Origin of the sequence: Candidatus Accumulibacter sp. ACC012 (genome assembly GCF_907163155.1) — a bacterium.
Classification (GTDB): domain Bacteria; phylum Pseudomonadota; class Gammaproteobacteria; order Burkholderiales; family Rhodocyclaceae; genus Accumulibacter; species Accumulibacter delftensis.
Genome location: NZ_CAJQUC010000002.1, coordinates 402,287 through 458,837, shown reverse-complemented (window position 1 = coordinate 458,837; position 56,551 = coordinate 402,287). Strand labels below are relative to the sequence as shown.

General features: G+C 61.5%; 52 protein-coding genes, 1 tRNA gene and 4 pseudogenes (1 of these 57 only partly in view). 30 read left to right on the top strand and 27 right to left on the bottom strand.

Annotated features, from left to right (window positions below):
* Positions 1–252 carry the start of an AsmA-like C-terminal region-containing protein gene (locus QZ648_RS02620; RefSeq protein WP_291996021.1) on the bottom strand. Its footprint begins 1,677 nt before the window's first position, so 252 of the gene's 1,929 nt are visible here — the first part of the coding sequence; its start codon is at positions 250–252; its stop codon lies beyond the left edge, outside the window.
* Between the two features lie 282 nt (positions 253–534).
* Between QZ648_RS02620 and QZ648_RS02615 the strand changes: the two genes are divergently transcribed.
* From QZ648_RS02615 to QZ648_RS02605, 3 genes are all read left to right on the top strand, one after another.
* A tRNA-Asn gene (locus QZ648_RS02615) sits at positions 535–610 on the top strand.
* 365 nt (positions 611–975) lie between these two features.
* Entirely contained in the window at positions 976–2,442 is a 1,467-nt protein-coding gene (locus QZ648_RS02610) for an RES family NAD+ phosphorylase (RefSeq protein ID WP_291996020.1), read from the top strand.
* A gap of 442 nt (positions 2,443–2,884) precedes the next feature.
* On the top strand, positions 2,885–3,523 hold the full coding sequence (locus tag QZ648_RS02605; RefSeq protein WP_291996019.1) for a hypothetical protein: 639 nt from the start codon (positions 2,885–2,887) through the stop codon (positions 3,521–3,523).
* 252 nt (positions 3,524–3,775) lie between these two features.
* Here the strand turns inward: QZ648_RS02605 and QZ648_RS02600 are convergent, their stop codons facing one another.
* Genes QZ648_RS02600 through QZ648_RS02590 form a run of 3 tightly spaced genes read right to left on the bottom strand, consistent with a single transcriptional unit; the run spans position 3,776 to position 7,138 of the window.
* Complete coding sequence (locus tag QZ648_RS02600) at positions 3,776–5,707, bottom strand: hypothetical protein (protein ID WP_291996018.1); 1,932 nt, start codon at positions 5,705–5,707, stop codon at positions 3,776–3,778.
* Entirely contained in the window at positions 5,700–6,470 is a 771-nt protein-coding gene (locus QZ648_RS02595) for a PP2C family serine/threonine-protein phosphatase (RefSeq protein WP_291996017.1), read from the bottom strand. The genes QZ648_RS02600 and QZ648_RS02595 overlap by 8 nt, the downstream gene beginning before the upstream one ends.
* The gene (locus QZ648_RS02590; RefSeq protein WP_291996016.1) at positions 6,467–7,138 is read right to left on the bottom strand and encodes a VWA domain-containing protein; all 672 of its coding nucleotides are present in this window, start codon (positions 7,136–7,138) and stop codon (positions 6,467–6,469) included. The genes QZ648_RS02595 and QZ648_RS02590 overlap by 4 nt, the downstream gene beginning before the upstream one ends.
* A gap of 254 nt (positions 7,139–7,392) precedes the next feature.
* Between QZ648_RS02590 and QZ648_RS02585 the strand changes: the two genes are divergently transcribed.
* The 5 genes and pseudogenes from QZ648_RS02585 to QZ648_RS02570 all read left to right on the top strand — a co-directional run bounded on the left by QZ648_RS02585 (position 7,393) and on the right by QZ648_RS02570 (position 9,913).
* Complete coding sequence (locus tag QZ648_RS02585) at positions 7,393–8,256, top strand: hypothetical protein (RefSeq protein WP_291996015.1); 864 nt, start codon at positions 7,393–7,395, stop codon at positions 8,254–8,256.
* A gap of 270 nt (positions 8,257–8,526) precedes the next feature.
* Positions 8,527–8,862: a hypothetical protein gene (locus tag QZ648_RS02580; RefSeq protein WP_291996014.1), complete on the top strand. Its 336-nt coding sequence runs from the start codon at positions 8,527–8,529 to the stop codon at positions 8,860–8,862.
* A gap of 130 nt (positions 8,863–8,992) precedes the next feature.
* Positions 8,993–9,217, top strand: a complete 225-nt coding sequence (locus QZ648_RS02575) for a hypothetical protein (RefSeq protein ID WP_291996013.1) — start codon at positions 8,993–8,995, stop codon at positions 9,215–9,217.
* A pseudogene (locus QZ648_RS24790) lies at positions 9,214–9,654 on the top strand (DUF1016 N-terminal domain-containing protein); the annotation flags it as partial. The gene QZ648_RS02575 and the pseudogene QZ648_RS24790, both read left to right, overlap by 4 nt.
* A gap of 58 nt (positions 9,655–9,712) precedes the next feature.
* Positions 9,713–9,913, top strand: a complete 201-nt coding sequence (locus QZ648_RS02570; RefSeq protein ID WP_291996012.1) for a hypothetical protein — start codon at positions 9,713–9,715, stop codon at positions 9,911–9,913.
* A 386-nt stretch (positions 9,914–10,299) separates the two neighbouring features.
* Here the strand turns inward: QZ648_RS02570 and QZ648_RS02565 are convergent, their stop codons facing one another.
* Positions 10,300–10,476, bottom strand: a complete 177-nt coding sequence (locus QZ648_RS02565; protein WP_291996011.1) for a hypothetical protein — start codon at positions 10,474–10,476, stop codon at positions 10,300–10,302.
* Positions 10,477–10,589: 113 nt separating this feature from the next.
* Between QZ648_RS02565 and QZ648_RS02560 the strand changes: the two genes are divergently transcribed.
* Both QZ648_RS02560 and QZ648_RS02555 read left to right on the top strand, forming a co-directional pair.
* Positions 10,590–10,736, top strand: coding sequence for a hypothetical protein (locus QZ648_RS02560; RefSeq protein WP_291996010.1), 147 nt, complete (start codon positions 10,590–10,592; stop codon positions 10,734–10,736).
* 834 nt (positions 10,737–11,570) lie between these two features.
* Positions 11,571–11,897, top strand: coding sequence for a nucleotidyltransferase domain-containing protein (locus tag QZ648_RS02555; protein ID WP_291996009.1), 327 nt, complete (start codon positions 11,571–11,573; stop codon positions 11,895–11,897).
* Positions 11,898–12,039: 142 nt separating this feature from the next.
* Here QZ648_RS02555 and QZ648_RS02550 read toward each other — a convergent pair whose 3' ends face one another.
* Together QZ648_RS02550 and QZ648_RS02545 are read right to left on the bottom strand one after the other, a co-directional pair.
* Positions 12,040–12,315: a type II toxin-antitoxin system RelE/ParE family toxin gene (locus tag QZ648_RS02550; RefSeq protein ID WP_291996008.1), complete on the bottom strand. Its 276-nt coding sequence runs from the start codon at positions 12,313–12,315 to the stop codon at positions 12,040–12,042.
* Positions 12,315–12,584, bottom strand: coding sequence for a ribbon-helix-helix domain-containing protein (locus QZ648_RS02545; protein WP_043564432.1), 270 nt, complete (start codon positions 12,582–12,584; stop codon positions 12,315–12,317). The genes QZ648_RS02550 and QZ648_RS02545 overlap by 1 nt, the downstream gene beginning before the upstream one ends.
* 230 nt (positions 12,585–12,814) lie before the next feature.
* Here QZ648_RS02545 and QZ648_RS02540 point away from each other — a divergent pair, with 230 nt between their 5' ends.
* Complete coding sequence (locus QZ648_RS02540) at positions 12,815–13,375, top strand: recombinase family protein (RefSeq protein ID WP_291996007.1); 561 nt, start codon at positions 12,815–12,817, stop codon at positions 13,373–13,375.
* A gap of 2 nt (positions 13,376–13,377) precedes the next feature.
* A pseudogene (locus QZ648_RS02535) lies at positions 13,378–15,624 on the top strand (Tn3 family transposase).
* A gap of 34 nt (positions 15,625–15,658) precedes the next feature.
* Here QZ648_RS02535 and QZ648_RS02530 read toward each other — a convergent pair.
* Together QZ648_RS02530 and QZ648_RS02525 are read right to left on the bottom strand one after the other, a co-directional pair.
* A pseudogene (locus QZ648_RS02530) lies at positions 15,659–16,221 on the bottom strand (DUF4158 domain-containing protein); the annotation flags it as partial.
* 30 nt (positions 16,222–16,251) lie between these two features.
* On the bottom strand, positions 16,252–16,869 hold the full coding sequence (locus tag QZ648_RS02525; protein WP_291996006.1) for a recombinase family protein: 618 nt from the start codon (positions 16,867–16,869) through the stop codon (positions 16,252–16,254).
* Positions 16,870–17,061: 192 nt separating this feature from the next.
* Here QZ648_RS02525 and QZ648_RS02520 point away from each other — a divergent pair, with 192 nt between their 5' ends.
* The 6 genes and pseudogenes from QZ648_RS02520 to QZ648_RS02495 all read left to right on the top strand — a co-directional run.
* The gene (locus QZ648_RS02520; RefSeq protein ID WP_291988010.1) at positions 17,062–17,355 is read left to right on the top strand and encodes an AbrB/MazE/SpoVT family DNA-binding domain-containing protein; all 294 of its coding nucleotides are present in this window, start codon (positions 17,062–17,064) and stop codon (positions 17,353–17,355) included.
* Between the two features lie 2 nt (positions 17,356–17,357).
* Positions 17,358–17,759, top strand: a complete 402-nt coding sequence (locus tag QZ648_RS02515) for a type II toxin-antitoxin system VapC family toxin (protein WP_291996005.1) — start codon at positions 17,358–17,360, stop codon at positions 17,757–17,759.
* A 334-nt stretch (positions 17,760–18,093) separates the two neighbouring features.
* Complete coding sequence (locus QZ648_RS02510; RefSeq protein ID WP_291996004.1) at positions 18,094–19,329, top strand: site-specific integrase; 1,236 nt, start codon at positions 18,094–18,096, stop codon at positions 19,327–19,329.
* On the top strand, positions 19,323–20,237 hold the full coding sequence (locus QZ648_RS02505; RefSeq protein ID WP_291996003.1) for a tyrosine-type recombinase/integrase: 915 nt from the start codon (positions 19,323–19,325) through the stop codon (positions 20,235–20,237). The genes QZ648_RS02510 and QZ648_RS02505 overlap by 7 nt, the downstream gene beginning before the upstream one ends.
* The gene (locus QZ648_RS02500) at positions 20,234–21,223 is read left to right on the top strand and encodes a tyrosine-type recombinase/integrase (RefSeq protein WP_291996002.1); all 990 of its coding nucleotides are present in this window, start codon (positions 20,234–20,236) and stop codon (positions 21,221–21,223) included. The genes QZ648_RS02505 and QZ648_RS02500 overlap by 4 nt, the downstream gene beginning before the upstream one ends.
* A gap of 237 nt (positions 21,224–21,460) precedes the next feature.
* A pseudogene (locus QZ648_RS02495) lies at positions 21,461–22,558 on the top strand (IS1634 family transposase); the annotation flags it as partial.
* A gap of 284 nt (positions 22,559–22,842) precedes the next feature.
* Here the strand turns inward: QZ648_RS02495 and QZ648_RS02490 are convergent.
* The 3 genes from QZ648_RS02490 to glpK form a co-directional block, all read right to left on the bottom strand.
* Positions 22,843–28,104 (bottom strand): RecQ family ATP-dependent DNA helicase, encoded by a 5,262-nt coding sequence (locus tag QZ648_RS02490; protein WP_291996001.1) that lies wholly within the window; start codon positions 28,102–28,104, stop codon positions 22,843–22,845.
* 17 nt (positions 28,105–28,121) lie between these two features.
* On the bottom strand, positions 28,122–29,765 hold the full coding sequence (locus tag QZ648_RS02485; protein WP_291996131.1) for an FAD-dependent oxidoreductase: 1,644 nt from the start codon (positions 29,763–29,765) through the stop codon (positions 28,122–28,124).
* A 122-nt stretch (positions 29,766–29,887) separates the two neighbouring features.
* Entirely contained in the window at positions 29,888–31,396 is a 1,509-nt protein-coding gene (glpK, locus tag QZ648_RS02480) for a glycerol kinase GlpK (protein WP_291996000.1), read from the bottom strand.
* A gap of 516 nt (positions 31,397–31,912) precedes the next feature.
* Between glpK and ppk2 the strand changes: the two genes are divergently transcribed.
* The 3 genes from ppk2 (at position 31,913) to fetB (ending at position 34,931) form a co-directional block, all read left to right on the top strand.
* Complete coding sequence (ppk2, locus tag QZ648_RS02475; RefSeq protein WP_169066667.1) at positions 31,913–33,181, top strand: polyphosphate kinase 2; 1,269 nt, start codon at positions 31,913–31,915, stop codon at positions 33,179–33,181.
* Between the two features lie 332 nt (positions 33,182–33,513).
* On the top strand, positions 33,514–34,137 hold the full coding sequence (locus QZ648_RS02470; protein WP_291995999.1) for an ATP-binding cassette domain-containing protein: 624 nt from the start codon (positions 33,514–33,516) through the stop codon (positions 34,135–34,137).
* Entirely contained in the window at positions 34,128–34,931 is an 804-nt protein-coding gene (fetB, locus tag QZ648_RS02465) for an iron export ABC transporter permease subunit FetB (RefSeq protein WP_169066668.1), read from the top strand. Before QZ648_RS02470 ends, fetB begins: the two co-directional genes overlap by 10 nt.
* A 179-nt stretch (positions 34,932–35,110) precedes the next feature.
* Here fetB and QZ648_RS02460 read toward each other — a convergent pair whose 3' ends face one another.
* Positions 35,111–35,236 (bottom strand): hypothetical protein, encoded by a 126-nt coding sequence (locus tag QZ648_RS02460; RefSeq protein ID WP_291995998.1) that lies wholly within the window; start codon positions 35,234–35,236, stop codon positions 35,111–35,113.
* A gap of 239 nt (positions 35,237–35,475) precedes the next feature.
* Between QZ648_RS02460 and QZ648_RS02455 the strand changes: the two genes are divergently transcribed.
* Positions 35,476–35,778 carry a hypothetical protein gene (locus QZ648_RS02455; protein ID WP_169066669.1) on the top strand — a complete coding sequence of 101 codons (303 nt, stop codon included), beginning with the start codon at positions 35,476–35,478 and terminating at the stop codon, positions 35,776–35,778.
* Between the two features lie 171 nt (positions 35,779–35,949).
* Here the strand turns inward: QZ648_RS02455 and QZ648_RS02450 are convergent, their stop codons facing one another.
* Positions 35,950–37,437, bottom strand: coding sequence for a hypothetical protein (locus QZ648_RS02450; protein WP_291995997.1), 1,488 nt, complete (start codon positions 37,435–37,437; stop codon positions 35,950–35,952).
* A 258-nt stretch (positions 37,438–37,695) separates the two neighbouring features.
* Between QZ648_RS02450 and QZ648_RS02445 the strand changes: the two genes are divergently transcribed.
* Complete coding sequence (locus QZ648_RS02445) at positions 37,696–38,604, top strand: alpha/beta hydrolase (RefSeq protein ID WP_366144043.1); 909 nt, start codon at positions 37,696–37,698, stop codon at positions 38,602–38,604.
* 149 nt (positions 38,605–38,753) lie between these two features.
* Positions 38,754–40,202 carry a 3'-5' exonuclease family protein gene (locus QZ648_RS02440; protein ID WP_169066672.1) on the top strand — a complete coding sequence of 483 codons (1,449 nt, stop codon included), beginning with the start codon at positions 38,754–38,756 and terminating at the stop codon, positions 40,200–40,202.
* On the opposite strand, the gene QZ648_RS02435 is transcribed toward QZ648_RS02440, so the two are convergent.
* The 6 genes from QZ648_RS02435 to mltG are packed head-to-tail and all read right to left on the bottom strand — an operon-like array spanning position 40,194 to position 44,809.
* Positions 40,194–40,943, bottom strand: a complete 750-nt coding sequence (locus QZ648_RS02435) for an ankyrin repeat domain-containing protein (protein WP_291995996.1) — start codon at positions 40,941–40,943, stop codon at positions 40,194–40,196. The genes QZ648_RS02440 and QZ648_RS02435 overlap by 9 nt on opposite strands.
* Positions 40,940–41,722: a TatD family hydrolase gene (locus tag QZ648_RS02430; RefSeq protein WP_291995995.1), complete on the bottom strand. Its 783-nt coding sequence runs from the start codon at positions 41,720–41,722 to the stop codon at positions 40,940–40,942. Before QZ648_RS02430 ends, QZ648_RS02435 begins: the two co-directional genes overlap by 4 nt.
* 23 nt (positions 41,723–41,745) lie before the next feature.
* A complete protein-coding gene (locus QZ648_RS02425; RefSeq protein ID WP_169066675.1) occupies positions 41,746–42,126 on the bottom strand; it encodes a PilZ domain-containing protein in 381 nt (126 codons plus the stop codon).
* A 15-nt stretch (positions 42,127–42,141) separates the two neighbouring features.
* The gene (gene holB, locus QZ648_RS02420; RefSeq protein ID WP_169066676.1) at positions 42,142–43,173 is read right to left on the bottom strand and encodes a DNA polymerase III subunit delta'; all 1,032 of its coding nucleotides are present in this window, start codon (positions 43,171–43,173) and stop codon (positions 42,142–42,144) included.
* Positions 43,170–43,811, bottom strand: coding sequence for a dTMP kinase (tmk, locus tag QZ648_RS02415; RefSeq protein WP_169066677.1), 642 nt, complete (start codon positions 43,809–43,811; stop codon positions 43,170–43,172). Before tmk ends, holB begins: the two co-directional genes overlap by 4 nt.
* Positions 43,808–44,809 (bottom strand): endolytic transglycosylase MltG, encoded by a 1,002-nt coding sequence (mltG, locus tag QZ648_RS02410; protein WP_291995994.1) that lies wholly within the window; start codon positions 44,807–44,809, stop codon positions 43,808–43,810. Before mltG ends, tmk begins: the two co-directional genes overlap by 4 nt.
* Before the next feature lie 207 nt (positions 44,810–45,016).
* Between mltG and QZ648_RS02405 the strand changes: the two genes are divergently transcribed.
* Positions 45,017–46,033 (top strand): folate-binding protein YgfZ, encoded by a 1,017-nt coding sequence (locus tag QZ648_RS02405; RefSeq protein ID WP_291995993.1) that lies wholly within the window; start codon positions 45,017–45,019, stop codon positions 46,031–46,033.
* Between the two features lie 33 nt (positions 46,034–46,066).
* Positions 46,067–46,834 carry an NRDE family protein gene (locus tag QZ648_RS02400; RefSeq protein ID WP_291995992.1) on the top strand — a complete coding sequence of 256 codons (768 nt, stop codon included), beginning with the start codon at positions 46,067–46,069 and terminating at the stop codon, positions 46,832–46,834.
* On the opposite strand, the gene QZ648_RS02395 is transcribed toward QZ648_RS02400, so the two are convergent.
* Positions 46,821–47,303 carry a L,D-transpeptidase gene (locus QZ648_RS02395; RefSeq protein ID WP_291995991.1) on the bottom strand — a complete coding sequence of 161 codons (483 nt, stop codon included), beginning with the start codon at positions 47,301–47,303 and terminating at the stop codon, positions 46,821–46,823. The genes QZ648_RS02400 and QZ648_RS02395 overlap by 14 nt on opposite strands.
* A gap of 2 nt (positions 47,304–47,305) precedes the next feature.
* Positions 47,306–47,767, bottom strand: a complete 462-nt coding sequence (gene tadA, locus QZ648_RS02390) for a tRNA adenosine(34) deaminase TadA (protein ID WP_291995990.1) — start codon at positions 47,765–47,767, stop codon at positions 47,306–47,308.
* 153 nt (positions 47,768–47,920) lie between these two features.
* Here tadA and QZ648_RS02385 point away from each other — a divergent pair, with 153 nt between their 5' ends.
* Both QZ648_RS02385 and QZ648_RS02380 read left to right on the top strand, forming a co-directional pair.
* Positions 47,921–49,162 (top strand): glycosyltransferase family 4 protein, encoded by a 1,242-nt coding sequence (locus QZ648_RS02385; protein ID WP_169066684.1) that lies wholly within the window; start codon positions 47,921–47,923, stop codon positions 49,160–49,162.
* Positions 49,163–49,240: 78 nt separating this feature from the next.
* The gene (locus QZ648_RS02380) at positions 49,241–49,723 is read left to right on the top strand and encodes a cyclic nucleotide-binding domain-containing protein (protein ID WP_291995989.1); all 483 of its coding nucleotides are present in this window, start codon (positions 49,241–49,243) and stop codon (positions 49,721–49,723) included.
* Between the two features lie 34 nt (positions 49,724–49,757).
* Here QZ648_RS02380 and QZ648_RS02375 read toward each other — a convergent pair whose 3' ends face one another.
* Together QZ648_RS02375 and chrA are read right to left on the bottom strand one after the other, a co-directional pair.
* Complete coding sequence (locus tag QZ648_RS02375) at positions 49,758–50,129, bottom strand: CZB domain-containing protein (RefSeq protein ID WP_169066686.1); 372 nt, start codon at positions 50,127–50,129, stop codon at positions 49,758–49,760.
* Positions 50,130–50,280: 151 nt separating this feature from the next.
* Positions 50,281–51,510, bottom strand: coding sequence for a chromate efflux transporter (gene chrA, locus QZ648_RS02370; protein ID WP_291995988.1), 1,230 nt, complete (start codon positions 51,508–51,510; stop codon positions 50,281–50,283).
* Positions 51,511–51,828: 318 nt separating this feature from the next.
* Here chrA and dksA point away from each other — a divergent pair, with 318 nt between their 5' ends.
* Complete coding sequence (gene dksA / locus QZ648_RS02365; protein ID WP_248595385.1) at positions 51,829–52,218, top strand: RNA polymerase-binding protein DksA; 390 nt, start codon at positions 51,829–51,831, stop codon at positions 52,216–52,218.
* 63 nt (positions 52,219–52,281) lie between these two features.
* Here the strand turns inward: dksA and QZ648_RS02360 are convergent, their stop codons facing one another.
* The 3 genes from QZ648_RS02360 to mtnA are packed head-to-tail and all read right to left on the bottom strand — an operon-like array spanning position 52,282 to position 55,644.
* Positions 52,282–53,892 (bottom strand): NAD(P)/FAD-dependent oxidoreductase, encoded by a 1,611-nt coding sequence (locus QZ648_RS02360; protein ID WP_291995987.1) that lies wholly within the window; start codon positions 53,890–53,892, stop codon positions 52,282–52,284.
* Between the two features lie 32 nt (positions 53,893–53,924).
* On the bottom strand, positions 53,925–54,566 hold the full coding sequence (locus tag QZ648_RS02355; RefSeq protein WP_291995986.1) for a class II aldolase/adducin family protein: 642 nt from the start codon (positions 54,564–54,566) through the stop codon (positions 53,925–53,927).
* On the bottom strand, positions 54,559–55,644 hold the full coding sequence (gene mtnA / locus QZ648_RS02350; protein WP_291995985.1) for an S-methyl-5-thioribose-1-phosphate isomerase: 1,086 nt from the start codon (positions 55,642–55,644) through the stop codon (positions 54,559–54,561). Before mtnA ends, QZ648_RS02355 begins: the two co-directional genes overlap by 8 nt.
* A gap of 262 nt (positions 55,645–55,906) precedes the next feature.
* On the opposite strand from mtnA, the gene QZ648_RS02345 reads away from it, so the two are divergent.
* Positions 55,907–56,476, top strand: a complete 570-nt coding sequence (locus QZ648_RS02345; RefSeq protein WP_169066692.1) for a DUF3617 family protein — start codon at positions 55,907–55,909, stop codon at positions 56,474–56,476.
* Positions 56,477–56,551: the final 75 nt, after the last annotated feature.

The window sequence follows — 56,551 nt, the reverse complement described above, 5'->3', positions numbered from 1 at the left end:
CTCGATGAAGCCATCGTTCTCGAGCTCAAGGAGCGCGCTCAGGGTGAGTTGTTGGTTGCCGGTCTTGTCGCAAAGTTCGGCGACGGTCGCATTGCCGTCGACCAGAATCAGCACCATGCGAAGATTTCTCTGGACGACCCTCGTCCGCTGCAACATGGCCTCTTCGCCGGAGGTTGTCTTGGCGTAAATCAGCTCGTAGTCGATCTGGTCGGGGTCCATTTTCGCACTGGCGTCGTGCTCGGCAAGGAGCAACGGGGTTTTTCGGGTTTTTCGCACAATCGGCATTGTGCACTTAGTTGCGGTGCGCGGAAAGCCGGACATGCTTCTATGCTGCTTCCCGTGCCGCAATCGAGGCTTGGTCGCCCACGCTGGCCGTAGCGGGCGGCGGCCGACCGGCGGTCACGCGAAATACAGCAGCTAGGCCGCCAAGGCGAGAGCCGAGCTGCATTCGGCAGCTTCACGGCCAATCACCACTTTGCCGCTCGCGAGAGTTGACGAGCCGCATTCCAATGGCTAGAATGCGCCCTCTCGTGTTCCTCGATAGCTCAGTTGGTAGAGCGTCGGACTGTTAATCCGTAGGTCCCTGGTTCGAGCCCAGGTCGGGGAGCCACAGAAAATTCCTAGCAGTACAAGCGCTTAGCCCAGCCCTCGCGGTTGGGCTTTTTGCGTTTGGGGGCGGCGTCCGGGCCTATACCGAGCTGGTGGTGGCCGCGGGGCGTGGCGTGCGTGTGCGTGTGTGGCTGGCCCCGCGGGGGCGCCTCGGCCGGTTGGCCTTCCGGCGGCAGCGCCACCCCTTGGCGAGCGTCGGTTTGCTACCCGGTCGCTCCATGCCAAACGATTGACTTCGGGCGGCTCGGACGTACAATCCCTTAGCGACTATCGTCGCGGCGCTTCAGCCCAGCACGGTTTAGCTGCCGCGAGATTCGTGCGGATTTGCGCACCCGCTAAGATAAGGCGGTGACCGAGGGCAGGACGATGCTTCACAGCGACGACATTGACGACCTGGAGGCCAAGTGCATCTGTTTTGAGTGTGTCGGCGAGGCGTATCTGTCCGAAGAGATCAAACAGTACGGCGGGATCGAGCATTGCTGCTATTGCCAGCAGACGGCGGAGTCATACACGATTCGGGATATGGCGGAGCGCGTCGCGACCGCGTTCGAAGATCACTTCTACCGGACGCCGGATCAGCCAGACTTTTGGCAGCGCGGGCTCCTTTCGGACCCGGAGTCAGACTATGTCTGGGTACGCGATGGCTACCCGGTTGTCGATGCTATCCAGGACGCCGCCGAAATACCTCAAGACGCTGCAATCGAAGTGCTGGCGGTTCTCGACTACAGGCGCTGCGACCATGAATTGGCTCGGATGGGCGAGGAGACAGAGTTTTCCCCGGATTCCTACTACGATCAAATAGGCCCAAGTGATGACACTTGGCAGGAAGAATGGCGCACTTTCGAGCAATCGCTCAAAGGGGAGGCCCGTTTCTTTAACCGCATCGCTGCATCCCATCTTGCGTCGGTTTTCGGGGGGATCGACAGGCTCTTGACCGCGGACGGTCGTACACCGGTGTTGGATGCGGGGCCCGATCTTGAAATCGAACATCTGTATCGTGCCCGTGTGTTCCAATCGGACGATACGCTCAAAGAAGCCGTTGGCCGCCCGGATCTCCATCTTGGGTCGCCGCCGGCCCGCCTTGCCAGCGCGGGTCGCATGAATGCGCGCGGCATCTCCGTGTTTTATGGCACGACCGACGCGAGCGTCGCTATCGCCGAAGTGCGGCCCCCGGTCGGTAGCAACGTTGCGGTCGCGAGGTTCAACATCATCCGTCTCCTTCGCCTGCTTGATCTCACGGCCCTTGAGAACGTTCAGGACGGCGGAAGCATTTTCGACCCGGCCTTCAAGGGGCGACTTGAAAAAGTTGCTTTCCTGCAGTCACTGGCTCAGCGGATCACAAGGCCAATCATGCCGGATGACGAGGCCTTCGACTACCTAGCGACGCAGGCTATAGCGGACTTTCTCGCGACAGCGAACGATCCGCTGCTAGACGGGATCATTTTCCCCTCTGCGCAGGCGAAAGACGGGCGCAACGTCGTCCTCTTCCAAAAGGCCGCGCGGGTCGAAATGATGCGGTTTCCGGAGAGTACCGAAATTGAGGTGCGGAGCGGTTGGGAAACTGACGAGGGTTGGGAAACTGAGTACTCAGTGACGGAGTGCGTGCCTCCTTCTCCGGAAATCCTCTCGAAGCAGGAAGACGAAGGGCCCCACGTGTCGCTCTTTCCGGATGTCGCAGACCTCACGGAAGCTTCGGAAGGCGACACGCGGGTGAGCGCGCTGCGGATTGACCCGAAGTCCGTTGCGGTTCATCAGGTCAATTGGGTTGAGTACCGAAGCACTCCTTATAAGGTTGACCGCAATCGGTACAAGAAGCACGAACTTAAGATGTGAAAGCGTCTCGGTCTTTGCTGCCCTAAACGCGTAGCGCAGGGTCGGGTTTTCTATTTTGACGTTACCATTCTTGTGACCTCGGACTTCTGGCGCCGCCATCGATCGGTGGCGAGCGTCGATCCGCTGCCGGGTGTGGCTTCATGCCAAACGAGCGACTTCGGGCCGTTCGGCCTTACAATCGGCACAGTGGTCGCCCTCGTGGCGGTTCAGTTCTGCGAAGTGTGTCTGCCGTGAGCCGCTGGCGTTTGAGTAGGTGCCCTTTCGGGGCAGCAGATAAACGTTATTCGTGTGGCCCCATTCCTGTAGCTCTATGGAGACCGCCGTGCTTCCTGAACTGAGTCGCCAACCGACGCCCTACTGGCTTACGAGACCCAACTTCGCGCATGATCCACTACCTATCACTGACCTCCTTCGAGGATCGGTCTTCTACCCAGCGAGTGCCATGGACGGTCGCCCCGTTCAGTACCTCGGCGGATATAGCCACAGCTTCGTCTATGTAGATTGCAATGTTCCGCAAGAATCGTTGAGAACTGGCTTAGATACATTCAAAGGCTACCGCCTTTTCTATTCACGTTTGGTCGCAAAGGAGGAGCTTTGTTACCATTCGTTTAAACCGCTGCGGCCCGAACCGACTGACGGAAACCTTAAGAACCTGCTTGTTCGGCAAGATTTCTCGCCATATTCGGTCTGGGCTGTGTACGAGCGTCAGGTAGAATTTGATGAAAGCCACGGCCCTGAAAGGTTCAGTTTGCTCTTTGTTGCTGGCGAGGGTGCGGCAACATTTCAATCCCTCTATTATTCAAATCAGTGTTCACCGTCTGCTGTCGCACTCATCAAGTGTGATGCTTTCACGGGAAACTGGACGCAGTTTTACAATCCAAGAAAAATACTGGCTCGTAGCATAATGCAGAATCCGTACGGAATTCCTGATTACCTGTTTTGCGACTATGGGCTAGAACCCCCGTGGCCTTGGTACCCAACCCTCGAACATACGGTCATTTCTGTCTTGAATTACGACGGAGTAACACATCAGAGAATTCGCTTGTGGGGTCGTGACGCACGTTCCATGGCTGCCACGTGACATCCGTTTGGTTGGGATGCGCATAGAGCTGCACACCGTCCGGGCGTTTGAACGTTGGGCGGTACAGGAAGTTTCGGCTGCGACAGCCTGGTGATTAAATCCGACGCGCACATGTTCTCTTGGTCATACACAACCGCTTGTCGCCCTTCTTGTACTGCTGATCGCCTCAAAGCTCAAGCCTCATACGCTTCGGCACGGTTCCAGTGCCGGCCGCACGGCGAGCGCGTTCCCATGGTTGAGCGATTCAATCCACTAGCCGAGTATTTTTAGATCAGCTTCTGCCTGCGCTAGCTGGCGAGCGGCAGCCTCAACACTCGATTGCAACTGTTGTCGTCGTAGCAGAATGTGCCTGCGTATCTGCGTAAGCTGCTCATATCCAGCCAGGAGCTTGCCCTCTAGTGACTTGCGCTTCTGAGAAAATTGCTGATTGACCGCAGCAATGTCGGCTGGGTCTATTCCCTTGGACTGGTCGAATACAAACTTCCGTTTCAGCGCTGTTCTCCACTCAACAAGTTCTCCGGTGAGGGTGTCGCCAAAACCCCGAATAGCCTTCACGCGATGTGGCACGACGTCTCTGGCTGTTTCGATTCCGAAAGAAGCCAGGGTTGACTTTCGCCCTGGACCAATGCCACGAATGTCGAAATCGTCGATAAAGAAGCGTTCGAGATACTTCTGAAGCTGGGAATTACGAACATTTTCTCGAAGCCCTTGCATGGCTTGACTGATCTGTTGCCCGAGGTCTTGATGCTCGGCTCGATACCCCGACAGTTCGTGCAACGTTCGGCGGAACAGTTCATCGCCAGTTTCCGCCTGCCATTGTGAAGTTACGGTTGAATAGGAAGTGCGAGCGTTTTCGAAGGCCTGCTGCCGTATGCGGCGCTCTGATGAGTCATCTGCGCCCGATAGCAAGAACAAGACCGCCGCAACAACTATGGCAAAAAGGAAGAATTGCGGGGCAAATACCAATGACGCAAGAAGTACTCCACCGGCGACAATCTTCTTGACTGTAGCGATTTCTTTAGTTTTCACTAACGACGGAGGCAATGCTTTAGGGGTGCCAGAGAATGTTGCAAGCGAGATTTGAGGGGCTGGCCCTGGCGAGGCAACCGTGGAAAGTTTTGCCCACACCTGGTTAACATCGAAAGATGAGGCACCGTCACGGGCAACCGTGGCTAGGAAGAAATAGATCCCGGGATGTTGCTCAAACTTGCACCAAGGGCAGGTGTGCGCACTCTGATAATACTTGTGGATGGATTGCTGAGCACAAGCTCTCACTTGCGTTCGCGAGGCGTCGAGAACTTCGACCCACTCCCGTGCCGTTGGGCGTGCTCCGCCGTGCGATGCGTCCTCGGCGAAGGCTCGCTCGAAGCGTCCTGCTAAGCTTTCGGGGAGAATGACAGGTGTTACCGCGTTCGGCGGAGGTTCCATCAACTTCAATGCCGCGTTCTTCCCAAACGCATAACGTAGTTCCGCGATAGCCTTTTCGATCGGCATATCGCCTTTGCCGCGAAATACACCAGAAAACGGGTGACGCCCCATCAGGAGAATGTGAAATATCAGAAGCGCCAGACCGAAATTGTCGTGATTTGGGGTGCGCCTGATCCCTTTGAAGGAAGCATGCTTTTGCAGTTCTGGCGGAGTGAAGTGTGGAACGCCAACTTCGCAGAGGAAGTGCTTTCCCGCAGCAGCGATCTGAAAAGAATCGCAATCAATCAGCTTTACGAAGCTGTTCGGTGCAACGAATACGAGATTTGGGTTTACATCACCGATAACGTGGCCGTGACTGTGAATTACAGCGAAGGCTGCGGCGGTGTTCCTCGCAGCATTAATAAGGAATATCCAATCTTTTTCCGGGAACAGCTGTTTTCTATGGCTCGGTCCGTACAGGTGATGTATCGGCTCGTGCCCTGCCACCTTGGACATCAAAAAGCCTCGAATTGGTCCCCCGTGGTTGTCATGCAGGGTTTGTAATGGCCACGCGGCAATGCTCCGCAGTGAGTCATCGCAACTGCCAGCCATGGCACGGAGTTTTTCCTGCTTTTCGTGGTTTATGTGTTCGTGATAGACCTTGGCGACAACGCCACGTTCCAACGATGGAACTTCAAAGACTGCGCCTTCGCCGCCCGAGCCAAGCTTCTTCCCAAGAGATATTTTCTCGCCCTTGCTGTCGAACAGATTACTCATGACGGAGACGAGTGGCGAGTATCAATGTCTTATCATCGTCAGTTCGCTCATTGACTTGTGGGCTACCGAGGAAACGTGATAGTTCGTCATCGAGTAGAGAGCACGCGTCGCCATCCCGCGCGCGCAGTATCTTGAACATTGGTTCGAAAAACGGCCAGTACGGCATTTTGGAGTCGAATAACAGCGCAATTCTCTGGATGCCGTCACTGAACAGCGCCACCTCATCGAATGCAGCGTCGACGATTGTTAGCTGAAGATGGTCAAGTGCGTCTTCGTCCGTTACGAAGTAGGTCATGTTGGCATATGGCCCAGAATCCGGCCAAAATACTACGCCAGCGATATCGTTCTTCTTCGCTACGATTGATCCATCACCGATCTGGAAGAAAATGGAGCGAGAAGGACCAAAGACGGCACCTATCAGCGTGCACGCGAACTCCCTCACTACAAGTGCATCTTCGTCGGCGGCCTGATATATCTCTCGGCGAACATTATTGATCCATTCGACGACCGTTTGATCGACTATCGGATTACACGCTGGGTCGCTGAGCGACGCCTCAACACATCGGCGAACTGCACTGCATGCGAGTTCAGCACCACTCTCGCTTTGCCTTGCGGATCCTGCTCCGTCTGCCACCACACAAATGAGATGTTGTGCCCCATCGCATGCGGTCATCACGTCAGCGTAGCATTCGTCTTGACAGGGGGAGCGGCTCTCAACGTGGGATGAGCCAATAACGGAGGTGCGAATGACCTTCCAGGTCACACCTCGGCCCAGCCTGTTGGGGACGCGATCGGAACGGCCATTCCGGGTGTGGATTGTGAGACGGACTTCATGCTGTTCGAGAGCCACTGGAACAGCTCTCGGAACCTGAGGCCCTGGAGCTTCAACGGCTCCCGAACGGCAATTTGAGCCAGTATGTCCATGCGCGCTCCTTCAACGCCGACGGCGAAGAAAGCGAAGGACCTTGCGTCCTCGCCTGTCTTTATCAACTGTGCGGCAGGTCGCCACTCATCGGTTGGCGCACCGTCGGTGATCAAGAAGACCCATGGCCGATAAGGCGAAATCCCATTTGCGCGATACTCTTCCTTGCGCCGGTGGACCAAGTCTAGTCCTTGGAGGATAGCAGCCCCCATTGGTGTGTCACCAGTGGGCGATAGTGTCGGCGGGTAGAAATCCGCTACGGTGTGGAAGTCACTTACGACGCTGACCGGGCCAAACGTCACGATGGCCACTTCTACCCGTTTCATCGCCAGCGTGTCGGTTGAGAGCTCGTCCTTAAATGCCACCAAGCCGTCGTTCAACGCTGCAATTGGCGAGCCTTGCATTGAGTAGGACGTATCAAGCAGCAGGAGGCAGGGGCAGCGAGGCTCCGGATTATCAGCAAAAGGGACGTCGAAGGCGACTTGCTCCAAGGGAATATTGTCAGGCATGGTCAGCAATCTCCAGATATGTTCTTGCAGGTCAGAAAGTCAATGTTCGAAGGAGGATTCTCGAAGCCAAGCATCGGATCACGCCCCAATGATATATCGATTTTCTGAGCCGAGGTTTGGCACCAGGAAGTACGGGCTGAAATTGGTGGCATGGGGTTCCGAGAGCGGCGGAGAGATTCCCCGAGAGTAGCGACTTCTTGCGCTTGGTACATCAGAGGCTCCACGCTCTCGATGTCACGCTTGAGCAGGACACCATGCCCGCGACGATGAGCCCCTTTGGCGGCCGCCATCTGCTCTACCAAGCAGACGTTGCAAACATCCTGACCCCGCCAGTCGAAAGGCTCGCGGGGTTTTCCACGTCTACACCACGGAAAGCCAGCATCTGCGTATCCCGCCCAGCAAGCCAATCCCCAAATCCCAACACAGGAGAGCCGCCCATGAAGAGAGCCCTAACCGCAATCGCCATCGCCGCATCACTCGCCGTGCTCGCCGCCGCGACCCACCAATACCGCCAAGCCACCGCCGCCGAGCATCATCAAGCCGATCTCCTGTCGAAGCTCCACACGGTCGAGAAAACCCTGTCCGAGACCCAGAGCGACCTCCTCGGCTATACCACTTTTCCCCAATATCTGGAGGTCACCAAGAAAGCCATCTCAGGCCGGACGAAATTCTTGGCAGCCAGGATCGACCGAAACTACGTCCATGTCGAGCACATCAACAGGTCGGCCCTGGGCATCAAGTCGGACGCCACCATCATCCTGAACTACGCGGTGGAGTATTCCGTCGGCTACGACCTGAGCCCCGAGAGTTTCGCTGTCTCGGGGGACGCCACCGGCATCACCGTGACCCTGAAGAAGCCGGAACTCGTAGCGTCGCCGGCCATCGGGGCGATCTCGCATGAAATTCCCGGCAAGGGGCTGTTGATCGATGAGAAAGAGCAAGTGATCGCCCTGCAGCAGCAGCTGACCATCGCCGCCGAGAAGCAGGGCAACGCCATCAGTATGGAAGAAGCAGTGATCGCCCTTTGCGAGCGGAAGCTTGGGGAATTCCTGCGCGACTTCCTGGCGAAGCAGCCGAATGTACGCGCAGTCCCGGCGATCAGGTTCGCGTATCGCTGAGCACCGAAGCACCGAGCACCGCAGCACCGCAGCACTGCAGCACCGAGCCGCACCAAGCCCTCCCGCAGCACTCACCGGTTCTCACCCCGCCGAGCTCGTCCATTTCACAGTGGTCGGGCATTTTTTTCGTCCACCAAAGGAGTTCCACATGTCATTAGCCATCACCGATCAGCTCCCAACTGATCATCGCAGCGCAAGGCATTACCACCGCCGCAATACCCACCAACCGCGTTCCCTGCCTACCCAGGAGGCGACCCATGCTCGTCCTTCGTGGATCCCGAGGCCACCCGCAGCATCGCCGCCCCGCAGATACGCCGACTCGTAGAGCAGCGTTTCCTCGATATCTGCGACGGGGAGCCCTACGAGCCCGACCTGCACGGCTACATGATCGTCGTCGAAGCCGGCGACAGCGTTCAGGACGTGGAGGAGGAGAGCGGTTGCCCTTTCGCATACTTCGAAGTCCTGGAGGAACTGGACGCCTGCTACGAAATGGTCTTCGTCCCCGGCGACGGCGATTTCGGCATCGTGATCTTCATCCCGAAGCTGGAAGGTATCGATCCCGACCTTCTCGCCGTGTGTGCCGAGTATGCAGTCCCGGCGCCCTGAAGCCGCACCAAGTAGCCAAGCTCAGTTCTTCATTCATCCACCCCCCAGCCACCCAGGCCTTCCGCAGGATGCCAGCGGCCCGTACTGGTTCCGTACGGTCAGCGGCAGCACGCCTGATGGTCGCAAGACCTTGGTCATCTGGCGCAAACTGACCGGCGAACCCGAGCAGGACAACCTGGTGCTCGACGAATGGTTTGCCAAGCAGGGGTATTTGGCAAGGGACAGCGAGTTCGATCTCATCTACGTCAATGGCGGCAACAATCTCGAAAACCTCAAGACACCCGACGCCCTTTGGAAGGTGAGGTTGATCGAAGAGGACTTCCACCGCCTGATGTTCGAGGCGGATGGCGTATGAGCGTGCGCAAGCCGGCCAGTTCGGCCCTGTCCTTCGAACATCTGGTAACGAGCATCGGGCGGGCGCACGCGACCTTGGCGGCGCACGCTTCACGGGCGGTCAACAGCAGCCTCACCTTGCGCAACTGGCTGATAGGCTTGTACATCGCGGAGTACGAGCAACAGGGGTCGGACCGCGCCCAGTATGGCGATACCCTCATCGAGCGCCTGTCCGATCGACTAATCGTTGCCGGCGTCAGCCGGGCCGAGGCCAGGGAATTGCGGCGCTATCGCCAGTTCTATCTGACCTATCCGCAGATTCGGGAGTCACTGCCTCCCGAATTCGCCACGACGCTGCTGGCGCAAACGGGTTTCACGGGAAATCGGGAGTCGGCGACTCCCGAATTGGGCGTCACGGCCGGCGATGTCCTGTCCAGGCTCTCGTTCAGTCATATCGCCGAACTGCTGGCATGTAACGACGCAACCAAACGCGCGTTCTACGAACTGGAGTGTATCCGTGGCAACCGCCGAAGAGGCGGGGCGTCCCTACCTCTTTCTCGCCTCCGCGCACACGCACGCGAGCGGTCGATCGAAGGAAGCGATGGCCCGGGCCATCGCCGAGCAAGACGGAATTGCCGAAGGCCTGGTCTGCATCTTCTCGGTCCTCGAACCGTGCCTCTCGTTCGCCGGAGTACTGGGGACAGACCACGGTTGGTGAAATCTTCGGAGAGCCATGAGAGTAAATCCTCCGACGGTTTGCTTCGGAAAAGTATCTTCGCGCCGGCGGTTTATGAGCGTTCACATTGGCCAAATTGCTTCTGGTTAGCGGCCGCAGTAGGTGACAGCCCTTTCGGGTGCTCGCCGCTGCCCGATTGCGGAAACCAATGACAGCAGTCGGGCGAAGCGCTGGGTCGCGTTTTCCAGTAAGCGATCATCCAGGGTCGCCGACCCCCAGGTTTTCCCCGAACCCGCTCGGACGGCGGCAAGGCGAAGTACAACAGTCGCTCAAGGCGCATGTCTGCCGTCCGATCAGCCAGGCGGCTGTTCCTGCCGCCGGGCCGGGCGGTGGTCATTTGAATGCTGTTGACCGACGGCTGGGCGCCGTCAATCGAGTTGTTCATCATCGGCGCCGATCGTTTCATCGCCGTGATGAAACAGTCGCTGCGCAACAGCGATTGCTGCGTCTTTTTGATAGAAGCGCCGGGCGTCGCCGGCGAAGTTTGTCGCGGATTGATCGACAGTTGCATGAGCGCGGATCACGCTTCGATCATTTTGATCCATGCTTCATCCGTGGCGACCCAGGGCGGATACTTTTTGCTCCAGGCCTCATCTTTCCGCAACCATCCTTGCATCGCCGGCAACGAACGCTCACTGCGCGACATCGATAGGGATCGATGCGCATCATCGATCGTTCTATCGTCGCCATCGATGCGCCGATGGCGACGATGAAAACCTGGATGATTTTTACCGACGCGTGGATCTTTTTCACCCAGGCTTCTATCGCCAGGATCCAAGCGCGATATTTCAAGATCGAAGGCTGATTCTCGCGCGGCGATCGTCCATCGAAGGAGTTCGAGCAGGCGACATTCCCCGCTCAGCGGGAGACCCTTCGCTGCGGCGTGCGACGTCCCGCGACGGGCCGCTGGCCGACGGGCCGCCGGTCTGGATGCGGCAGAATTCCAGCCTTGGTCGCCGCCCGTCCATGCGCCGGCCGTGAGCATCGATCGACGGCAGCGGTCATGACGGGCGCAGTAAATCTGCGCTTGCTGGGGAGGCTGCCGCCCACAAGGCCGAAAAAGCGCCCGGGTAGGCTGGAGGCCAACGGCAGGTCCGCGGCAGCCGACCGCTTGACGATGACCCGGCGGCCACTGCGAGGGATGGATTCATCGGCCGGCTTCGGGTCGGTCACTGGCAGCCCGTTTTGTTGTCGCGACATTCGAATGTCGAGAACCTGCCGCATTTTCAGAACCGATCGTAATATTTGTTGACGTCTGTATGCTGCGGTCACAGCAGCGTCAGGACGCTTAATGTGAAAGTCGCGCAAGCGACTCACGAAACTCCCTTCTCCCCTTGCGGGAGAAGGGGCAGGGGAAGAGGGAAACGGTCATGACCTTCATGATTTGGGGTGTCTCCACGTGTCATGACCGTTAATGTGAAAGTCGCGCCGGCGACTCACGAATCTCCCGTCTCCCCTCGCGGGGCAAGGGTCGGGGAAGAGGGGGAGACAGTCATGACTTTCATGATTTGGGGTGTCTCCACGTGTCATGACCGTTAGCCGCACAAGGCTGTTGGCAGCAGGCAGCTGCACATTTGGCGCACAGGCTGACGTTGGAAGCTATGGCGATTTCTGTCAAAGACCAGGAAAGAGGTAAGGCTTGAGCCTGATTGATGAGGCGCTGGCTTGCCCGGCACACGCCGTACCCGTTGGCACCCGGCTGATCGTGTTTGGATCGCGGGCGCGCGGTGATGCGGACGTCGACAGCGACCTCGACCTGCTGGTGGTGGAACCGGCGGTGACTGAGAGGTTCACTGAAATGGCGCGACTGTCCGCTTTGCTCGGGCGAGGGCTTATTCCGGCCGATGTGGTGGTAATGAGCGCGGCTCATTTTGAGCGCCAGAAAACCATGGTCAACAGGTCAACACGCTGGCATGGCGCGCGTCACGCGAAGGGCTGGTTCATGAGTGCGCTGCGTGGGCATTGAGCACGCTCTGGCGCTGTTGGCTCGCGCCAGGGGCGATCTCTATGGGGTCGGCTCACGAAACGGAAAAAATCGTACGCTAAGGCATAGCTCGCCCAAGCTCTTCCCCTGCCGACGTAGCGAGACAGGTCGGCAGTAGGGCCTATCAGCGATCCTCTCGGGTGTGCCACAGCCGCAGCACGTAGATGGTGGTTTCCTTAAGTTCATAGCGTATCTCGTAATGCCCAACGAGAATCCGGCGCACCTCGTGCGGCTCGAACTCATCAATCCGTTCGCCGATGCGTGGGTTAGCCAGTAAGGCAGACGGCGCGGCCGCTAGCGCCTGTACGGTGCGCGCAGCCGCCGGCTTGTTTACCGGGGCCATAAAGTCGTATAGACGAGCCAGGTCGGAGAGCGCCTTGCTGGTCCATTTCAGGTCCATCAGCGCGGCACCGGCAATGGCGTGTCGGAACTGAGGCTATCCGCCCATGCCTGCACGGCTTGGTGGTCGATGACCCGGCCGGCATCCACATCGGCCAGTGCCTCGCGGGTCAGGCGACTGCGCTCTTCCTCCTGGTCGATCCAGGCCGACAGCGCTTGTTTCATGATCCAGCCGCGCGACCTTTCAAGCCGAGCGGCCATCTGATCGACCTTCTCGGCCAAGGGGATGGGAACATGTGCGGTCAGCACTTTGGTTTCGGTCTGTGCCATTGCGAAATCTCCTTCGTTTGTCGGACAGCTCTGCTCATTTATGATTGCACTACAATCCTAGTGATTTACAGTGAATCATTCAAGCAAGGTGTCATTTTGAGCTATACGCTAACCTGGCGTCAGGGCACCCGGTGCGAGAGCGTCAGAATAGACTCACCTTCCGAATTGACTGACACGCACCGTCAAGGGTCATAGATTTCTTCCTGACACATTGCCCTCAGGAGGACACCTTGCACGGTCAGCGCATCGGCTACGTCCGCGTTAGCAGCTTCGACCAGAACCCGGAACGCGAGCTTGAGCAGGTTTCGGTGAACCGGCTGTTCACCGACAAGGCATCGGGTAAGGACACCCAGCGCCCCGAGCTGGAACGGCTACTCGCCTTCGTGCGCGAGGGCGACACGGTGGTGGTGCACAGCATGGACCGCCTGGCGCGCAACCTCGACGACCTGCGCCGCTTGGTGCAGGGCCTCACCCAGCGTGGCGTGCGCATCGAATTCGTCAAGGAAAGCCTTACCTTCACCGGCGAGGACTCGCCGATGGCGAACTTGATGCTGTCGGTGATGGGCGCGTTCGCCGAGTTCGAGCGCGCCCTGATCCGCGAGCGGCAGCGCGAGGGTATCTCGCTCGCCAAGCAGCGCGGGGTCTACCGGGGCCGCAAGAAGGCGCTCTCGCCGGAGCGGGTGGCCGAGCTGCGCCGGCGGGCCGCCGCCGGTGAGCAGAAAGCCAAGCTCGCCCGCGAGTTCGGCATCAGCCGCGAAACCCTCTACCAATACCTGAGAACGGATGACTGACCATGCCGCGCCGCAGTTTGCTGACGCCCGCCGACCGCACCGGCCTGCTTGCCTTCCCGACTACTGACGACGACCTCATCCGGCATTACACCTTCTCCGAACCCGACCTGTCGGTGATCCGCCAACGGCGCGGCAATCACAACCGGCTCGGTTTCGCGGTACAGTTGTGCTACCTGCGCTATCCCGGTTTCGCCCTGCCGACGGATGCGGAGCCGCCCGCGTCCCTGCTGAATATCGTCGGCCGCCAGTTGCATTGAGCCGGACGCCTGGCCGCAGTACGCGCAGCGGCCGGAAACCCGGCGCGAGCACCTGCTGGAGTTGCAGGCATGGCTGAACCTGGCGCCGTTCGCTGCCGCCGACTACCACCGCTTCGTTCACCAGCTCGCCGAACTGGCCCAGCAGACCGACCGGGGCCTCGTGCTGGCCGAGGCGCTGGTCGAGTTGCTGCGGCAGCAGCACATCATCCTGCCGGCCATCGAGGCCATCATCCCGTGGGAGGTGTTCACCGAGAGCATCACCCAGGCGGAGCTGCTGGCTCAGCCGGAAAGTTTCGACTTCCTCGCGCTGGTCGGCGACGGCTTCAACCAGCTCCGGCGTTACACGCCGGTCCTGCTGGGAGCGCTGACTATGAAGGCCGCACCGGTGGCACGCGAACTGCTCGCGGCCGTCGATGTGCTCAAAGGGATGAACGCGCGCCAGGCCCGTAAGGTGCCGGACGATGCGCCCACGTCGTTCGTGCGCAAGCGCTGGGAAAACCTGGTGCGCACAGAAGATGGGTTGGACCGGCGCTACTACGAGCTGTGCGTCCTCGCCGAGTTGAAAAACTCGCTGCGCTGCGGCGACATCTGGGTCCAGGGCTCGCGCCAGTTCAAGGACTTTGAGGACTACCTGCTGCCGCCGCCGCGTTTCGCGGCACAGCGCGACCAGCGGGAATTGGGTCTGGCCGTCGAAACCGACTGCGAGCGCTTCCTGGAGGCGCGCCTCACGGTGCTGCAAGAGCAACTGGCGACGGTGGAGCGGCTGGCTGCCGCCAACGAACTGCCCGACGCCGCCATCACCAGCACCGGCCGGCTCAAGATTTCGCCGCTGGACAACGGCGTACCCGACGATGCCGAGGCGCTGATGCAACAGTCGTACAGCCTGCTGCCGCACCTGAAGATCACCGAGCTTCTGCTGGAGGTCGATGGCTGGACCGGCTTCAGCCGCCACTTCAAGCACCTCAAGAGCGGCGCGGCGGCCGAAGATCAACACCTGCTGCTGACCACCCTCCTGGCCGACGTCATCAATCTTGGCCTTTCCAAGATGGCCGAATCCTGCCCGGGCGTGACCTACGCCAAGCTGACCTGGTTGCAAGCGTGGCACATCCGCGACGAGACCTATTCGGCGGGGCTGGCCGAGCTGGTCAACGCGCAGTTCCGTCAGCCGTTCGCCGCCTATTGGGGCGACGGCACCACGTCGTCGTCGGACGGCCAGAACTTCAAGGCCGGCGGCAGAGGCCATGCCGCCGGCCAAGTTAACCTGAAGTACGGGCAGGAGCCGGGGGTGCAGTTCTACACCCACATCTGTTCGCGCTGATGCACTTGCTGGGCTTCCGCTTCGCGCCGCGCATCCGCGACCTGACCGACAAGCGCCTGTACATCCACGGCGACGCCAAGCAGTACCCGACGCTCGCCGGCCTAATCGGCGGCAGCGTCAACGTGAAACACATTCGCGCCCATTGGGACGAGATCCTGCGCCTGGCCGCGTCGATCAAGCAGGGCACGGTAACGGCCTCGCTGATGCTCCGGAAGCTTGGCAGCTACCCGCGTCAGAACGGCCTGGCCGTGGCCTTACGCGAGTTGGGTCGCATCGAGCGCACGCTGTTCGCGCTCGACTGGATGCAGAACGTCGAGCTGCGTCGCCGGGTGCAGGTCGGCCTGAACAAGGGCGAGGCCAAGAACGCACTGGCCCGTGCCGTGTTCCTGAACCCGCTCGGTGAAATCCGCGAGCGCAGTTTCGAGAACCAGCGCTACCGCGCCAGCGGCCTCAATCTGGTGGTGGCGGCCATCATCCTGTGGAACACGGTCTACCTGGAGCGGGCGATCCAGGCGCTTCGCGACTCGGGCAAGGACATCGACGAGAGGCTGCTGCCGCACCTCTCGCCGCTGGGCTGGGAGCACATCAACCTGATCGGCGACTACATCTGGCGGCAGAACAAGCACGTCGAGCAGGGCAAGTTCCGGCCGCTGCGGGTGCTCGGTGAGACTTAGCGTACGATTTTTGCCGTTTCGTGAGCTGACCCCTAATACCCTGGCCAAGCGAGCGCCACAGCCGCTCCTCGACCCGGCTGCGCAGGCGGGCGATATAGCGTTCGAGGGTGCTGCAGCCGGGCAGCAGCACCTTGTGCGTCACCAGCCAGGTGACGGCTCGCTCGAACAGGACACTTGGGCGATCGGTGCCGGTCCAGCACAGCGCGTATAGCCAGCGGGTCAGGCGAAAGCCGACCTGGCGCTCGGTGATCTCGACATAGCCATAGAAGCGGCGGATTTCCGTCCTATGCTGCCAACGTTGCTCGCCCACACGGTAGGCCAACACACGGCTCCCACCTCGATGCGCAATTGCCTGGCCAGCGACTGCAGCACCGACACCGGCACAGCCAGTGGGTCTTCAAGGAACGTGCCGAGATAACGCACCGTACCGAGCTGCACGGCGAAACCGAGCCGGTTGTGCTTGCCGCGCTTCTGCGCGATCAGCGCGTGGTCGGCATCGTCGAGGTGGAAGTAGCGGGCGAGGTCGTGGGGTGACGGCGTCCCTGTATAGTGACCATAGTTCTCGCGTTGTTCGTTGGACAGAAAGCTGACCGGCATGCGTGCTTCCGTAGAACGGCGGCTACACCCTTACGGCTTGCCTTGGTGCATGGCCCAAATTCGCTTGACCTGGCTTTCGCTACACCCGGCCAGCTTGGCGGTCTTCTGGATCGTATGACCCGCCTGGCGCAGGGCAACAATGCGCTGGTGCGTGGTGGCATCCGGCTTCCGACCGGTGTATTTGCCGGACGCCTTGGCCAGTTGCACGCCCTGGCGCTGCCGCTCGCGGCGTGTCTCGTAGTCGTCGCGAGCCATTTGCAGGGCCAGCTTGAGCAGAAGTTCCTGCACCGACTCCAGCACAATCTTGGCAACGCCGTCGGCGTCAGCCGCCAAGTCGGAGAGATCGACCAAACCCGGTACGGCCAGCCTCGCCCCTTTGGCCCGGATCGAGCCGACCAGTTGCTCGGCCTCGGCCAATGGGAGTCGGCTGATGCGGTCGATCTTCTCGGCGACCACCACTTCGCCCGGTTGCAGATCGGCGATCATCTGCAGCAGTTCAGGTCGGTCAGCGCGGGCACCGGATGCTTTCTCGCGGTATACGCCGGCGACGTAGTAATCGGCCGCCCGGGTGCTGTGCTCGATCTCGGCCTGACGGGTGAGGTCCTGTTCATCGGTGCTGACGCGGAGATAGATGCGGGCGACTTTCATGGAGCCTGGCCAAGATGAGTATACGGAACTTGGCCAACTATAGATCAAGTAGCCAATAATGTGAAAGTCAATGTAAGTTGGCCATTGTCTATTTGACCATCCCAATTGGCTAGGAACGAGGAAAAGTTGGCCTGCTTCGGTAGGTTGTATATACTTGTGTATATACTTTGCACCGCACTAGGGAGAGCCATGATGATCGAGACACGTATTGCCAAGCTGTTCAAGAACGGCGCCAGTCAGGCGGTGCGTCTCCCCTCGGACTTCCGCTTTGAAGGGGACGAGGTCTATGTCACGCGCGACGATGCAACCGGCGATGTCGTGCTGTCCAACCGTCCGGGGGCCAAAACCTGGAACGAATTTTTCGAGTTGCTGCATGAAGTCGACGTTCCTGCAGATTTCATGGCCGAGCGCCCGCTGAATGTGTTGCCGCAAGAACGAGGCATCTTCGACGACGATCTCTCTACGAACAACACGGTGAGCCGCTAGCGATGCTGCATATGCTGGACACCGACACGGCAAGCTACCTGATCAAGGGGAAATCGCCCGCGATAGAAGCCAAGCTGGCGGCCCTCATGCCGTCGATGGTTTGCATCTCGGTGATGACGCGGGCGGAATTGCAATATGGCCTGAAGCCATTGGCGGGCGATCATCGTTTGCATCTGGCGGTGCGCCAGTTCTTCAAGATCGTCCGCATCCTGCCGTGGGACGCCGATGCCGCTGACTGGTACGCCGAAATCCGCCACCAACTCGTCAGCACGGGGCAATCGATCGGCGAACTGGATATGATGATCGCCGCACACTCGTTGTCAGCCGGTGCGGTGTTAGTCACCAACAACAGCCGCCATTACGAGCGGATCGCTGCACCGCTAATCCTGGACAACTGGGCGTAGCTCACCAACCAGGTTTGCTTTCTGAGACCAGCGGCGAAGGCAATCCTTGCGCAATCCCTCAGACGACGAATAGGCAGCGCGCTTGCCCGGATCGGTGGCCACAGATACCTTGGGGACGAAGTGGGGGAAGCGTAGGGCTATAGCCATGCCTAGTCTGATGATGACAAACACCTAACCCGGTTTTCCGTTCTTATGGAAAGTGCATCGTTATCCGAAGTAGGCTGAGGTGGGGCGACGGCAACGACCGTTTCGCATGGTTCCTATCTACCACATCGCTCTGATCTGCTTCACATAATGCCGCCGTCCTTCAGGGCATCCCTGCAAGGAGAGCAGCATGTTGACTACCTATTTCAGGTCCGCCTCAACCGTCGCGCATTACCTGGCTGGAAGCGCGGGCCCGTATCTTGACCGGTTCGTTTCCTGGTTGGCCATCCATGGCTACCAACGCGTCTCGATCCGACGCCACGTTCGAGAAGTCGTCCACTTTGCCGTATGGGCGAACTCCGTTGGCCTCGCCACGCCGCCCGGCCATACCTCACTGGCTAAACTGCGCGACCATCTTGGAGAGCGAGATCGCCTGCGGTATCCGTCCGGGAACCAGCACCATCTCTATCAAAGCGCTCGTGTCTATGTGCGTTTTCTGAGCGACATTGGGGCAATTTGCTCGGCGATAGAGCCAGTCGTCGCCGATGTCCCTGCCTTGTTCGTTGAATTTCGAGACTGGATGAAGAGTCACCGTGGGACGCGCGACAGCACGTTGGCAGGCTACCTGCCGCCGGTGACGAATCTGCTTAGGACGTTGGGTCTGCCGTCTACTTACTCCGCCCAGTGCCTACGCACTTTCTTCCTGCAGCAGGTCCGCCAGAACCAACCTGAGAAGTCCAAGAATTTCGCTACAGCTACGCGCATGTTTCTTCGCTTTCTGATCGCGCGCGGCGACTGTGCTCCTGGATTGGATTTCGCCATTCCGACCGTTGCACGGTGGCGGCTGTCCAGATTGCCTAAATACTTACCCTCTGAAGCGGTAGAGGCGCTGATCGCCTCCTGCGACCCTTCGACGTCCCTCGGCGCGCGTGACCGGGCCATTCTCTTGCTGATCGCCCGACTGGGGTTGCGCGCCGGCGAAGTCAGCGGACTGGAATTCCGCCAAGTACTCTGGTCACGTGCCACGCTACGGGTGATGGGCAAGAGTCGACGGGAAGTTGAACTGCCGCTACCCCAGGAGGTCGGTGATGCGATCCTGCATTACTTGCAGAATGGGCGACCCCGGGTGGCGAACCCGTTTGTATTCATTACGACGACGGCGCCCCTCATCCCAATCACCCGGCAAGTCGTTGGGCGGGCGGTGGCTCGCGCCATCCGTCGTACTGGCATCGACGCGCCGAGTCGGGGCGCCCACCTTCTCCGCCATTCAGTGGCAACCAGCATGCTGCGTGAGGGTATATCACTGCCCGCCATCGGCGCTTTGCTTCGCCACAGTTCGATTGAGACCACAACGGTTTACGCGAAGGTGGATGTCAACCTATTAAAGGAGGTTGTTCAGCCTTGGCCGGGAGCCCAGCCATGTTGAGCGAAGCCATTGATACCTATCTGAAGGTACGCCGCACGCTCGGCTTCAAGCTATTTACCGCTCAAGGCTACCTGGTCAGCTACGCGCGTTTCGCGGCCAAGGCAGGCGATGTGCATATGCGGACGACAACGGCCATTCGGTGGGCCAAGCTGGGGCAATCTGAGGCATCGCGTGCCGTGCGGCTCAATGTGCTGATCCGCTTCGCCCGTTTTGCCCACGCTGAGGAGCGTCTCCACGAAGTGCCGCCGAACCATGTCTTCTGTCACCGGCGCATTCGTCGCCACCCCTACATTTTTAGTGACGCCGAGATCGTGCGGATCCTCGAGCAAGCGCAACGTCTCAACCCCCCAGACTCGTTGCGCCCCCAAACGTACAGCACATTGTTCGGTCTACTCGCCGCTACCGGAATGCGGATTTCCGAGGCGCTGGCTCTGCGCATCAGTGACATCACCCCCGACGGTCTGATAGTACGCCAGGCCAAGTTTCGGAAGAGTCGTCTGGTCTGCCTCCACGACAGTGTGGCGAGCGCCATTGGCCAGTATCTCGTTCACCGCACCAAAGTGGTCGGCGCCGACGAGCATCTGTTCGTTTCCCATCGGGGCGGGCACCCGTTGGGCTATGCGATTGCCGCCGAGACCTTCCAGGCGGTGCTGGCCGCTGCCGGTGTAAACGCTCCCCCTGACAGACCCCGTCCACGACTTCACGATTTGCGCCATAGCTTTGCTGTCCGGGCACTGCAAACCTGTCCCGAGTCGCGCGACAGGGTCGCGCAGCACACGCTGGCGCTCACTACCTACATGGGCCATGCCCATGTCTCCGATACCTACTGGTATCTCGACAGCACGCCACAGTTGACGAGCGACATCGCCAGTGCCTGCGAAGCCTATTTACAAGGAGGTGCATCATGACCCCAATAGCCCCTCATATCACAGCATACCTCCTTGAGCGGTTGCCGTTAGAACGCGGTGCCAGTCCCCATACCTGCGACAGCTATGCCTATACCTTTCGCCTGTTATTCGAATTCGCCAGTGCCCGCTTCAAGGTCACGCCATCCAAGCTCTTTCTGGAGCAGCTTGACGCGCCGTTGGTGATGGATTTTCTTGCTGACCTCGAGGCTTCTCGCGGCAACACCGCCAGAACTCGCAACGCCCGGCTTGCCGCCATCAAGTCATTCATGCGCTATCTCGAGTACCGTGATCCATCGTTGCTGGAGCAGAGTCTGCGTATCCAGGCAATTCCGTCGAAGAAGACAGACACCGTCCTCATCAACTACCTGACTCAGGTGGAAATGGAAGCCGTCCTGAACGCCCCAAATGTAAGTACCCGCATCGGCATCCGGGATCGTGCCATGTTGCATATCAGCTTGGCCGCTGGGCTGCGCGTATCCGAGTTGACCGGACTGCTTTTGTCTGACCTGGCGTTGCAGCCGGTGCCGACGATACGCATCACGGGTAAGGGCCGGAAGCAACGTGCATTGCCTCTGTGGAAGCAAGCTGCGGTCGACTTGCGCGCATGGCTGGCGATTCGCGGCAATGTGGCGACACCGGAGCTGTTCGTCAATGCACGCGGACAGGCGATGACACGCGCTGGCTTTGCCTTCGTGCTGAAGAAGTACGCCCAGACGGCCGCTGAATATTGCATATCGCTACGCGATAAACAGGTTTCGCCGCACGTGCTGCGACACACCTGCGCCATGGTGCTTTTCCAGGCGACCAAGGATCTGCGCAAGGTCTCGCTTTGGCTTGGCCACGCGCAGATGCAGACGACCGAGGTTTACCTGCGGGCAGACCCCATGGAGAAGATCGAGACGATTGAGGGAATGACACCGTTACGGCTCAAGCGAGGACGTTTTACCGTGCCGGACAAACTGATCGCTTCCTTGCAGACCCACTAACGGCAGACGCAGACATGCTGGAGGACGCAGTTCCTTCTCGCCCCGTGCCTCCTGCGGCGATAGAGCGATAGCTGAATTTTTATGGAAAGCTGCTCAAGCCGGCGAGGTGGCAAGAAAGACTATCGTCGACGTCAGCTTTCCATAATTTGCCCGTTTCCATAAGAACGGTTATGGAAAGATTTCCATAACCGTTCCACTGCACCTCAAACCCCGAGTTGTCGATCGTCTTCTACGATCGGCAGCACCGAACTCTCTGGCGAGGTCCGGCGCTTTGGCCTGTCGAAGGATGGCGGGATCGTCCGGCAGGTGATGCTGGGAGTGGTACAGACCGCCGAAGGCCTGCCGATTCATCACGAGGTCTTCGCCGGCAACAGCGGCGAGACGACGACGCTGGTGTCGACGATCGAGAAGGTCCTGGCGCGCTATCCGATCAAGCGGGTGGTGCTGGTTGCCGATCGGGGCTTGCTCAGTCTGGATAATCTGGAAGCCATCCGAGCGATTCGGGTGGGCGGTCAGCCACTGGAATTCATTCTGGCTGTCCCGGCCCGCCGCTATGCCGACTTCGATACCCTGCTGGCGGAATTCCATGAGCAGCGTTGCCTGTCGGCAACCGAAGAGGTCGTCGGTGAATTGGAATGGCAGGGCTTTCGTCTGATCGTGGCGCATCGCCCCGACACCGCCAGCGAGCAGGGTCAGGCGCGGGATGTACGCATCGCGGCGCTCGAGGCCGATGCGGCAAGGTGGGCGGGCAAGCTCGATGGTCAGGATTCCGGCCAGACCCACCGTGGCCGGAAGTTGTCGGATGCCGGCACGACGGCCCGCTTCTACCGCGCTGTCACAGAGGCCCACCTGGCGAACATCATCAAGGTCAATCTGGCGGCGGACGTATTCACCTACAAGATCGACCCGCGGGCCTTGAGCCGTGCGCACATGATGGACGGCAAGCTGATCCTGGTCTCGAACATGCCGGATCACACGCCGGCCGAGATTGTGGCGCGCTACAAGGCGCTGGCCGACATCGAGCGGGGCTTTCGTGTGCTGAAGTCAGAGATCGAGATCGCGCCAGTCTTCCATCGCCTGCCGAACCGGATTCGCGCGCATGCCTTGATCTGTTTCCTGGCGCTGGTGTTGTATCGGGTGCTACGCATGCGCCTGAAGGCCAGGGATAGCCAGTTCTCGCCGGAGCGTGCGCTGGAAATCGCGCGGCGCATTCAGTTTCACCAGATCACCTTGCATCAACGTCAGTCGGCGTCAGGCCTGTCGGCCATGACGCCACAACAGAAGGAGCTGTTCGAGACCGTCGCCCTGCCAGAACCGTCCGCCAAGCGTTTGTAGTGCCAATTTCACTTACGTGAATTGCGCATATTCAATGGCTTACGGGTTTTACTGTCGAACTCGGGTACACGGCACCTGCGGGGGTCAAGCGAGCGCTGGTAGCGAGAGAGCAAGCCGGGACTAACCCGGTGGGAGCAAGCCGAGGAGGTTCAGGGGGGACAGGGCGCGGCTGCTGAAGTTTTCGAAGACTACTGAGAGCAGATCATCAAACCCCGTGCTGGCAGGAAGAGTGTTTCCAGGACTTGCGAACGATAGTTGCGGCCGAAACCCTGCTGAACGAGGACTCAAGGCACTTCGATCCCCGGCTCGACCGTCGCTTCGACGCTGGCGTCCGCGCAGGCGCCCGATTTCGAGCGTCTACCCACGTCAGTGCGCTGACCCTCCCCATTCGGCGCAATCGTCACCGTTGCGAGCGGCACCCACCAGGCCTCGACCCTGAGCTGTTGAGCAAATTCCGGATTTGACTGCTTCTTCAATCGCCGTACGAGGGTGTCGACGTTTATGGCAATGATCTGGCCGGCGGGAAGTCGGCAGTTTTTTGCAAGGGCGCCGACAGGCTGTCCGGTCTCGGCGCAGCAAAGTTCGCTTCGCGTTTCCGTTGGCACCGCTTGCAGCAAAGAATCGTAGTCGAGCCGTTCCAGTGCTCCGTGAATCGCATGCCCCGGGCGCCGTCGCCCCGCAAAGCTGAGGTCAACATCCGCCAGGCCGAGCGAAACATACCTCCAGCCAAGAGCTGCCGGACGTTCGATGTCCCGGGGCAGGGGAAGCCGGGTGATGCCGGGGTCCGCGAGGCGTGCGGAGAAGGGGTTCGTCGCGCCCACGGATTCGCACATCAGGAGCAGTTCCCTGGCGCGGGTCATGCCGACGTAGTAGAGGCGACGCTCGTCGTCTGAGGCCTCCTGCCAGTCGCCGTTGTCGAGGATCACGACATGACGGAACTCGCGCCCCTTGGCGGAGTGCACCGTGGAGAGGGTCAGGCGGCCGTGCTCGGATCGTGCCGCGTCAGTGGCGAACTCGTAGATCTCGTCGATGAGGGTGCTGCTCGGCACCGCGATATCGCCCCACACGCAGTTCAGCTCCTCGATAACTTGGGCGAGCATCACCAGCCAGGGGTTGGCGCGCTGCGCGTCCGCGAAACGGGCCTCGAACCAGCGCGACAGGGTGGCCGCCCGGCAGCGTCGGTTCGGCTTGTTGCGCAAGAGGTCGAGAAGACGGCAGGCTTCGCGGGTCTGGTGGAATTTCGGGCCGGAGCGGTCGCGCTCGGACAGGCGGTAGGCGACGGCGTGCTGCTGACACCAGGCGCGGACGGGATCGAGGGTGGCCCGGTTTCTGGCCAGGACGGCGAAATCCGACCAGTCGCCGCTCGGGTCGAGCGCTTTCAGCCGCGACAGCTCGGCCATCACGACGACGGCCTGGCCGATCGCATCGCGGGGGACGCGAAGCACCTGCACGCGGCCCTGGGCTGCGGGATCGAGGCGCTGCCAGCGTCCTCCCAGCGGGTCCTTTTTTCGGGAATGGTTGATGCGAATCGGGTGCTTGATCTTCATCCGCTGGCGATGCGGCGCGATGAGCTGATTGGCGGCGGCGATGATGTGGGCGCTGGAGCGGTAGTTCTCGACGAGATAGTCGACCGTCGCCTGGTAGTCCTGCTGGAAGCGATGGATGAAAGTGTTGCTGGTGCCACGGAAGGTATAGATGTTCTGGTCGTCGTCGCCGACCGCGAGGACGGTCAGGCGGGCGTCCCTGTCCTGGGTCTGGCGGCCGGCGAGGGCGCTGATCAGTTCGTACTGGCGCTGGTCGATGTCCTGGTACTCGTCGACCAGGATGTGGCGATAGCCGGCGAGCAGCCGCTCGCGCAACTCATCGCCTTCGGAATCGAATCCGCCCGGCGGGGCGTTCCCCTGCAGCAGCGCGACCGCCTGGTCGAGGATCTGGTCGAGACCTTGCCGGGCAGGATCTTCTCCGCTGTTCTCGGCCAGGGCGGCGAGACTCGTGCCGGTGAGACGAAGGGCCAGGGCATGGTAGGTGAGCACGGTCACCGCGCCGGCTTCGGCGCCGATGAGGCTGCGCAGGCGCTGGCGAATCTCCCAGGCCGCGCCGCGGTTGAAGGCCAGGACCAGGATGCTCGATGCCGGTTCGCGCAGGACACGGACCAGATACGCCACGCGATGCACGATGACGCGTGTCTTGCCCGACCCGGGACCGGCAAGGATGAGGCGGTTGGCGTCGGGCTTTTCGGCGACGATGCGCTGCTGCAGGGGGTGGCGCAGGCTTTCGACAATGCGCCGGTACGACTCTTCGGTGGTTGCCCGTTCGAGGATTTCCTTGCGGCCGGCAAAGTAACGGCGAATGAATTCGAGCTTGGGCAGGGAAAAATAGGCGAAGACGAAACTCAGGGCGGCAGACAGCTTCTTCAGGCCCAGCTTCGCGTATTCGTGGATGACGTGAATCTGGAAGTTCTTCTCGTTGTAGTGTTCCTTGAGCGGCTCGAAATCGGCGTTGGTGAAGCCACGCGACTTTTCTTCCGGGTAAATGCGGATGGTCATTGCCGAACGGAAGACCGTCTTGCCGCGATCGAGGATGAGGACGCCGTTGTCGTGCAGGTAGAGCAGGCCGGCCTCGATGGCGGTCAGCTCGTCCTTCAACTGTGGTCCGACTTCGAGATCCGAGCGCAGCGCCTCCGCCAGCTCACCGAGTTTGCATTCCACGCGCAGGTCGACGCCACGCAGCTTGTCGTCGAGCTTGCCGAGCAGCGTCTGCAAGAGAACCGTGGCCACCGCCCGGCGCTTGTCGCTGATCTCGCGGATGTTGGACCAGCCGCGCAGCAGGCGGACCTTGAGAATTTCGCGGCGAAGCAGCTTGACGTCGAAGGATGCCCGCCGCGCCTTTTCGCCGTCGCCAAACGGCCGCGCCAGCGAGTGCAGCAGCTTCATCAGCTGCTCGGGAATGAAATCGACACCGCTGCAGATCTTGAGATCCTGGCACAGCCCGCGCAGATTGACATCCTGCCACTCGCCATTGTCGGCATCGGGCGCCAGTTCGGGCAGCAGCGCCAGGACTGCCTTTTCCATCTCCGCCAGGCGCGCGAGGCGATCGCTGCTGGCCTCCCTGACGCCCTTGCGCAGCAGGACTGTCAGCGCCAGGTCGTTGCTGAGAATGCCCATCTGCTCCAGTTGATGGAGCATGCGGATGATGTCGTTGCTGGACTCGCCCAGCGCGGCCATCAGCGCGTCGGTACTGATACCTTCATCGTCGCGCGCATTGATCAACAGCGACACCAGGCCGAGGTACTTGCTTCGCATGTCAGCGGAGAGGTTCGCCTTGTCGAGATGTCTTGCGGCAGCCTCCATGCTCGGCACCTTGAGGCTGCCGGGGAAGACGCGCGTGTGATTCTCGTTGCGCTCAAGGAAGCGCGCCCGTTCCAGCCAGGAAATCGCCGTCTTGATCTTGGTGTCCGCGTCCGGATTGCCGGCCTCGATGCTGCTGTCCAGATCGTCGTCAGCAAGGATTTCGCCGGGCGTGACGACGATTTCGGTGCTCTTCGTCTTTCCGGCGTAGCGGCGCAGGGTGCGCAGAATGGCGGCGATGTCATTGCGCGAGAGGCGGGAGCGGGAGGATACGCCGAACTGCTCCTCGACATCCTCCTCGTCGTAGAGCAGCACGCAGCGCGCATCCTGCCGATCACGTCCGGCGCGTCCCGCTTCCTGCAGGTAGTTTTCAAGTGAGCCGGGAATGTCGGCGTGGATGACGAGGCGTACGTCGGCCTTGTCGACCCCCATCCCGAAAGCGTTGGTGGCGACGATGACCTTGAGCTCGCCTGCAATGAAGGCCTGCTGAACGTCCTTCTTGATGCCCGCGTCGAGGCCGGCGTGAAAGTGCGCGCAGGCCCAGCCCATGTCGCGCAGAAAGCCGGATATCTCTTCGACATGCTTGCGCCTGGCGGCGAAGACGACGGCGCCGCCGTGGCGGCCCGCTTTGCCGGCGTCGCCGAATTCCTGCTCCAGAAGGCGATGGATCAGCGGCTGCTTTTCCGGCTTGGTCACCGCCATCACTTCGTAGTGCAGGTTCTGTCGTTCGTGCCCGCCGTCAAAGACGCGCAGCTCGATGCCGAGCGAATCCTGAAAGTGGCTGCGGATATCCTCGATGACCTCGCGCTTGGCGGTGGCCGTGTAACAACTGACCGGCGCGCGCTCGGCCGGCAGTCGTGCGTAGCGCTCGCGAATGAAGCGCGAGACGTAGAGGTAATCGGGGCGGAAATCGTTGCCCCATTTGGAGAGGCAGTGGGCCTCGTCGAATACCCAGGCACCGACCTGTCGGTGGCGGATGGCTTCGACAAAAGCCCGGTTGCGGAACTGCTCGGGGGAGACCAGGATGATACCGGCATCGCCGAGGCGGATTTTCTCCAGAACGTCGCGTCGTTCCGGCATGGTCAGCAGTCCGTTGAGGGTCGCTGCGCTGTAAATCCCCATCTTGATGAGGTTGTCGACCTGGTCCTTCATTAGCGACTGCAGCGGCGAGACGATCACCGTCAGGCTGCCCTTGCGCCAGTGCCGCGACAGGGCCGGCAGCTGATAGCAGATCGACTTGCCGCCGCCGGTTGGCAGAATTGCGAGAAGGCTTTCTTCTTCGTACCCGGCGCGGACAATGTCCTCCTGCAGAGAGCCACCCGTGGCGCTGGCGGGCTCCGGGCGAAAGGCGGAAAAGCCGAAGTAACGCTCCAGTTCCTTGCCGGGGTCGAGATGGACAGCGCAGTAGGGGCAGGCGGGGTCGGCGCAGCGTGTCTCGCGCAACTGCGCTATCTGCTCGGTCGTTGCCGGGTATTGGAGGCGTACCCATGGCGGCAGAACGGAGTTGCCACCACTGACGCGCAGCCAGGCGAGCACGTAGGAGAAAGCCCGCCCGACGGCCGCATCGACGAGCGCCTCGTCGAGGATCTCCGCTAGATGTTGGGGACAGACCTTGCCGGCCGCGAGGCGACAGACGGCGGCATGGACTTCGCCAGCTTTCGGCGGCATTGCTGCCCTGAGCCTGGCGAAGAAGCTGCCGACACCGCCGCGGCTTTCACGCGCCAGGAAGAAGTGGTGGCAGGCGATCTCGTCGGGGGATGCGGCATTGAGTGCGGCAAAGGCTGCATACTGGTCCTGCCACAGCTTCAGCGCCAGCTGCGCGTCCTTGAGCGGGTCGTTGCGCGCGTCGCGGACGAGCTTGTAGTCCTTGACCAGGCTGTGGTACGGGTTGGCGGGGAAGGCGAGGGGGGAAAGTTCCAGGGTATCGACCGCTGGCAGCTGGTTCAGCTTGAGCTGTGGATAGACCCGCGCCAGTGCCGGAAGGTCATGGCGGACGATATTGTGTCCGAGGACGAACGCGGCGCCTTCGCTAAGGGCGTCGAGGCGATCGACGGCGGCGGCGATCTGCTGCCCGGCAAGAGAGAAGCCTGCGCTTGTGTCTGCTCTCCAGGCGGCCAGTTTGTGAATGGCAAGCTGGTCATCGAAAGCAGTTTCGATATCCAGACACAGACAGCGCGGCGCGAAGGGCAGGGAACTCATCACGAGTGTGGACTGATTCAGGCGACTTCGGCCATTGCGCCTCGGCCTTGAGTCAATTGCTCCTGAAAATACTCATCGAATTTCTGCCGCGCCTGGTCGCCAAACAGGATTTCACAAGCCTCCAGCAAACCTTCGGCCTTGCGAATCTCCTCGTGGCGCAGCACCAGGGCAATCTTGGAACGGCGACGCAAGAAATCCTCCAGCTTGATGATCATTTCCTGGTGCTTGGCGAGTCGGATTTCGCAGCGAATATAATCGGTGCCTTTGATCAGAACTTCCGCTTGGCGGGGGTCTTCGCGGATTTCCGCCAAAAGTTCAAACGCCTGCCGGTCATAGCGCCGCCACAGCCGGCTGCTGAGGCTTTCGATGGACTCGGGCGAGGTATAGCTATCGAGATTCATCAGCTTCGCTTGATGCAAGTATTCTTCGCGTACCGAGGAATGCGGTTCGCCGTACCATTGGTAGCCTCGATGCGGCAGGGCAACGCCGAGTTGGGCGACGATGTCCGAAACCTCGTCACCGACATTGATGCAGTCGGTGAGCTTGCCGCCAAAAATGCTGAGATGCGCTTTGGCGCGGTGCACATCGATCGCATGCTTTCGCGACAATTGCAACCAATCTTCGATCTTGTCGTCGGCCTGAGCCTTTATTACCAATGGCCGCACTCCGCAACGCTCGGCGATGATGTCGGCGCAAGTCAATGGTCGATTGAGGTTCAGGCGCTTGTTGATATTGTCGAGTACGAACTGGCGGTCTTCGTCCGTGACCTCGGTAAAAGGCGATTCCACTCGGGTATCGGTGGTACCAATGCAGGTACGCATGCCCATCGGGATGACAAAAAACAGGCGTCCGTCGTCGGCGAAGAAAGTCATGATGCGCTTATGCGCAGTGAGCTGGGGCACGATCAAATGAATGCCTTTGGAAAACGCATGGTGATGCTCGGTTTGTTCGCCGGTCAGCACATTATGCTGGTCCACGAATGGGCCGGCGGCGTTGATCAACACTTTGGCGCGGATTTTCATCTCCTGGCCGTTCATCACATCCCGCGCGTGAGCCACCCAAATACTGCCTTCACGGCGCGCACCGAGTGATTCCATGTAGTTGGCGGCAATGCAGCCGCGATCCATCGCCGAGTGCACGAATTGAAACACGAACCGCGAATCATTGTCGTGCAGGTAAGCATCCGAATACTCAAAGCCGCCTGCTGCGCTTTCGGTCTTGACAACCGGCTCTTCGCGCTGGATGGTGCGTTTGAAAAAAAAGCGGGGGGTTTTTGTGAAACCGTTGCCGAACAGCCAGTACACCCACGTGCCTGCCCATAGGAACAGCGGGTGAAAGCGGAAGCCTTTGTCGATAGTGGAAAAAAACCGGATTTCCTGAACTCGTGACGGATAATGACGGATCAGATGATTGCGGCTCAAACAAAGTTTCCGAACCAGGCTGTACTCGCGGCTTTCCAAATACTTGATCCCACCCCAGGCCAGGTTCGACGATTGCTGGCTGGTGAAACCGGCGAAATCACGCTGATCGATTAGCGCGACCCGCGCGCCTTTGCCGGACAGGGCGGCGGCGGAGACTGCACCGTTGATGCCGCTGCCGACGATCAGGACATCGTAGATACCCTCTTGCAATTTCTGAATGTTGCTCTCACGAAGTTTCACGCTTGCTCCCCATTCGATGTGGCAATCCGGTTCCTTCTCTCGCTGCTGAATGCGAGAGGTCAAGGTGACTCCATCCCCAGTCTGTGAAGAAAGAGGAGAGGAGGGGGAGAGTGAGTGAACGCTTACTCGTCGTCAAGAGCCCACCCCTTACAGCGCTCAACCGCCTTGTGCCAGCGCCGGAACTGGCGCTCACGCTGCGCTTCGTCGATGCGCGGGCTATAGCGGTTTTCCAGCTGCCACTTTTGCGCAAGTTCTTCGCGACTGCTCCAGAAACCGGTAGCCAGGCCCGCCAGATACGCGGCACCGAGAGCCGTGGTTTCCACGATGCTGGGCACTTCGACCGGGACACCGAGAATGTCGGACTGGAATTGCATGAGCACACTGTTGACCGAAGCCCCCCCGTCACAGCGCAATTCTTTCAGGGCAATCCCGGAGTCGCGCTGCATGGCGTCGATCACGTCGCGGGTCTGATAGGCCATGCTTTCCAAAACCGCGCGAGCGATATGACCCTGGGTGGTGCCTCGGGTGATGCCGATCAGCAGGCCACGGGCGTAGGGATCCCAGTGCGGCGCACCCAGACCCACCAGCGCCGGCACGAAATAGACGCCCTCATTTTGGGGAGCGGAGCGAGCCAGTTCCTCGCTTTCCGCCGCCGATTTGATCATCTTTAATCCATCTCGCAACCATTGCACCGCGGCGCCGGTGACGAAAATGGCGCCTTCCAGCGCGTACTGAACCGGTTGGTCAGCGATGCGCCAAGCAATGGTGGTCAACAACTTCTCACGGCTGAATACGGCTTTGTCGCCGGTATTCATTAATACGAAGGAACCGGTGCCGTAAGTATTCTTGGCCAGACCCGCACTATGGCAAGCTTGGCCGAAGAGAGCCGCTTGTTGGTCGCCGGCGATCCCCGCCACGGGAATGCGATGAGTGCCGAAAAACATCTCCGGGTCGGTTTCTCCGTAAATGCAGGACGACGCTTTGACCTCGGGCAGGATCGCTTTGGGAATGTTGAGCAACTCCAGAAGCTCATCGTCCCAACGAAGTTCTTGAATGTTGTAAAGCATGGTGCGTGAAGCGTTCGAGTAGTCGGTGACATGCACGTCGCCACCAGTCAAATTCCAGACCAGCCAGGAATCAATGGTGCCAAAAGCAATTTCGCCGCGTTCGGCGCGCGCGCGTAAGCCGGTGACCTTATCCAACAGCCATTTGACTTTGGTGCCGGAGAAATAAGAGTCGATCACCAAGCCGGTCTTTTGACGGATCGTCTCCTCCAATCCCCGTTCCTTGAGCTCATCACAGTAGCCTGCGGTCCGGCGATCCTGCCAGACGATGGCATTGGCGACTGGCTTGCCGGTGGCACGATCCCACAACACCGTTGTTTCCCGTTGATTGGTGATGCCGATGGCGTTCAAGTCGCTGGCGTGGATGTTGCCAGAACTCAAGGCGGCACCAATAAGCTTCATGGTTAGCAGCCAGATTTCCTCGGCATCATGTTCGACCCAACCCGGTTTTGGATAATTCTGCTTAAATTCCGAGTAGGCTCGACCCCTTATTTTTCCGTCATGATCAAAAATCAGCACGGTCGTACCGGTGGTGCCTTGGTCGATGGACAGAATGTACTCGCTCATGGTGGGTTTTCTCCTTTGCGCGTTTATGTTCGTCGCCGACGATAACACTGGCATGATCAGCGCAGCAGCGCAAGCGGCACTCCATCCGGCGAAATTGACTGCTGAAAAACCGCAAGTCCCCGGCAGCCCCAAGCCCTTTTTCGAGAAGACGGCGTGTCGCGCCGATGCGTCGCGGCACGTGAAAACGCTGCCCACGGGAAACACTATTGCCCCGCTGCTCCCGGCCCGAAGTTTGGCGCCTGCCAGCGTTCGGGTACACCCCGCTGGCTAGCCTTCGCCTGGCCGCTGCAGGCAGATGGTGGTAGGGGCACGGGTTCCGGGTTCCGGCTTTCGCGATCCACAAGGACACATTTGCAGGCTGCCCGGGAAAAAGCCGGAAAAGAGCCGAAAACATGCGACTAATCGGTCTCAAGCGATTGAAACACCTGACATATTAGCGCTATCATGGCAGGTGTCGTCAAGCCTTGATCTGGCGGCACTTTTTGTAGCAGAACACACCCACTGGGAGAGAGACAGATGGACAAGAGAACTCCGCCGCCCACCTCGAGCAGCGATAGCAGCAAGGCGGGAGGAACAACGGAAGCCGAAAAACCGGAAGTTGCGGCTGCCAAGCCGCCAGCGCGAGCCCCGCGGGCGCGTGCGGTTTCAGCTTCGGCGCGGGCAACACAGCCGCGTCGGGCAGCCGCCGGAGATGTCGCTCCGGCACGCACGCCTGCCGCCATGGAGGCTTTTGATGTCGCCGAAGCGGCCAGTTCGGCAATCGAGCACAAACAAGTCGCCCTGCGCGACATCATTGCACATGCCACCGTCGGCGACACTGCGTCGCTGGCGAAGACGCTCGAAGCGATCTTGACCGGCGCTTCTCCGGACGACGCGGCAGCGCTGCGCAAGGCGTTGCTGACAGAAAGGAATGAACCGCCGGCGACACCGCCGAGCAGCCCGGACGATGAGCTGGCATCGAGCTGGCGCGAAACGAGTTCCTATCCCTATCGCAACCTGATGTCGCGGCGGGCGTACGAGAAGCAGAAATACCGCCTGCAGGTCGAGTTGTTGAAACTGCAGAACTGGATGAAGGAAACCGGGCAGCGCGTGGTGGTCATTTTTGAAGGTCGTGATGCGGCGGGCAAGGGCGGCGCCATAAAGCGCTTTACCGAGCACCTCAACCCACGCGGCGGACGCGTCGTGGCACTCGATAAGCCCAGCGAACAAGAGCGCGGACAGTGGTACTTCCAGCGCTATGTGCGCCACCTGCCAACGGCCGGTGAGGTCGTTTTCTGTGACCGCTCGTGGTACAACCGCGCCGGCGTCGAGCGCGTGATGGGTTTCTGCAGCGAAGACGAGTACACCGAGTTCATGCGCCAGACGCCGGAAGTCGAACGTACCCTGGTGCGTAGTGGCATTCACCTGATCAAGTTCTGGTTTTCGGTCAGCCGCAAGGAACAGCGCCGCCGCTTCAAGGAGCGCCAGGTCCACCCCCTCAAGCAGTGGAAACTGTCGCCGATCGACCTCGCGTCGCTCGACAAGTGGGACGACTACACCAAGGCCAAAGAGGCGATGTTCTTCCACACCGACACCGCCGAAACGCCGTGGACGGTCATCAAGTCCGACTGCAAGAAGCGCGCGCGTCTGAATGCCATGCGCTACGTCCTGCACAAGCTCAATTACACCGGCAAAGACGTGGACGCCATAGGCCCCATCGATCCTCTGCTCGTCGGTCGTCCGCACGTGGTCTACGAACCGAGTGGATCTGCCCATCCGCAAGGCGAGCACACGCCGATTCTGTAGTCTGGCCGGACTCGATAATCAGTAGCAAAGTACGGGGCGCCCAGAGCGCCCCGTTTTTTTTTGCGCACCGCGGTCAGGGCCTCAAGTGGCCTGGCCTTGACGCTACGCCTTGACTGGCGAGCACTGGCAGGCCGTCGATGGCTTTTCTATCGAGCTCATGAGAGTCGAAGTCGAAGCATTATGGCAATGATTGCCCCTACAATTACCGCTTCGGCAAATGCACTGGGTAGTGATCGGCATGCTCTCCTCGCGAAGACCGTCTAAACACCGGATGTGCGCGCACTTGCCGCTGTTCCATGGCTTCCAGATGCCGGTTTATGAAGGAGCTGAGCGTGCCTAGCCTGCGTCTTCAACAATTGCGCACCCGCCATGTCGGCCCCATCGAACTCAGCGTCGATAGCGGTGAATGCATCTGCATCCACGGGGCCTCCGGGAGTGGCAAGACGCTCTTGTTGCGTGCCATCGCCGACCTTGATGAACACACTGGCGAGGCGTATCTCGATGCCCAGCGCTGCTCGCTTCTGCCGGCCCCGGACTGGCGGCGTTCGGTTGCCTTGGTGGGAGCGGAAAGCCACTGGTGGGGGGAGTGCGTTGGCGAGCATTTCGAGACGGCGATCAACGCCGGCTGGCTGAAGCAGCTCGGCTTGCCCGAGGAGGCGGTGAACTGGCAGTTGTCCCGCTGTTCGACCGGCGAAAGGCAGCGGCTCGCCTTGTTGAGAACGCTGATGCAGAACCCCGCCGCACTGTTGCTGGACGAGCCGACCGGCAATCTCGACCAGGACAGTACCCTTCGCGTCGAGGAGTTGTTGGCCGAGTATCGGCGCCAGCGACATAGCGCCGTGCTTTGGGTGAGTCACGATTCGGGGCAAATCGCACGTGTTGCGCAGCGCCGCTTCAACCTGCGCGACGGTGGCCTGGTGGAGGAAGAGGAGGGGGTGGGGCTGCCATGCAGGTAATCACCCTTTCACCCTTCGACCTCGGGATTGCCGCAGTGCTGATCCTCGCCCTCGCCGGATTGTCCTTGCGCCTGCGTCTTGGCGTCGAACGGCAATTGCTGACCTCTGCGGCACGTAGCACCATTCAGTTGTTCCTGATCGGTCTGGTACTCAAAGTCTTGTTCGACAACGTTCACCTGCTCTGGGTGGCGCTGATGGCGGGAGTCATGATTTCGGTCGCCGGACGCGAGGTAATGGTCCGTCAGAAACGTCGCTTCATCGGTTGGTGGGGCTTCGGCGTCGGCACTCTTTCGATGTTCATTTCGTCGTTCACGGTTACGGTCATGGCGCTGATCCTGGTGATCGGTACCAAGCCCTGGTATGCGCCGCAATACGCCATACCGCTGCTGGGCATGATTCTCGGCAATACCATGAACGGCATCTCGCTGGGACTCGACCGTCTGACGCAGGACGCCACCCAGAAGCGCCCGATTATCGAGAGCCGCCTGGCGCTGGGCCAGAGTTGGCAGCGGGCAATTTCAGACAGCCGCCGCGAAGCCATCCGGGTGGGCCTGATTCCGATCGTCAACGCCATGTCTGCCGCCGGCATCGTCAGCCTGCCGGGAATGATGACCGGCCAGATCCTGGCCGGCACGCCACCAGTGGAGGCCGTCAAGTACCAGATTCTGGTGATGTTTCTTATCGCTGGCGGTACCGGATTTGGTACTGTCGTTGCCGTCAGCTTCGCCGCCAGACGCCTTTTCGACGAGCGCCAGCGCTTGCGACTCGACCGTTTGAGTCGGCCCGGGAATTGATCTGAAAACGGTCATCCGGGATGCAAGCGGGAATTCGGTACGCAGCACGCAGCATGCGATTCCCAAATCCTGAGGGGATAAAATAACCGCCGACGCCCGACAGCTGCTGCTTGCTCAACCAGCATTCGGACGACCGGCGGCCTGATCGCACTTTGCCGTGCGATCTGCAAACTACCGGCTTAGCGTTGAACCAAAGGTGCGACACCAGCCGCTTGCTTTTCAGCCTGTTTGGCGGCTTTTTTTTCCTTTGGAGTCAAAGCCGCTTGTTTCTTCACTTCCTTGTTGTTTTGCCTTATCTTGCCCATGATCGCACTCCTCTTGAGCACCTGCGAAGGCAGGTGTGCTTACAGTATAGGCCGATCCGTCGCGGGAAACCGGGCGGGCGGGAAATAGGGACGGCCAGCGCTCATCGGTGTACACCTTTCTTGTCAGGCCCATCAGCCAACTGCTTCAATTGCTTGGCTGCTAATTCAGGCTGCCCACATGCCTCGTGCGCTGGTAAGATTGGAGCTGCTTTTATTAACTTTTGCGAAAGGAGCGACACATGAGTCTGAAAGAGACAAAAGACGCCTATGTTGAGAAACTGAAACTGCAGCTCGATGAGTGGAGCGCAGAACTCGACGTCATGGAAGCGAAAGCTCGCCAGGCGGACGCCGATTTCAAGGAAAAATACCAGGGCAAGGCTGACGAACTCAGATACCAGAAGACGCTGGCACAGGGCCGCATAAACGCCCTGCAAGAGGCCGCGGATGACGCTTGGGAAGAACTCAGAAACGGCAGCGAGAGCATCTGGGGAACCGTCCGGCAGACGTTTGCCGACGCCAAAGCAAAATTCGACAACAAGTAGGTCGTGTGAGCTTCGCTTTCCAGATCTGAACGGGGCTACGGCCCCGTTTCCTCTTCTGTCGTGAAGTTTACATAATACAAATTATGCGCACTTAGATCGGTGGTGAAAGAAGGGCCGTTTGAGCATCCGGCCTCATTGCGCGCACGGGAAAAACCGACTGATCGCGCGATCCTACCCGCCACTTGCCTGTTGCCCCGCCTTGAACTGCTCGGTCAAGGCCTGGTTGAAGGTTGCCAAACCACTGAGCACCATGCGGCTGGTCGTCGGCCCGTCCAGGTCAACTTCCATTTCGACCACCTTCGATTTGTTGGCGGCCACGCCAGCAAGATTTCCGACGGCCTGAAGTGCCACGACCGCTACGTTTTTCTGAGAGTCAAAGCCACCAACTTCCCGGAAGCGCGCAAAATTGCCGGCTACGGTGATGCCTTTGGGTGCTCGTAGGCTACCGCCATCGACGTGGCCGCTGGCGGCTACTGCTCCTGGCGGTGCGCTTACCGTCATTCCCTCGCCAGCGCCGGTGCTGGCGCCGGCGCGATTCCAGATCGACGAGCCCGAGCCGGAAGACTCCAGCGCAGCGATATTGATCGCCACCCCGACCGCGATACCGTCGAAGCCGCTCTTGCTCCAATCTATGCGCTTGCCCATGTCACCGGCGCCCATGCCGGCGAATCCACGTTCGTGCAGCTTCATGCCAGTCGGGGTCAGTACCAGATACTTGCGCTCGGTATGTCCAAGGTCCTGTTCGACATACACCGGCGCTCCGATCGTGCTCGCCGCCTCTGTTGCCGCATACACGGCGCCGTTCTGCGCAGTGAAACCCGCGGCGTCCTCGAGCTTGACGCCACTGGCTGCCAGCCGTTCCTGCAGATCGGCCCAGGCCTTGTCGGTCAGGGCCTGCAAGGCAGCGATATCGACGTTGGCCACCTGATATTTGATCCGCGATTGCGTGCCGCCGTAATTCGTTCCTGGCAAGTAGCCGGCGCGAGTGCTGGCAGAAACTTCGCCAGCCACTTCAAAAAGCACCCGGAACTCACTGATATAGATGCGCTTTCCTGCGGTGTTCAGTTTTCCTTCCAGGAGCTCGCTGCCATCGAGCACGACGATCGGCTCGGCGGCGGCTGTTTCCACCGCGGCGACCGTAAACGCTTGCACCTCGCCGCCGGCCGGCCCTTCGGCAAGCGTTTTGAATTCGTCGGCGGACAGCGTTTTGCCCGGGTAACCGGGTTCATCGGGCCGACACTCCTTGGCCGTCGCCAGTTTGCCAAGAAACCCCTGGCGTTCCCTGGCTTCGGCGGCGCGCTGCTGTGCCGCGGCGTCGGGTGCCATGCTCTCTTCCACCTGCTGCTGCGCGACGACCCCGGCGACCTTGCCAACCAGACCGCCAAGTCCGCCGAATAGCCCGGAACCCTGCGCCACTGCTGCGCCAGCGACCTGCCCGCCGACGTTTGCCGCACCGCCCGCTGCCGCCTTGCCAATGCTTGGGGCATTGGTGTCGCCAGCGGCGATAAACTCTGTCATCGCCTGCTGTTGGGCAGCCAACCCTGTGCAATCGAGTTGGGCATCACCCGGATCGACCCGCTGCAGCGGCCCGGCAGTGACCAGCGTTGGCGAACCGGCCAGGCAGGCGATCATGATTGAGTGACGAATGATGTGCTTCATCGGATGCGTTCCCCTCGTTAAGAACTATGACATGGAAGAAGTCTAAACGAGACCCGCCTGCGGGTGATTGGCAATTGTTCGGCGAATGAGAACAATGTCGCAAAGCGCTGCGGAGAGCTTGCCGGGCAGGCGCAGATGGAGCCGCCAAGCATGTGCAGAAAAGGTTTCAGACCGCCTTGAACGAGCGCGCACATTTGCTGCCATCGAGCGGGAGTGGTAGATTGCCGGGGCTGCAGCCTGGCTCACCTCGGCCCCTCCTTGCAAACCCTCTTCTCCTTTTTCATGCCCCAGATCACCGCCAACCATCTTCAGATCGAGTACGAGTCATTCGGTACACCGTCAGCGCCGGCCATTCTGCTGATCATGGGACTCGGCGCGCAATTGAGCCGCTGGCACAAGGAATTCTGCGAAGCGCTCGTCGAGCGTGGCTTCCGCGTCCTTCGTTTCGACAACCGCGACTGCGGCCTGTCCAGCAAGTTCGACGCCGCCGGCGTTCCCGATATCGGCCAGGCGCTGCGCACGGGCACAGCACTGAGCGTGCCTTATACGCTGACGGACATGGCCGCTGACAGCGTCGGCCTGCTCGATGCCCTGACGATCGAAAAAGCGCATATTGTCGGCGCGTCGATGGGCGGTGCAATCGCCCAGATCCTTGCCGCCCGCTATCCGCAGCGTACCCTGTCGCTAACTTGCATCATGACCACCAGCAGCAATCCGGAGCTGCCGCCGCCAACTCGCGAAGCCTCACAAGCCCTGCTGGCCCCCCTGCCGGCGACTCGCGACAAGGAAAGCCTGGTCGAGGACGCGCTCAAACGCCAACTGGCGGTCGCCAGCCCCGATTTTCCGAGTTGTCCGCAACGCTTGCGCGAGGTCCTCGTCGACGAGCACGAGCGGGGCTTCCATCCACGCGGCGTGGCCCGTCAGCTGGCGGCTTTTCTGGCCAGTGGTGATCGCCGCCCCCTGCTGCAAACCATCAAGGCACCGACACTGGTTTTGCACGGGAGCGACGACCCACTGATTCCCGTCGCCTGTGGTCACGATGTGGCCGCACACATCCCGGGGGCAAGAATGCAGGTCATCGAAGGAATGGCACATGACCTGCCGCTGGCCTTGACCGAGGTGTTCGCCGATGCCATTGCGGCTATCGCGCGATCGCCGGAGCGCTGAACGCTGCCGACGCTGAGCATTCTCTCGCAGGCCGCGAACACGGATCGCCGCCACCTGTCGGCGCGGCTTTGCCGCTTGCGCTTGCGCGTGCCCCGGCATCGGCTGACTGGTCTACCTGCTCGTCCGCCAGCCTGTATTTGTCGACGCTCATGAATCCTGCCTTCGTCCCCGAGGCGCTGGTTTTCGTCGATCTGGAAACGAGCGGCGCCAATTTCGCGAATGACCGGATCATCGAAGTCGGCCTGGTCGAAGTGGACAGCGAAGGTGCGCGTGAATGGAGCGTGCTGGTCAATCCGGAGGCTCCCGTTTCTTCCTTCATTACCGGTCTCACCGGCATCGACGACGCGATGCTCAGCTCGGCGCCGACTTTCGCGCAACTCGCACCGTCCTTGCTCGAGAGGCTGCGCGGCAGACTGCTCATCGCGCACAATGCGCGCTTCGATTACGGTTTCCTGAGGTGCGAATTCAAGCGACTCGGGATCGAGTTCCGGGCGCCGACGCTATGCACGGTCAAGCTCTCACGCAAGCTGTTCCCGCAGCACCACCGGCACAATCTGGACACCCTGGTCACACGCCATGGGCTGGCGGTGGCGGGCTCGCGCCACCGGGCGCTGGCCGATGCTCGCCTGCTCTGGGATTTGTGGCGCTGCTGGCACGAACAACTGCCGGTCGAAACGATTCGCAGCGTGGTCGCCAACCTCGTTGGCCGTCCCGAACTGCCGGCACAGATCGATCCCGCACTGATCGACGATCTGCCCGAGGCTGCCGGCGCTTACGCGTTTTACGGCGAAGACGGTCGCCTGCTGTTACTGCGCCGGGCGAGCAATCTTCGCCAGCAGGTATTGGCGCATTTCACTGCCGCCAAGCGCGAAACGCCGCTGCTGCGCGATCTCCGGCGTGTCGACTGGCGCGAAGCAGCCGGCGAGTTGGGCGCTCGCCTGCGCGAAATCGAATTGTCCCGTTGCGCAGCCGAGAGCGGGCCCCAGGCGGGGCTACGCGAGCCTGGCGGCAGCAACGCCGGCGCGGCGGCCAGGGGGCTTTGCTCCTGGCAACTTCAGGCACGGCAAAACGGTCACCTACGCCCGGAACTGGTCTTCGCCGAGGACCTCGACTTTGCCATCGCCGATGATTTGTTCGGAATCTACCCCAGTCATCGCGAGGCTACGCGCAGCTTGCGAAAACTCGCCGACGCACAGCGTCTGTGTTACAAGCTGCTCGGCCTTGATGACAGTAGCAAGCCCGGAGCCTGCGCCGCTTATCGACAGAAAAGCTGCCGCGGCGTCTGCATTGGCAAGGAAACGGTCGCCCTGCACTGCGCCCGAGTACTGACTGCCCTGGCCAAATTCAAGGTCAAGCCCTGGCCTTACAAGGGGCCGCTGCTGCTACTGGAGCGCGACGAATTCGGAATGCGCGAAGAGTTCCACCTGGTAGACCGGTGGCGTCTGGTGGCCACCTTGCACAACGAAGAGGCGCTGCAGGCGCGGCTGGCGGATGGGCCGACCGGCCAGGCTTTCGATCCCGACACCTACCGCGTCATTGGTCGCTTCCTGCAGGCCGGCAAGATCGGCCTCCGTCCCCTGCCCCCGTTCTCACTTTGACGGCTCGGTCTCGGCCTCGGTATCAATGAGTTCGGTCTCAAGCTCAGCCGCGGCCGCCTGCTCCCTTGCCTCCCTCGCCTGGTCCCTTGCCTTCCTTGCCTGCTCCCTTGCCTCCCTTGTCTGCGCACTTGCCTGGCGCAGGATATCGGCGATATTGGTATTCCCGGTCTGCCGCGCCCAGTCCTCCGCCGTCGCACCCCGATCGTTGGCAATGCTCGCATCGGCCTTGTTCTGGAGCAGCAATTCGACGATTTTCAGGTGTCCAAAGCGGGCGGCAAAGAACAGCGCTGTCGAACCGTTCTCGGTCGTCGCATCGATGTCGGCACTCCTCGTGATCAGGTATTCGACGACCGTCGTGTGGCCATTGAAAGCTGCGTAGATCAGGGGCGGCCAACCGTAGAGGTTGACGTCTGCACCGGCTTCGACGAGACGCTTGACGATCGGCAGACTACCCTTGAAGGCGGCGATGCTGAGCGCCGTCTCGCGGTTGCGATTGCGCGTGTTCAGGCGTGCGTGGCGCTTTAGCAGCTGCTCCAGAAAATCGCCGTTGTCGCGCTGCACGGCCTGCATCAGCAAGGTGTTGCCGGCCGCGTCCACCGCGTTGATGTCCATCCCCTGGTCGACCAACTTGACGGCCCACGCGGTATTGCCGGAGATCAGCGCCTCCTCCATATCTTCATGAGCACCGGCTGTGGCGAGGCTTGGCAGCAGCAGGGCGAAGAGCAGAGCAATTGTTTTCATTGGGAAAGTTTTGAACGGGCTTCTGGGAACAGGCGGAAGAAGTTCTCCGTCGTGGCGTCAACAAGGTCCTGGTAAGTCAGGCCACGCAGGCGCGCGACTTCTTCGGCGACGTGCTTCACGTAGCCAGGCTGGTTGGTCTTGCCGCGATGGGGAACCGGGGAAAGATAAGGCGAATCAGTTTCAACCAGGAGACGGTCGAGCGGAACACGCTGCGCCACGTCGCGCACGATTTCGGCCTTCTTGAAGGTAACGATGCCGGACATCGAAATGTAGAAGCCCTGTTCGAGCGCTTGCTCGGCGACCTGCCAGCTCTCGGTGAAGCAGTGCATCACGCCGCCGGCCGCGGCAGCCCCCTCCTCCTGCATCAGCCGCAGCGTGTCGGCGGCCGCTTCGCGCGTGTGAATCACCAGGGGTTTCTGCGCTTCCCGGGCGGCGCGGATGTGGGTGCGGAAGCGTTCGCGTTGCCACTCCGGTGCATCCTTGTGCCAGTAGTAATCCAGACCCGTCTCGCCAATGGCGATGACTCGCGGATGACGAGCCAGCTCGACCAGGTCGCCGACCGAGGGTTCGCGTCCGCCGGTGGCCTCGGGATGAACGCCAACCGAAGCCAGGATCGCCGGCCAGCGTTCGGCCAGCGCCAGCACCCGGTCGAGGTCTTCCAGCGTAACCCCGATGCACACCGCGCAGGCGACCTCGTTGTCCTTCATCAAAGCGAGGATTGGGGCAATTCTTTCGGAGAGATCCGGAAAGTCGAGATGGCAGTGCGAGTCGATCAGCATCGGTGTTCTTCGGCGGGGCTCGCTCAGATGGTATGCGTCGGGCGGCCGGACTGCATCACGCCACCGAGAAGGCCTTCGATGCGCCTCTTGGCTTCGAGCCCGCCTTCGTCGTTGTTGAAGTGCACACCGATGCCTTGCGCCTTGTTGTTCTGGGCACCGACCGGGGTAATCCAGACCACCGTACCGGCAATCGGCAACTTGGCCGGGTCGTCGATCAGCGACAACAACATGAACACCTCGTCACCGATGGCGTAATGGCGGGTGGTCGGAATGAAGATTCCGCCGTTGCGCAACAGGGACATATACGCCGCATACAGCGCCGATTTCGAGTTGATGTTCAGCGACAAGACGCTCGGGCGTGGTGAGTTGGCGGCGGCTTGCTTGCGACTGTCTGCTTCTGCCATATCCCCTCGGGAGGTTCAGAAAAGCCGTATGTAGTTCAGGAAAAACTCTTCGAGAAACAGGCGGCTATTCACGGGTTGCTCGCACTGGGCCTTGTATTGTATCGTCTTTCGATTGAATGCCAAGAGCTTGCGGGTGTCGGTGCCTTGCGCCAGACGCAGCAATTGCGGCGCGTGCGCAACAAAATAGCGCGGCGGCAAGCCCTGGCTGGCCAGGGTCAGGTCAAACAACCACTTCTGAGCCCACTCGAGCGTACGCTTCAATGGCGCCGGACGTTTCTCCGCCTTCACCGCCTTGTCGACAATGGCCGCCGCCACCACGGCGTTGAGGCCCTTGCCATGCGCCACCTGGCCGAGCAGCGAATCGAGCAGCACGCGTTCACCCTTGGCACTGAGTTCGAGGGCCAGCAGCGGCGAGCCAGCGGCGAGCGCCAGCCACTGCTCGCCGTCGCGGACGCCGGCATGGCGCAGCCAGGCGATCGCCCTGGCCGTTGGCGGCGGTCGCATGGGAATCGTCTGGCAACGGCTACGAATCGTCGGCAGCAAGCGATGAGGCTCGCTTGAAACCAATATAAACAAGGTACCTGCAATCGGTTCTTCGAGTGCTTTAAGAATGGCATTGGCCGTCGGTCGATTCATGGCTTCGGCGGGGTTGAGCAAAACTACGCGCGCGCCATGGCGGTGGGTGCCAACATGCAGGAAGTCATCGAGCGCGCGCACCTGATCGATGGTGATCTGCTGACTGGCTTTCTTCCTGCCTGCCGCGTCGCCCGCAGCGGCCTCGGCCTCCTCGCCTTCGGCGAGCGCGCCTGGCTGTAGCAGGCGTAGATCCGGATGGTTGCCCTGCGCCAGCCAGCCGCAAGCCAGGCAACGGCCGCAAGCACTGCCCGACTCGGTGCGCGCTTCGCAGAGCAGCGACGCGGCAAAGCTGCGCGCCAACTCAAATTTGCCGATCCCGCGCTGGCCGGCAATCAGCAGCGCGTGCGGCAACTGAGCGCGTCGCTCACAAAGTTGCTGCCAGCTCTGGCTGTGCATTTCAATTATGTTCATAAACAGTACTTTATCAGAGCTTCTTGAATCAGAATCTTGATTTTCTCTGACGCCTGGTTGGCGTCGATACAGCGTATTCTTTGCGCTGCTGCCGTCGCACGCTCAAGGTAGGCGAGGCGCACACGTTCATGAAACTCGGCGCGCTCCTGTTCGAAGCGGTCGAGGTCGCGCCCTTGAGCGGCGATGCGCTGGCTGGCGATCGACGACGGCAAATCGAAGAGTAGCGTCAGATCCGGTTGCAGCTGACCGTGGACCCAGTTTTCCAGTTGTGCAAACTTCGTCTTGTCGAGACCGCGTCCACCGCTCTGGTAAGCGTAGGTGGCGTCGCTGAAGCGGTCGCAGATGACCCAGTCGCCGCACGCCAGAGCCGGTTCGATGACCCGTTCGAGGTGTTCGCGGCGGGCAGCGAACATCAGCAGCGCTTCGGTCTCGACATGCATTGCTTCGTGCAACAGTAGTTCGCGAAGCCTTTCGCCAAGCGCGGTGCCGCCGGGCTCACGGGTGGTCAGCACGTTCAGTCCACGGCCGCGAACCAGTGCCGCCGCGCCGGCAATATGACTGCTCTTGCCGGCACCGTCGATACCTTCGAAAGTGATGAACTTGCCGCGCGGTCGGCGCTCGCTCTGACTCGCACTCACGGTTTGCCGCCTTTTTGAAAGCGCCTGACGGCGCGATTGTGTTCGTCGAGAGTAGGTGAAAACTGGCTACTGCCATCGCCACGTGCAACAAAATAAAGCGCCTCGGTGGACGCCGGATGCAGAGCCGCCTGCAGGGAAGCAAGCCCGGGCATGGCGATCGGCGTCGGTGGCAGACCTGGCCGGGTATAGGTGTTGTACGGCGTGTCGGCGAGCAGGTCGCGCTTGCGCAGATTGCCGTCGAAGCCCTCGCCAATACCATAGATCACCGTCGGGTCGGTCTGCAGCAGCATTCCCTGGCGCAGGCGATTGACGAACACCCCGGCGACCAGCGGTCGATCATCGGCGCGTCCGGTTTCCTTTTCGACGATCGAGGCCATGATCAAGGCCTGGTAGGGATCCTGATAGGGCAACTCGGGCGCCCTCGCCTGCCAGGCGTGCTCCAGGTGCTGCTGCATCGAACGGTAGGCCCTGGCCAGTAGCTCGACATCGCTGCTGCGCTTGGCAAAAAAATAAGTATCCGGAAAGAAAAGGCCTTCAGCGACCGTTTCCGGCGCACCGATCAGGCGCATGATCTCGGTCTCCGGCAAATCCTGGGTGTCGTGACGCAGATCCGGATGTGCATCTAAGCGCTCGCGCATCTGCCGGAAAGTCCATCCTTCGATGAGCGCCAGCTCCGCTTGCGTAACGTCACCGCGGGTCATCTTCTTCAGCAGCTCCAGCGGTGTAATGCCGACAGCGATTTCGTAACTGCCGGCCTTTATCGAGGTATCGACGCGCAGCAGCTTGCCGAGAAGGCGCAGCACCCACGGGTCCAACTCGACGCCTGCCGCCGTGACCTCCCGTGCCGCGACGCGCATGCTGCTCCCGGGGACGATCGTGAACTCGATCTGCTCGCTCTTCAGAGCGACCGGCGTCAGCACCACCCAGGCGGCCGCGGCGGTCAGCAGAACGATGGCGATGACGGCAAAAAGGAGCAGCTTGAGGAGGTGTTTGCGCATCAATCCGGCGCAGCGGACAGGCTGCAGGGCTGGGAGGTGAGGACGAACTTCGACTGGCCCTATAATAGCCGAAAGCCGCCTGGCTGAACTCAGCCGGCGCCGACCTGGTCAGAGTTCCTCGCAGGCTCCGGCTGATCGCGAAGACTGCTGCTCCCCTGAAGACAAGGAGCAGGCCCGCCCCGAACAATTAACGAGAACGACTTAACGATGAACGCAAGCTGGCTGGAATTTCTTTGTGCTTCAGGAGCACGCGTCGACCAGGACCTGGTCGCCGATTTCGGTGACGCCGCCGCAGAGTTGCTGGCCGCACCCGTGGCGACAGTCGTCGCGCCGCTGGCCCATCTCGGGGTGATTGAAGTCGGCGGCGCTGAGGCGGCAACTTTTCTGCACCAGCAGTTGACCAGCGACGTCACGCATCTCGCCGACGGCGCGGCGCAGCATTCGGCCTGGTGCTCGGCAAAAGGTCGCATGCTGGCCAGCTTTCTGGTTTTCCGCAGTGGCTCCAATTATCAGTTGCAACTGTCTGCAGACCTGCTGCCAGCGATTCTCAAGCGCCTGCAGATGTTCGTGCTGCGCAGCAAGGTGAGCATCGTCGAACACCCTGACGCGCGTCAGATCATCGGCGTATCGGGCCCGCGCGCCGAAGAAGCGCTGCACGCAGCCGGCCTTGCGGTACCCGGCGCAGCGCTGAGCTGCGTGGCCACGGCGGACGCCCTGGTGATCCGCCTGGACAGTCAGCGCTTCGAAGTACTGGCCAGCAGCGAGGCCGCGCCCGAGCTCTGGCAAGCGCTGCTGGCGGTGGCGCGGCCGGTCGGTACGCGGGTCTGGCAGTGGCTGGACGTCGACGCCGGCCTGCCCTTGATTACTGGTGGCACCAGGGAAGAGTTCGTGCCACAAATGGCCAACTTTGATCAACTGGGAGGAGTCAGCTTCCACAAAGGTTGCTATCCTGGCCAGGAAATCATTGCTCGTACGCAGTATCTGGGCAAGGTCAAGCGTCACCTGTACCGCGCCCACTCGAGCACGCCGATTGCGTCCGGCAGCAAAATCTACTCGCCGGCCAATCCCGAGCATCCGTGCGGAATGGTGGTCAATGCGGCAGCGGCGCCGACGGGTGGCTACGATGCTTTGGCAATTGTTCAGGAGAGTTTCGTCGCCGCCGCCGATCTGGAAATTGCCGTCCCGGGCGGCCCGCACATCGACCTGCAGCCGCTTGCACGCTAAGCGAATCAGGGGCGTACTCGGGATCTTCCAGCGATGTGCCTGATCCTGATCGCCTGGCAGGCACATCCGGACTATCCCCTGGTCGTCGCCGCCAACCGCGACGAGTTCTTTGCCCGCCCCTCGGCGGCTGCCGCGTTCTGGCCGGAAGCGCCGCAGGTGCTGGCTGGCCGTGATCTCGAAGCCGGTGGCACCTGGTTGGGAATCAGCCGCGAACAGCGTTTCGCGGCGCTCACCAATTATCGTGAGGGTCGCCAGGCGGCGAGCAATGCGCGCTCGCGCGGCGCCCTGGTCGCCGATTTCCTTAGCGGTGCTGCCAGCCCGTCGGCGTACCTGGCGCAGGTTGCGGCGCGTGCCACCGACTACAACGGCTTTAACCTCTTTGTCGCCGATGGCCAGCACCTGGCCTACTACGCGAACCGTGGCGACAACCCGCCACGCTTCCTGAGCCCTGGCATCTACGGCCTCTCCAACCACCTCCTCGACACCCCCTGGCCCAAGCTGGCGACTGCCAAAGCGAGCTTTGCCGAAGCACTGGCCAAGTTACCGGCTCAGGCCAAGTTCTTCGATCTGCTCGCCGACCAGGAAATCGTTGCCGATTCGCATCTGCCGGAGACCGGCGTAGCGCTGGCCTGGGAGCGTATTCTCTCGGCCGTCTTCGTGCGCTCCGAAGACTACGGGACGCGCGCGTCAACGCTGCTCGTCCGTCACCGGCATGGTCTGACGACCTTGGTCGAACGTAGCTTCGTCGCTGGCGCGCTGCTTAGCGGCGAGGTCTGCGAGAGCTTTGTCAGTCCTCGCTGATCTCGACCGGCGTATAGGGCAGCACCCGTTCAAACAGTTCGACAATATCGGCATTGCGCATGCGGATGCAGCCGTGCGAGCCGGGACGGCCCATTGGCGTGGTATCCGGGCTGCCGTGAATGTAGATGTAGCGGCGCATGGTATCGACCTGGCCGAGCCGGTTACGCCCGGGCTCGCAGCCGGATAGCCAGAGAATGCGCGTCAGAATCCAGTCGCGCGTCGGGAAGCGTTCGGCCAGTTCACGACAATAGATTTCGCCGTTCGGGCGGCGACCAACCAGGATTGTGTTGGCGGCGAGTCCGGCGCCGATCTTGGCGCGCACCAGGTGCTTGCCGCGCGGTGTGCAGTAGCTGCCAGTGACTTCCCCAGCGCCGTTCGCCGCCGTCGATACCGAATAGCTGTGCAGTACGTGCCCCGCCGCATCGACCAGGCGCAAGGTCTGTTCCTTGATCGAAATCTCGATACGCACTTTTACTCTCCTCCTCGGCGGCGCCGCGCGGCAAAGAAAGCGGAGAGTAGCTGGCCGCACTCCGCCGCCAGAACGCCACTCAGGACCTCGGTGTGATGGTTGAGCCGGGCGACGGCAAAAAGATCGACGACGCTGCCGTGGACGCCCGTTTTCGGGTCGCGCGCGCCGTACACGAGGCGCGCGATGCGCGCCTGCAGCACCGCTCCGGCACACATTGCACAGGGCTCCAGGGTGACGAAAAGCTCGCATCCGGGCAAACGATAGTTCTGCAAGTTGCGGGCGGCATCGCGCAGCGCAGCGATCTCGGCGTGTGCCGTCGGATCATGTTCGCCGATCGGTGAATTGAAGCCACGTCCGACGATGACGCCGGCGCACACCACCAGTGCGCCGACCGGCACTTCGCCCAGGCATTCGGCGGCGCGCGCCAGAGAAATCGCTTCGCGCATATAGTATTCGTCGTTCATCGCGCGCATTCTACATTCTACCTTCTACTGCAGCGCTCGCAGGGCAGTCGCGCCGTCGGGCGGCGCGCGACCCGCCCATCGAAGGTGGGCATCAAATCGGGTACCATCGCCTGCAAGCCTCGCCAATCTTGATCGTGAAAAGCGACTTCCGTCATGCGAATCCTCTTTGTCCACCAAAATTTTCCCGGTCAATACAAGCATCTGGCGCCTGCGCTGGCCAATTCGCCTGCCAACCAGGTCGTCGCCATCGGTGAGCAGGCCAACGTCAAGCGCGCGCAGGGCTTCCATCCGCGCGTTCGCCTCCTGGCCTATCCCGAACCGGTCGGGGCTTCGCAGCAGACGCATCATTACCTGCACAGCACCGAGGCGGCGGTGCGCCGTGGACAAGCGGTACTGCGCCTGGCCCTGGCGCTGCGCAAGCAGGGTTTCGTCCCCGACGTGATCTGCGCGCATCCCGCCTGGGGCGAAGCGCTATTCCTCAAGGAAGCCTTCCCCGACGCCCGCTTGCTGCTCTACCTCGAGTTCTTTTATCGCGCCCGCGGTTCGGACATGAACTTCGACGACGAGTTTCCGACCTCATTCGATGACCAGTGCCGGATCCGCCTGCGCAACGCCACGCAGCTGATCAGCCTCGAAGCCGCCGACGCCGGCCTCAGCCCGACGCGCTGGCAGCGCGAGCAGTATCCGAAGGCATTTCAAGGGCTGATCGAGGTGATTCACGACGGCGTGCAGACTGAAGTCGTCTGCCCCGGGCCGGTCGCCGAGTTTGCCCTGCCAGGCGGCGGCACACTTCGTTCCGGGGACGAGGTAATCACCTACGTGGCGCGCAATCTGGAACCATATCGCGGATTTCATCGCTTCATGCGCGCTTTACCGGCAGTACTGAGCGCACGGCCGAAGGCGCAGGTATTGATCGTCGGTGGAGACGAAGTCAGCTACGGGCGGCGCTTGCCTGGCGGAGAAAGTTATCGCCAACGCTATTGGCGTGAAGTCGGTGGCCTGCTCGACGGCAAGCGTGTGCACTTCATGGGAAAGCTGCCGTATCACAAATTTATCGATGTCCTGCGTCTCTCGCGTGCGCACGTCTATCTCACCTACCCGTTCGTCCTCTCTTGGTCACTGCTCGAAGCGATGTCCTGCGCCTGCCCGGTGATTGCATCGGACACCGCTCCGGTACGAGAAGTCATCTCCGCCGGCCGCAACGGGCTGCTGGTCGATTTCTTTTCGCCAACCGCCCTCGCTGAAACGATTATCTCGGTGCTCGAAGATCCCGGCCAGATGACGGCTTTACGCAGGCGAGCGCGGCAGGACATCGAGGAGCAGCTGGATCTTGCATCGCAGACTTTGCCGCGCTTGCTGGCGCTGGTGGAGCAGCTGGCCGCAGGTAAAAGTTAAGCACTGGATCAGCGGCCGCGATAGGCGCCTCCCCAGGCCGGCCGGCGAAGTCAACAGCACAACAGCAGGAGCCCAGCCATGACAAGCATCCGATTTCTGCAAGACCAGGCGCTGTTTGGCGGCGTAGACGACCGTGCGATGGCCGTCATCATTCCCTTGCTGAGGGAACTCAGATTTGCTGCCGGCGAGGCGATCGTTGGCGAGGGCGACGACGGCGATTCGCTGTTCATCATTTGCAGTGGCTCGGTCGAAGTGCTGAAGGCGAGCGCTGCCGAAGATGGGCATTTCGAAAAGCGCCTCGCGGTGCTGAAAGTCGGTGACGTGTTCGGTGAGATGGAGTTGATCGACATGCAGCGCCGCTCGGCCACGGTGCGAGCACTTGAGCCGGTGTCGGCCTTGGCACTGTCCAACGGCGACCTGTTCACCATCTACGAAACCGATCTGCCGACATTTACCCTCATCGTGCTCAATCTGGCCAGGGAGTTGAGTCGTCGCCTGCGCCGCCTCGACGATCTGGCGGTACATTACATGGCCATGAACACGCCAGCGGAGGCGTGTTAAGCGGCTGTACTCAGGGAGGCTACTCCGGGCGGCCTCAGGGAGTTCCTTTCAGCTTGTCCTGCCACGCGCGCATGGCGATGGCGAGACGGCCTGACATGGTGATGTACTCGCCATAGAGGAGATCGTAAGCGTCGCGGGGCTTCCCGGACGCCGCCAGTTCAACCACCTGCGCGGCCAGCTTATGGAAATCGGCGTGCAAGCGATTCACCTCCTCGTAGATGGCGCTCGCCCGGTCTTCACCCGACAAGCGTGAGCCGTGCAGCCACTTGCCGAATTCGCACTGGTCTTCCGCCTGAACCTCGCTCACATCGACGGTCGGCGGTGCCTGCAGAATGGCATTGCGCAAAAGCGACATCCAGCGAGCGTGATTGCCGATCGCCTCCTCAATATCTGTCACTTTGTCCACCCCCACCCTATCCCGACTATCCATTTTGACCCTCCGCCCGTGCCTGGCTGCGATCAGCTCTTCGCGTAGAGCTTCATTCTACCTCGTTCAAAGTGCCGCTCCATCTGTTCAGCGAGCGACGGTGTTGCGCAGGTTACAGCATGCAGCGTTCTTATGCCGCGACACCCACACTGCTCAACAGCCAGCCGACAAGCGCGCTAGCGATCACCACCAGCCACGGTGGCAGCTTCCAGAACATCAAGGCCAGCAGTGCGATCAGTGCCAGGCCAAAATCGGCCGGCTGGCGTATGGCGCTGGTCCATACCGGCTGATAGAGCGCCGCCAGGAGCAGACCGACGACGGCAGCATTGATGCCGGTCAGCGCCGCTTGCGTGTGGCGGCTGCGCCGCAGCTGCTCCCAGAACGGCAGCGCACCGACGACGAGCAGGAACGACGGTACGAAAACCGCGACCAGGCAGATCAGGCCGCCAAGCCAGCCGCTTGGTGCCTGGTTCATTGACGCGCCAAGGAAGGCGGCAAAGGTGAACAGGGGACCGGGTACCGCCTGGGCGGCGCCGTAGCCGGCCAGGAAGGAGGTATTGCTCACCCAGCCGGTGGGCACCACCTCGGCTTGCAGCAGCGGCAGGACAACATGGCCGCCACCGAAAACCAAAGCCCCCGAGCGGTAGAAAGCGTCGATCATTGCCAGTGTGTTGCTGGGCCATGCCTGTGCCGCGATCGGCAAGACGAGCAGCAGCAGCACAAACAGCAGCAGACAGGCGCTTCCCGCACGACGGCTGGCGATGATCGGCAGCGGCTCGTGTGGCGCGTCTTGTTCCGGCTTGAACAACAATAGGCCAAGGATGCCGGCGGCGACGATCACCCCGACCTGTCCCAAGGCGCTGGGCCAGGCCAGGACCAGGCAGCTGGCGGCGACCATGATCGAAACGCGTGGCGTGTCGGCGCATAGAGTTCGCGCCATGCCCCAGACGGCTTGTGCGACGACCGCCACGGCGACCACTTTGAGGCTATCGAGCACTCCCGCCGGCAGAACCGCGCCCCAGGTCGAAATTCCCAGCGCGAAGGCGATCAGGGCGAGCGCTGAGGGCAACGTGAAGCCGGCCCAGGCCGCCAGCGCGCCGGCGTAGCCGCCGCGCGACAGCCCGAGAGCGATGCCGACCTGGCTGCTCGCCGGGCCGGGCAGGAACTGGCACAGCGCCACCAGATCGGCGTAGGCGCGGTCGCCGAGCCAGCTGCGGCGGCTAACGAACTCTTCCCGGAAATAGCCCAGGTGCGCAACCGGGCCACCGAAGGAGGTCAGCCCGAGACGAAGAAAGATCAGGAAAATCTGCCACGCGTTGCTCGCTGCCGCGGCTGCGCCGTTCCTTATGGGGGACTTCATGCGGGCAATACCTCATCATCCTGATGGTTTGCCAGGAATGATAAACGAGGAAAAGGGCGTTGTTGAGAGAACGCCGTCGCGCCAGGGTCGAAGAGCGCGCTTGCGCCAGCACGCCACGCGAGCCTGACCCTGACCCTGACCCTGACCACCGCCATGGGCGGTCGCCGCTATGCCCCCGCCGCACAATGCGCTACCATGAGCCGTCAACAGCGAGAGGTCGGAATTGAGCCTCAATCAGCAACCCAAGGAGTGAGAATCATGAACAAGCTTGCCGTGCGCGGGGATGCGGAGATCGAGGAAAGCGAGGAAATCGAGGCAATGTTGCTGGCAGCGCCCGCGGAAGAGTACATGTCACCCAGGCAACTGGCGTTCTTTCGCCAGCGACTGCGCGACGAAGAACAAACCCTGCTCTCGGCAGTGAAAGAAACCGCCGGTCACCTGCAGGAGGCGGAGACAAGTGCCGACTGGAGCGACCGTGCCAGTACCGAGGAAGAGCACACGCTGGAGCTGCGCGTTCGCGATCGTGAAAGAAAGCTGCTGCAGAAGATTCGCGAGGCCCTGCGCCGCATTGACGACGGCAGCTACGGCTGGTGTGAGGAAACCGGCGAGCCGATCGGCATAGCCCGCCTGCTGGCGCGTTCGACCGCCAGCCTGTGCCTTGAAGCCCAGGAGCGCCGCGAGCAGAACAAGCGCCGTTTCGGCGGCTGAACCTTGAACGCCGGGAGCTGAAAAGCCCGGCGCTCGCCAGCCGCCAGGCGGACGCTACGAGGGCTACTTGGCGCCTGCCTGGAGCAGGTCGCGGCTCAGCGCTTCGGCAACCCTGATGCCATCGACGCCGGCCGAGAGAATACCGCCCGCGTAGCCGGCGCCCTCCCCCGCAGGATACAAACCCCTGACGTTCAAGCTCTGGTAATCGGCGCCGCGGGTGATGCGCAGCGGTGAGGAAGTGCGTGTCTCAACGCCGGTGAGCAAGGCATCGGCCATGGCGAAGCCCGGAATCTGGCGCGCGAAGGCCGGCAAGGCTTCGCGGATCGCGGCAATCGCGTAATCCGGCAAGGCCGTCGATAGATCGCTCAGACGAACCCCGGGTTGGTACGAGGGCATGACGCTGCCGAGATGGCTTGACGGCCGCCCGGCGAGGAAATCGCCGACCAGTTGCGCCGGCGCCTCGTAGTTGCCCCCGCCGAGTTCGAAAGCACGGCTCTCGAGTTCGCGCTGCAAGGCGATGCCCGCCAGCGGCCCGCCCGGGTAGTCGAGCGGCGTGATGCCGACGACGATGCCGGCATTGGCGTTGCGTTCATTGCGCGAATACTGACTCATGCCGTTGGTCACCACCCGCTTTTCTTCCGAAGTCGCCGCCACCACCGTGCCGCCCGGGCACATGCAGAAGCTATACACCGAGCGCCCGTTGCGGCAGTGATGGACCAGCTTGTAGTCGGCAGCGCCGAGCGCGGGATTACCGGCGTGCACGCCGAAACGCGCCTGGTCGATCAGCGCTTGCGGGTGTTCGATGCGCAAGCCGATCGAAAACGCTTTGGCTTCCATGAACACCCCCGCGCCGTGCAGCATCTCGAAAGTGTCGCGAGCGCTGTGGCCAAGTGCCAGAATCAACTGCTCGCAAGGCAGCTCTTCGCCTGAAGCCAGGGTCACGCCACGCACGCGCCCGGCTTCGATGTGCACCCCGCTGACGCGCTGCTGGAAGCGCACCTCGCCACCCAGGCGCTCGATTTCTCGGCGCATCTGCTCGACCATGCCGACCAGCCGGAAAGTGCCGATATGCGGCTTGTTGACGTAGAGAATTTCTTCCGGTGCGCCGGCCTTGACGAATTCCTCGAGCACCTTGCGGCCGTGGTGCTGCGGGTCCTTGATCTGGCTGTAGAGCTTGCCGTCGGAAAAAGTGCCGGCGCCGCCTTCGCCGAACTGGACGTTGGATTCCGGGTCGAGCACCTTCTTGCGCCACAGGCCCCAGGTATCCTGCGTGCGCTCGCGTACCGCCTTGCCACGTTCGAGCACGATCGGCCTGAATCCGGACTGCGCCAGGATCAGCGCCGCGAAAATGCCCGCCGGACCAAAGCCGACGATCAGCGGCCGGCTGGCCAGCCCCTGCGGCGCGCGCGCGACGAAGTGGTAGCGCATATCGGGCGCTGCCTGCACCTGGCGGTCGTCGGCAAAGCGGGCCAGCAAGCCCGCCTCGTCGGGCAAGCTCAGGTCGACGCTGTAACTGAAGACCAGCGCACTCGCCTTGCGGGCGTCACAACTGCGCCGGAAGACGCGGATCTCGCCGATGTCCTGCACGGGAATGCCGAGCCGAGTAGCCACCGCCGCCGGCAGTGCTGCGGGCGGATGGTCGATGGGCAGGCGGATTTCACTGACGCGCAACATGGTGGTTTGGCTTTCTCCAGGAGCGCCGGCGCTCAGGCCTGCTGTCCGTAGCTGGCAAACTTGCTCAGCACTGTTGCCATCTCGGCGGCGTCGAGCAGCACCGGCCGACCGAGCTGGCAGGCGCGCCAGTACTGTTCGCAGAGCGTTTCGAGTTCGACGCCGAGCGCCAGCGCCTGCTCGAGATCGTCGCCGATCACCAGCATGCCGTGATTGCCGAGCAGGCAGGCGCAACGCTCGACGATCGCTCGCAGCACCGCGTCGGAGAGTGCCTGCGTGCCGAAAGTCGCGTAGTCGGCGCAACGCAGGCTGTCGCCGCCAAAGCGCGCAATCATGTAGTGAAAGGGCGGGATGTCGCGGCGCAGACAGGCCAGGCTGGTGGCGAAGGGCGAATGGGCGTGCAGAATCGCGCCGGCGGCGGGGCGAGCAAGGTAGAGGTCACGGTGGAAGCGCCACTCCGAGGACGGCTTGCGGCGCCCCGCGGGGGTCCCGTCGAGGCGCATGAAAACGATGTCCTCGGCTTCCAGGGCGTCGTAGTCCATGCCCGTCGGGGTGATCAGGAAGCCCTCCGCAACGCCGCCGACACGAAGGCTGAGGTTGCCGGCAGTGCCGCGGTTCAGGCCGACGGCGCTCATCCGCCGTGCCGTGGCGATCAATCTCTGACGAAGCTCAAGCATGCCTTTCCTCCGGGTACAGCGCCAACAGCCCGGCAGCGCTGGCCGGACAGCCGCCGCGTTCAGTGATCAGTGCACTGACCAGCTTCGCCGGGGTGATGTCGAAAGCCGGGTTCACGACGCTTGCGCTGGCCGGCAACTGCTGCAACTGGCCGCGAACACCGCCAGCATCGCGGCCGTGCACGATGCGCAGCTCGTCGGCAGCGCGTTCCTCGATCGGAATCTCCGCCCCGCTCGGACAGGCAAAGTCGATCGTCGAGCGCGGCGCGGCGACGTAGAACGGCACCCCGGCGGCGGCAGCCGCCAGCGCCTTGAGGTAGGTGCCGATCTTGTTGGCGACGTCGCCGTTGGCGGCGATGCGGTCGGCACCGACGATGACCGCGTCGATATCACCGCGCGCCAGCAGCAGGCCGGCGGCGTTATCGGCAATGACGGTATGCGGCACGCCGTGCTGGGCCAGCTCCCAGGCCGTCAACAGCCCCTGATTGCGCGGCCGCGTTTCGGAAACCCACACCTGCACGTCGATGCCGGCATCGAAAGCGGCATAGACCGGCGCCAGCGCCGTGCCGTGATCGACGGTGGCCAGCCAGCCGGCGTTGCAGTGGGTCATGATCTGCAGCCGCTCGCGCCCGCCGCTGGCGCCGCGCAGCCGTTGCAGGCCATGCTCGCCGATCTGACGACATTGCTCGACGTCCTCGTCGGCGATCCGTGCCGCTTCCTGCCAGGCGGCTTCGGCACGCGCCGCGCGTGGCAGCGGCGCCAGGCAGCGCTGCATGCGCGCCAGCGCCCAGCGCAGGTTCACCGCCGTCGGCCGCGTCGCGGCCAGGGTCTCGACGGCCGCCAGGAGCGTCGCGTCATCGTCGCCATGCACCATCGCCAGCGCCAGCCCGTAGGCAGCAGTCACGCCAATCAGCGGCGCGCCGCGCACCTGCATGCTGCAAATCGCCTGCGCCACTTCCTCCAGACTGGCCAGACGCAAGACGCGATACGCGTGCGGCAGCGCCGTCTGGTCGATGATCGCGACCGCGTCGGCATTTGCCAGCGGCCAGATCGTTCTTGTCGGCGTGCCATCAACTCTCATGGCCGCCATTCTAGCAGTGCGACCAGGCTTGCCGAAGGATGCGAGCGACGATCAGCGCTCGCCGCAGACCCCGGCGCTGTTCAGTTTTGCTATTCTCTGCGCGCTTAATGTGAAAGTCGCGCCAGCGACTCACGAAACTCCCTTCTCCCCTCGCGGGAGAAGGGTCAGGGGAAGAGGGGAAACAGTCATGGCTGCCATCATCAGGGGCGTCTCGATGTGTCATGACCGTTAGCAGCCCACCCGATTACCGATGAGGACCTCCATGACACGCTTCACCGCCGCCATCACCCGCCGCCGCAGCCCTTCCCTACTCCTTTTTGCGCTGGCGGCATGCAGCCTGAGCAGCCCCCTGCACGCCGCCAGCGGCGAGCTGCCGAAACGCAAACCCGGCCTGTGGGAGCTCAACACGCGCATGGAAGGCATGCCATCGATCGGCGCGATGCAGCAATGCATCGACCGCGAGAGCGACGACCTGATGATGCAGCAGGCGCAGAAGGAAAAGCACAAGTGCAGCGTCCTGGACGTCAAGACACAGGGCAACAAGGCCAGCGTGCACGCGGTATGCAAGATCGAGGGCAGCACCGCGACGACCGACGCGACTTTCGTCGGCTCTTTCGACGTCGCCTACAAAGGTAACATGCATACCCGCTTCAGCCCGCCGCTGCACGGCATCAGCGAATCGAAAGCGACCCTCGACGCGCGCTGGATCGGCCCCTGCAAGCCGGGTCAGAAGCCGGGAGACATCAGCATGCCGACCATCGGCGGCATGGACATCAACGAGATGATGAAGGACCCGCGCGTTCGGGAACTGATGAAACAGCAGCAGCGGTAAGTCCGGCGGCAGCGCTGGAGCGCTGCAGCGGTGGAGCGGTGGAGCGGGCCCCCGCTCGGCTCGCGCGACACGTCC

Coding starts and splice junctions, on each gene's coding strand:
- QZ648_RS02610 (WP_291996020.1), top strand. CDS start 976: ATGCTTCACAGCGACGACATTGACGACCTGGAGGCCAAGTGCATCTGT.
- QZ648_RS02605 (WP_291996019.1), top strand. CDS start 2,885: ATGGACGGTCGCCCCGTTCAGTACCTCGGCGGATATAGCCACAGCTTC.
- QZ648_RS02600 (WP_291996018.1), bottom strand. CDS start 5,707: ATGAGTAATCTGTTCGACAGCAAGGGCGAGAAAATATCTCTTGGGAAG.
- QZ648_RS02590 (WP_291996016.1), bottom strand. CDS start 7,138: ATGCCTGACAATATTCCCTTGGAGCAAGTCGCCTTCGACGTCCCTTTT.
- QZ648_RS02585 (WP_291996015.1), top strand. CDS start 7,393: ATGCCCGCGACGATGAGCCCCTTTGGCGGCCGCCATCTGCTCTACCAA.
- QZ648_RS02565 (WP_291996011.1), bottom strand. CDS start 10,476: ATGGATCAAAATGATCGAAGCGTGATCCGCGCTCATGCAACTGTCGAT.
- QZ648_RS02560 (WP_291996010.1), top strand. CDS start 10,590: ATGCGCATCATCGATCGTTCTATCGTCGCCATCGATGCGCCGATGGCG.
- QZ648_RS02550 (WP_291996008.1), bottom strand. CDS start 12,315: ATGGACCTGAAATGGACCAGCAAGGCGCTCTCCGACCTGGCTCGTCTA.
- QZ648_RS02545 (WP_043564432.1), bottom strand. CDS start 12,584: ATGGCACAGACCGAAACCAAAGTGCTGACCGCACATGTTCCCATCCCC.
- QZ648_RS02525 (WP_291996006.1), bottom strand. CDS start 16,869: ATGAAAGTCGCCCGCATCTATCTCCGCGTCAGCACCGATGAACAGGAC.
- QZ648_RS02520 (WP_291988010.1), top strand. CDS start 17,062: ATGATCGAGACACGTATTGCCAAGCTGTTCAAGAACGGCGCCAGTCAG.
- QZ648_RS02515 (WP_291996005.1), top strand. CDS start 17,358: ATGCTGCATATGCTGGACACCGACACGGCAAGCTACCTGATCAAGGGG.
- QZ648_RS02510 (WP_291996004.1), top strand. CDS start 18,094: ATGTTGACTACCTATTTCAGGTCCGCCTCAACCGTCGCGCATTACCTG.
- QZ648_RS02505 (WP_291996003.1), top strand. CDS start 19,323: ATGTTGAGCGAAGCCATTGATACCTATCTGAAGGTACGCCGCACGCTC.
- QZ648_RS02500 (WP_291996002.1), top strand. CDS start 20,234: ATGACCCCAATAGCCCCTCATATCACAGCATACCTCCTTGAGCGGTTG.
- QZ648_RS02490 (WP_291996001.1), bottom strand. CDS start 28,104: ATGAGTTCCCTGCCCTTCGCGCCGCGCTGTCTGTGTCTGGATATCGAA.
- glpK (WP_291996000.1), bottom strand. CDS start 31,396: ATGAGCGAGTACATTCTGTCCATCGACCAAGGCACCACCGGTACGACC.
- ppk2 (WP_169066667.1), top strand. CDS start 31,913: ATGGACAAGAGAACTCCGCCGCCCACCTCGAGCAGCGATAGCAGCAAG.
- fetB (WP_169066668.1), top strand. CDS start 34,128: ATGCAGGTAATCACCCTTTCACCCTTCGACCTCGGGATTGCCGCAGTG.
- QZ648_RS02460 (WP_291995998.1), bottom strand. CDS start 35,236: ATGGGCAAGATAAGGCAAAACAACAAGGAAGTGAAGAAACAAGCGGCT.
- QZ648_RS02455 (WP_169066669.1), top strand. CDS start 35,476: ATGAGTCTGAAAGAGACAAAAGACGCCTATGTTGAGAAACTGAAACTG.
- QZ648_RS02450 (WP_291995997.1), bottom strand. CDS start 37,437: ATGAAGCACATCATTCGTCACTCAATCATGATCGCCTGCCTGGCCGGT.
- QZ648_RS02440 (WP_169066672.1), top strand. CDS start 38,754: ATGAATCCTGCCTTCGTCCCCGAGGCGCTGGTTTTCGTCGATCTGGAA.
- QZ648_RS02435 (WP_291995996.1), bottom strand. CDS start 40,943: ATGAAAACAATTGCTCTGCTCTTCGCCCTGCTGCTGCCAAGCCTCGCC.
- QZ648_RS02430 (WP_291995995.1), bottom strand. CDS start 41,722: ATGCTGATCGACTCGCACTGCCATCTCGACTTTCCGGATCTCTCCGAA.
- QZ648_RS02425 (WP_169066675.1), bottom strand. CDS start 42,126: ATGGCAGAAGCAGACAGTCGCAAGCAAGCCGCCGCCAACTCACCACGC.
- holB (WP_169066676.1), bottom strand. CDS start 43,173: ATGAACATAATTGAAATGCACAGCCAGAGCTGGCAGCAACTTTGTGAG.
- mltG (WP_291995994.1), bottom strand. CDS start 44,809: ATGCGCAAACACCTCCTCAAGCTGCTCCTTTTTGCCGTCATCGCCATC.
- QZ648_RS02405 (WP_291995993.1), top strand. CDS start 45,017: ATGAACGCAAGCTGGCTGGAATTTCTTTGTGCTTCAGGAGCACGCGTC.
- QZ648_RS02400 (WP_291995992.1), top strand. CDS start 46,067: ATGTGCCTGATCCTGATCGCCTGGCAGGCACATCCGGACTATCCCCTG.
- tadA (WP_291995990.1), bottom strand. CDS start 47,767: ATGAACGACGAATACTATATGCGCGAAGCGATTTCTCTGGCGCGCGCC.
- QZ648_RS02385 (WP_169066684.1), top strand. CDS start 47,921: ATGCGAATCCTCTTTGTCCACCAAAATTTTCCCGGTCAATACAAGCAT.
- QZ648_RS02380 (WP_291995989.1), top strand. CDS start 49,241: ATGACAAGCATCCGATTTCTGCAAGACCAGGCGCTGTTTGGCGGCGTA.
- chrA (WP_291995988.1), bottom strand. CDS start 51,510: ATGAAGTCCCCCATAAGGAACGGCGCAGCCGCGGCAGCGAGCAACGCG.
- dksA (WP_248595385.1), top strand. CDS start 51,829: ATGTTGCTGGCAGCGCCCGCGGAAGAGTACATGTCACCCAGGCAACTG.
- QZ648_RS02360 (WP_291995987.1), bottom strand. CDS start 53,892: ATGTTGCGCGTCAGTGAAATCCGCCTGCCCATCGACCATCCGCCCGCA.
- QZ648_RS02355 (WP_291995986.1), bottom strand. CDS start 54,566: ATGCTTGAGCTTCGTCAGAGATTGATCGCCACGGCACGGCGGATGAGC.
- mtnA (WP_291995985.1), bottom strand. CDS start 55,644: ATGAGAGTTGATGGCACGCCGACAAGAACGATCTGGCCGCTGGCAAAT.
- QZ648_RS02345 (WP_169066692.1), top strand. CDS start 55,907: ATGACACGCTTCACCGCCGCCATCACCCGCCGCCGCAGCCCTTCCCTA.